The following is a 56,421-nucleotide window of genomic DNA, read 5'->3' as shown; positions in this document are numbered from 1 at the left end:
TGCATCTGCGTGGCAATGTCATGGGATTCAATCGCGTGCGCGGGCCGAAGCAGTTGTTGCTCATTGAGTCTTATACGTTCTCTGATGCGCAAAGAATCTTTGACGATGAAGATTTCCATCGGCGCGAGATCCTTCCTTGGTATGACCATCATTTGAAAGGGAAGGACACCAAGGTAATGGAGCGTCCCGCAGTACGTGCGTTCGTCAATGGAGATGGCAGATACCGGTCCGCCGAATGCTGGCCTCCACCAGAAGCCACGCCGGATAGCTACTATCTTTCCTCTCGTAGAAGCGGGGTGGTGCGCTCGCTGAACGACGGTTCTTTAGTCGGTGAACCTGCCGGCAACGACGAGGTTGCCACTTCCTGGAGCTACCCTGATCCGCAGTGGATGCTGGGAGTAACGACGATAATAGACGGCATCCCTGACCACACCGCGCGCGTTGTCACTTATACCAGCGGCGAATTCTCTGTGGCGCGTGAGTTTACGGGGCACGGCGTGCTGGTGCTGCACGGATCGACCGATCAGAGCGATATGGACGTAATCGCCAAGCTGCAGGTCTTGACGCCGGCAAAGCATGGATTTGCTGCGCGGAAGGTTACCCAGGGATGGCTGCGTGCATCTCATCGGGCTGAAGACCCCACACTGACGCAAGAGATGTTGCCATTTCACAAGCATGGCGAAGTCGATTCTTTGACGCCAGGAACAGTCTATGAAATGCGGATTGAGCTGTTGCCAATGTCGTTCCTGGTAAAACCCGGCGAACGCATACGGCTGGAAATCAGCAATTTCGATTCGCTGATCGCCGATGCGCCGATGACGCATTGGTATGGACAGAAGGTTGGAACCGACACCTATCACCACGATGCGGTCCATCAGTCGCGACTGATTCTGCCGTATTGTCCAAGGTGATGATCGTGGACGAGGCTTATTCACACTGATATGACGGCGTGGCCTTCAAGCCTAAAGTTCCTGGAGATCGTCGTGTATCTGGGCGAGCGCTTGTTTTAGCCAGGCGATTTCTTTCGCGCTAAATCATTTGGTACCCACCGCCTCGAAATGCGCAGCAAGCGGCCTCAGTTGTTCGACCAAGGCCTTACCGCTTGGAGTCAACGCGATACTGACCGTACACCTGTTATGTTCGGTCGCTCATAATCGCATGGCCGAGTTTCCCACTATTCAATTGCGTGTCGCGAAGCCTTAACAAACCAAGAAAACTCAACGGAGCTGACATGCAAGGAAAAATCGCACTAGAAGAACATTTCGCCATTCAGGAAACGCTGATGGACTCGGCCGGCTTCGTGCCTGGCGATTATTGGACCGAGCTTCAGGCACGCCTTCTTGATATTCACGGCCAGAGGCTCGACCTTATGGATAAACACGAGATCGAAATCATGATTCTGTCCCTTAACGCGCCAGCCGTTCAGGCTATTCCGGGTGTGGCGCGAGCCGTCGAAATTGCCAAGAGGGCAAATGACGTGCTCGCAGAAGAGTGCGCCAAGCGTCCAGATCGGTTTCGGGCCTTTGCTGCGCTTCCTTTGCAGGACCCTGAGGCGGCGTCACGCGAACTGGAACGCTGCGTGAATGAACTGGGCTTTGTGGGGGCCTTGGTCAATGGTTTCAGTCAGCGCAGCGATGATGACACTTTGCTGTATTACGATCTGTCACAGTATCTGGATTTTTGGGCGACTGTTGCGAAGCTGGATGTTCCGTTCTACCTGCATCCGCGTAATCCTTTGCCGCAAGATAGTCGCATCTATGATGACCATCCATGGCTGATGGGGCCGACCTGGGCCTTTGCCCAGGAAACTGCCGTCCATGCATTGCGGCTGATGGGGTCGGGCCTCTTCGACAAGCACCCTGGCTTGCGCATCGTGCTTGGCCACATGGGCGAGGGCTTGCCGTACATGATGTGGCGCATCGACAATCGCAATGCCTGGGTTCGCATGCCTCCCAACTATCCAGCAAACCGCCGCATCGCAGAATACTTCAACGAGAATTTTTACGTGACGACGTCGGGTAACTTTCGCACTCAGACCATGATCGATGCGCTGCTGGAGATCGGTTCCGATCGCATCTTGTTTTCCACGGACTGGCCTTTTGAGAACATCGACCATGCCGCCGACTGGTTTGACAATGCTTCGATCTCTGAACCGGATCGCCAGAAGATCGGCCGATTGAACGCTAAAATGTTGTTCAAGCTATAGCACAGGCTAAGGTAGTAGTATTGCCGGTTCCTCGGTGGAAACGAGGACCTGCGGCACACTGATGTTGGCGCAACCTCTCACGCTAAATATTTTTAGCGCACTAATGATTTAATTGAACTTGTTCATTTTATTATAAAAGGATAAAGTACTGTCTTCAGTCTTCAGGTAAGCGAGCTTTGCCTCCAGTTTGCGTCGGCTGATATCAACCCAAGTGTCCGTCGACTTCCTTATGATTCTGAACGAGTAGATTACTAAAAATGGATAAAGCCGCTAAGGTCGATCAGCCTGTAATGGGGTTGCGTGAGCAAAACAAGCAAGAAAAGCTGCTGCGCATAAAAGCCGCGGCAAAAGAGCTTTTTACCGAACTGGGCTACGATGCCGCCACGACGCGCGACATAGCCAAGCGGGCGCGGGTCGGGTTGGGCACTTTATTCAATTACGCCGACGACAAACGTGATCTGATCTTTCTGATCTATGTCGATCACCTTAATGAAATTCAGCAGCGCGCATCGCAAGCGATCAGTACACGCAAGTCTTTGCTAGAGCAACTGGTCTCGTTCTTTTCGTTTTTATATGAAGATTTTGCCGGCAACCCCACGCTGTCACGCATATTGCTGCGCGAATTAACCTTCTATCGGCATGGCAAGTTGTCGGTAGAGTTCAACGACAACCGCCTTCGTGTGGTCGACTCCGTCAGGCAATTGGTGGCCGATGCCCAGGAGCGGGGGCGTATTCTTTCGCGCGAGAACCCAGCGACCATAGCGCTGGGGTTGTTCTATATCTATGCAGGTGCAGTGCGCTTGTGGATATCCGAAGACAACCCAGACCTTAAAGAGGGGCTTGCCGCGCTGCGCAAGCAGTTCCGTCTATACATACACGGGCTGGAACCCGTTAAGTAGTTTATAGCCCCAGAATCCGCTCGGCATTGCCGTGGAAGATTTTTTCCATGATGGCGTCGCTGTAACCCAGCTCGGCCCATTCGCGTAATAGCCGCTCGTAAGGCATGCTTGGGTAGTCACTGCCAAACATGATCTTGTCTTGCAGCCGGGTGCGCATGTCGACTTTCAACTGAGGCCAGAAGTATTTGGGAGCCCAGCCCGACATTTCCCAATGCACATTCCCCTTATGCAGGGCGACGGCGGTGGTTTCGTCTACCCAAGGCCAGCCAGGATGGGCCATGATGATCTTCAGTTTGGGAAAGTCGGCTGCGAGCTGATCAATGGCGGCGGGGTGAGCATGACGGATTATGGCGCCCATGCCGCCGGGCATGCCGGCACCCATGCCGGTCGTGCCAACATCGATCATCACCGCCGCCCCTAACGCCGAGATTTCTTCAAACAGCGGGTAGTATTGGCGCTCGTCCACAGAAAAGTGCTGCATGATGGGGTGAAAATGAAAACCCATCATGCCGAACTCTTGGACGGCCTGGCGTGCCTGGCGGATGGCGATTTCACCTTTGGATGGTTCCAGGGCGCCCCAAGCCTGGATGATCCTGCCTTCGTTGCGCTTCCACATGTCATGGACAAACTCGTTTGAGCATGGCGGTGTACCCACCGTGGTTTCCAGGTCAAGGGCGACCAATACCGCTTCCACGCCGGCTTCGGTGAAGTCCTGTACCACCTCTTCTTCGGTTTTGGGTGTCCAGGGGCGATTCCAGTATTCCGCCAGTGCATCCACATAAGGCTGTTGGCAGGAGATCCACTCTTGAGTGTTGGGATAGCAATGCAAGTCTATGATTCTCATGTTTTTTCCCTCGGGTAATGGTTTCAGGGCGTGCTTGACGCATGACCTGGTTGTTCCTGGATCATTTTTTCGGTGATCATTTCTCGCAATTTTTTCTTTGAAACTTTGCCGAACGTCGATAGAGGAAATTCCTGCATGATTTCCAGACGCTCAGGTAACTTGTACTTGGCGATTTCTTTGTCGATCAGGAAAGATTTAAGGGTGTCGAAATCCAGTGTTGCGCCCTCGTGCAGCAAGGCGCAGGCGCACATGCGCTCGCCCATGTCGGGGTCGGGGATGGGAACGCAGGCGATGTCCTTAACGGCCGGATGCGACAGAATCAAGTTTTCGATCTCTTCGGCGCTGATTTTTTCACCACCTCGATTGATCAAGTCTTTGCGGCGGCCCTCGACCATATAGCGACCCGACGGGTGCTGGCGCATGAGGTCGCCCGATTTGTAGAATCCATCGGGTGAAAAGGCGTTCTGGTTGTATTCCGGCACGCCGAAGTATCCGCGCAGCGTATACGGCCCCCGGCACCACATCTCGCCGGTTTCTCCGAACGGAACGTCTACGCCGTCCTCGTCCACGATGCGCACTTCATCATCCGGGCATACCGGGCTACCGACCGTTTCCAGCCTGACGTCTTCAGGATCGTCGTGGCGCACAAAGAACAACAGCCCTTCGCCCATGCCGAAGTTCTCTTGGATGAAGGCGCTGGGAATAAGCTTTCGAGCCAGCATGCGAACTTCCGGTTGCAGGCGCTGCCCGCCGCTTTGTATGACTTGCAGCGACGACAGGTTGTATTGGCCGACTGACGGGTCATTAAGCAGCCGGATGAGCAACGCCGGGACCACCTTGATGTGGGTGACGCCATGATCCTGGATCGCGGCGCAGACGTCTCGAGGGCGTGTGCTTGCCAACAAGACCACTTTGGCGCCTTGGAACATGAAGCCCTGGATGCCGGGGCAGGCCAGCGGCAGGTTGTGCGCGATGGGCAGTATGACAAGCAGCACATGATGCGCTTCAATCCGGCAGGTCTGAGCAGCAATCTTGGAGTTGTACGCATAGTCGTTGTGGGTGCGCGGGATCAACTTCGGCACCCCGGTGGTTCCACCGGACAACTGAAAGACGGCGGGGTCGGACGGGTCGATGTCAATGGCCTCGAGTCGCTCCGGCCCGGACTGTGTCGGTTCTTTTTCAATAAGGTCTTGCAAAGAGTGAAATCCGGGGCGGGCGTCTCCTAGAATGATGCCGTGTTTCAGGCTGGAGCTTTGCTGCTGCACTCGCGTGATCATGTCCTGGAAGTCGAATTCGCCTTGCCGGTCGGGGCTGACGCAGGCGGTTGCGCCTGACAGGGCAACGAATTGGCTTACTTCCAGGTAACGGTGGCTGGCCAGGGCGGCGATGGGAATGCAGCCGATCTTCTGCAACGCGAAATAAAGTATGACGAACTCGGCAACGTTGGGAAGCTGCACGACTACACGGTCAAGCGGTTCAAGACCCAGCTCAAGCAGGTTGAGCGCCAAACGGCCGGAAGCCTGATCCACGTCTTCATACGTGTAAGAACGGGCTCTGTCGATGATGGCCACACGCTTGGCGTACTTTTGGAATACGACCTTGAATTCCTGGGTTAGAGACTTATCCTGCCAATAGCCTTTTTCGCGATAGCGGCGGGCATAGTCGGGCGGAAATGGAACAAATCCTTCAAGCATTGTTTCCTCCTAAGTGTTTTTCCGACACATGGGCCGGGCCGCAACTTTGCGGGCACGGCAGAGCCGAAGTTCTATGGTTTTCTATTATCTGAACATGTTCAGTTTAGATTGTGATCATTTTCATGTCAACGAAGTTGAATCAGTGAAAACCTGAATAAGTTTGGTATGTGAATGTTATTTTTGTTCTTGCCAGAAATATGATCGTGATCTAAAGTAGAACATGTTCATAATAATTAAAGACGCAAGGAGACGGAATGACTCAAGAGAAACCAGTGGCCTTGGTAACGGGCGGCGGTACAGGTATTGGACGCAGCGCGGTGCTTGCACTGGCGCGTGAAGGCTATGACGTCGCCATCAACTACAGCAGCAGCAGGGATGCCGCCGCCGAAACGGCGGACCAGGCTGGGAAGCTGGGGGCGCAGACCATTCTGCTGCAGTGCGATGTCAGCGACGACGCCGCAGTCAGGAGTATGTTGGCAGAAGTAGAGAAACGTTTCGGCCGACTCGACGTTCTGATCAATAACGCGGGCACCACCTCAGCGGTGAACCCCAAGGATTTTGAATCGGTCACAGCCGAGAACTGGGATCGGGTTTTTGCCGTCAACGTACGAGGCATGTTTCAGGTGACCCGGGCAGCGGTTCCTATGTTGAAGGCGGCCGGCAATGGTTGCATCGTGAACACGGCCAGCATCGTCGGCCTGCGTCCCGGCCCCCAACCGCTGGCTTATGCGACCAGTAAGGCGGCTGTCGTCAGTTTGACCAAGGTCCTGGCCTACAATCTTGGGCCCGAAATTCGCGTGAACGCAGTCGCGCCTGGCTGGATGGAAGGCGACTGGATGAAGCGCATGCTTAAAGACAAGTATGACAGTCTGATGGAGCGTCGCGCGAAGATGACGCCCTTGAAGCGGTGCGTCACTGCTGACGACGTGGCGGAAACGATGCTCAGCTTGGTGAAATCGAATCGGTTCGTCACAGGTGAAGTAGTTGTAATTGATGGAGGCTTCTCCAGCTCCACCTAGCAGTTAATACAAACGACAGGCTCAAAACAGGGTAAAAGCCCGACAAGCCTAAGAAATAACCACGGAGACAAGACCATGAACGCAAGACGCAAATTTTTAGGCACGTTGGCCGCCGCCGTGATGGCGGCAGGTTTTTCCCATGCCGGCGCACAGGAAATCCATGAACTCAAGGTTTCCAGCTATCTGCCGCCCAATCACACAATCAACCGGGAAATTACCCGCTGGGCCGACGAGCTCAAGGAGAAGTCTGACGGCCGCTTGGTTCTCAAGCTGTTCCCATCCTCTCAGATGGGGCCGGTAAACCGTCAGTTTGATCTGGCCCGCACCGGCGTGGCGGACATGGCCTATGTTCTACAAGGGGCAACCCCGGGCCGGTTCCCCATGACCGAACTTGCCCAGCACCCCACACTGATTCCCAACGGACAAGTCGGCTCGCAGGCTCTGATGGACATCAAAGATTTGCTCGAGCCTGAATATAAAGGCGTGAAGGTGCTGTATTTCATGTCCACGCCGCCCGTGCCGCTGCTGATGGCAAGCAAAGAGATCACCAGCCTTGACCAGATGAAGGGCTTGCGCATCCGCCACCCCGGCACTGTCTATGCGTCTCTTATCTCGGCGCTTGGCGCGACCCCGGTAGGTGTGGCGCCCGCCGAGGTTGCCGACTCATTGAACAAAGGCACCATCGACGGAACGCTGATGTCTTACGAGGGGGCGCAAAGCTTTCAGCTTGGGCCCGAGCTAAAGTCGGCCACCGTGATCAACGGCGGGGTCGTTACGTTCGCCATGGTAATGAACCCCGGCAGTTACGATAAACTGCCGGCCGATCTTCAGAAGCTTATTGACGAAACCACGGGCAACGTGGGCGCGAAGCGGGTGGGTATCGATTCTGACGAAGCGGATCAGATTGGGCTCAAGTACATGAACGAGAACAACGTCAAGCTGATCGAGCTTGGCGAATCGGATGCCGCCGCATACGAAAAAATCACACAAGACCTGATCGATAAAAAGGTTGCCGCTCTGGAGGAGAAGGGACTGCCGGGCCAACAAGCTCTGCAACGCTTGAAGGAAGCCGTAGCCGCGCGCGCCAAGGAGCAATAACATGGCGGTAACGGCCGGAGAAAGCCGGCGCATCCATCGATGGGTACGCCGGCTCTTGCGCGGGCTTACGTTGCTGGCGGGTGTCGCCCTGGCGCTGATGGTGTGCATCACCATGGCCGACGTACTGTTGCGCAACTTGTTCAACATTCCCGTTCTGGGCACTTACGACATTGTTGAAACACTGATGGTGTTCGTCGTCTTTCTGGGTATCGGCGAGGCCTTCCTCGACGATACCCATATCACCGTCGATATTATCGATCACTTCATAAGCCGGAATGCGGTGCTTCTGCTGAAGATGTTCGGGCTTCTGTTGTCGGTGGTGTTCCTGGGGATGCTGATGTGGCATATGCCCACCCCCGCAATGGAAGCCTATCTATACCAAGATCGCAAACCTGATCTGCCCATCATGCTGTACTGGCTTTGGATACCTTGCCTGGTGGGCATGCTCGCCGCCATGCTGGCCGCTGTATTTAAACTGTGCTGCTTGTTGCGTGGCGCGGGCCGGGGGTCTGCCGGCCGCATCGACGGAGAATCTCGATGAGCGTTCAGGTCATTGGTGTGTTGGGGATGCTGGCCTTGTTGACCCTGATACTTTTCAGGGTGCCAGTGGCGGTGGCGATGGGCTTGGTCGGTACTTTGGGTTATGCGGCCATCAGCGGGTTCGACAGAGCGTTCATCGTGCTGGGGTCGACCCCATTCGAGATGGGCTCCGCTTACGCGTTGTCGGTCGTGCCTTTATTTGTGCTGATGGGGGCTTTGGCATCCAGTGCGGGTATTTCACGCCAGCTGTTCAGCGCTGTACGTTCGCTCTTTTCAGGGCGAAGAGGGGGGCCGGCCTACGCAACCTTGGGCGCAAGCGCCACTTTCGGGGCGGTCTGCGGCTCTTCGCTTGCGGTTGCCGCAACCATGTCGCGCATTGCCTTGCCGGAAATGCGTCAGGCGGGTTATAGCGACAAACTCAGCTCTGGTGTAATTGCCGCCGGAGCATCGCTGGGCATTCTGATTCCGCCTTCCATCATTTTGGTGATATACGCGATCATCGCCGAACAGTCGGTGCAGCGCTTGTTTGCGGCGGCCCTGATTCCATCCATATTGCTCACTTTGTTCTATGGCGTAGTCCTGGCCTGGCTGGTTCACCGCAAAGATAATCTGGAAATTCCCATGCCAGGCGCGGGCTGGGCAGAGCGCTTGCGGGCAGTGTTAAGCATGTGGGAGATCGTACTGTTGTTCGGTGTATCCATCGGGGGCATTTATGTGGGGTGGTTCAGCCCCACCGAGTCGGCCGCCGTGGGGTCGTTCGGCGCTTTCCTTTTGGGCGTGGTCCGGCGCAGGCTGTCGTGGGCCCGGGTGCACGAGGCGATTGTGGAAACCATTCTTATTTCGAGCATGCTGTTTCTGGTCGTCCTGTGCGCATTCATCTTTTCTTATTTCGTCGTGCTTACCGAACTGCCGCATACCTTGGTCGAATGGACACGCAGCTTGAACGCCTCGCCGGCGGTCATCATGCTCATTCTCATCCTCTTCTACATCATCATGGGCTGCTTCCTTGATGGCATTGGAATGGTGCTAATCACGGTGCCAGTGTTTTTCCCCCTGGTCGTGGGGGCCGGCTTTGACCCAGTGTGGTTTGGCGTGGTTCTGGTCCTGGTGGTTGAGCTGGGCCTGGTGACGCCGCCGGTGGGCATGAATATTTTTGTGATAAGGGCGCAAGCGCCTGACATCCCTCTGTCGATTATTTACCGCGGAGTCTTCCCTTTCCTGATTGCGCCCATTGCCCTGCTGTTGCTACTGGTGTGGCTGCCCGATATCGCGCTTTGGTTCCCGACCATGCTGTACCGGTAAAGGCCGCTTATGGACGTCAGGCACGTCGACTTGAATCTACTGACGGTGCTGGAGGCGATGTTGGAGCATCAGAGCGTGACGCGGGTGGCGAATGCACTGGGTATGAGCCAACCTGCGGTCAGCGCGGCGCTAGCCAAGCTCAGAGAGCAGTTCAACGACCCGCTTTTTGTCAGGACGGGAAACGGCATGAAGCCCACGCCAAGGGCCATGCGTCTGGCGTCACCCTTGCAGCGGGCTCTTGGCATCATTGATGCCGAAGTCTTGCGAGAGCCCGAGTTCAATCCCGGGGCTTCGTCAAGAACCTTCACGGTCAATACTCCCGACATCGGAGAAATGGTGTTCTTGCCACGGCTGCTTGGCTATTTGGCGCTTCACGCGCCGGGCGTCTCGCTGAGGTCTGTTGCGTTGACCCCGGCCGAGGCAGAAGCCGCCATGGAAGCGGGCGATGTCGATCTATCAGTAGGTTATTTTCCCGATCTGGCCAAGGGCAGCCATTTTCAGCAACGGCTGTTCCGGCATTCTTTTGTTTGTATGGTGCGAGCAAATCATCCTGTCGTGTCGGGTCAGGAACTGAGTCTTGAGCAGTTTTTGGCGTTGGCCCACGCGGTGGTACAGGCTAGCGGCCGAAGCCAGGAGTTATTCGAACGTGAGATGGCCCGTCACCGTCTGAAGCGGCGCGTGGTGCTGCGCACTCCTCATTTCATGAGCTTGCCCATGATTATTGCGGAAACCGACTTGATTGCCACAGTGCCCAGGGCCGTAGGGTTGAGTTTTTCAAAGCTTGCCAATATCAAGACAGTAGATCTGCCTTTTTCGGTTCCCGCCTACGAGCTGCGACAATACTGGCATAGGCTTTACCACAAGGACGCAGGAAACCAATGGCTGCGAGGCGTTGTCCACGAGCTTTTCAAGGCTTGAGTTTCTAAGGAACGCCGACGCCCCGCAGACCGGCTATTCGACGGTGCTGGCCAACTGGTTTTCTTGCGCGATTCGCGCGGCGATAACCCGCCTTGCCTGTATGGCTCCGGCATCGCTGGCAATATCAACCAGCTCTCGATCAGGGTCTTGCAGCAAGCGTTGGTATTGTGATTCCAGAATGGTTTTGTCTTCGTGAAAAGTGGCATCCATCTGAGCGAAAACCTGATTGGTCACAGCGGGCTGATCCACCTTGAAATTATGTGCCACTGTCCAGAAATAGTAGGTGCTGCTGTCGGTTGAGGGCGTAACGGCATGCAAGGTGCGCAGCCCTAAACCGCCTTCGCGGTCGCCTTCATATGCGCCTGTATCCACATCTTTGGCGCCGGCATAGATCTGTACAGCACCGGGTATGAAATCAATTTCGATCCAGCGATCGACATTGCCTTGAAACGGAAACGCTTTAGCGTAGGTGGGCGGCGGAATCGAGTTGCGCAGCCACCGCATGACGTGCACGCCGTTTTTGGTGCGGGTGGTGCGCATTTCGGCATTCGAATGCGACTCGGCGTTTCCGCCTATGGTGTTTTTATGTACGTAACCCACATGGGTGAGATCAAGCAGGTTGTCGTACAAGAGCTGATAATGGGTGTCGATTACGTTGCATTTGCCCTTGAAGGCCCAGCCGCCATCACTGTGCCAGGGGTAATCGATAATTTGAGATGCGTCCGCTAAATTCGGGACCCCCATCCAAATCCAAATCAGGCTGTCTTTTTCGACTATAGGGTAGCTTTTGACTTTCGCCTTGGCCGGGATGTTCTGTTGCCCCGGCACATGCACACAAGCCCCGTCTCGGTTAAAGCGCAATCCGTGGTAGCCGCATTGCAGTGTGTCGCCCACGACTTCGCCATGGGCCAAGGGCAGGCCGCGGTGACAACAGCGATCTTCCAAAGCAACCACTGCATTGTCGGATTGCCGATACAAGACAATCGGTTCGTTCAATAAAGTACGGGCAAGAGGTTGCGATGAGATTTCGCCGCTTAGGCCGGCTGCGTACCAACAGTTTCGTATGAACACGGGCTTCTCCGTTGAGTTTGCTCGGCTGAGACAATTTTCTTATTGATTCTAGGTTCGCTCGTGATACGGGGCAATGCGCTTTCTCGGATAACCTTAATCCGTTATGCAAATAAGACGTCTGCGGGTATGCAGTATTCAAGAGGAACAGGTCGATTCGAAACACGCAGCCGCCTGTTTGGGGCGGTTGAAGGCCGACACCGGAGAAGCTGGAGGCCACTGCCTTCTGTGTGCGAGAAAATCGTAGCGGCGTGGGTCCTGGGTGTCTGGATCTTGGCTTTTAAAAGCGCCAGCCTACCGAAACTTGTCCGGCCAATTGGTGCTGGCCGTGTGTGGATAACTGGCCTTCCACCTGCGCTGTCACGCGTAGCTTTCCGGTGTCATGTGCCACGCCGCCTTGCAGTCGCCATGCGCCGCGCGAAGCCAGCGCCTGGCTTGTGCCGAAGCTTACGTTGGGGCGGGCCGCGAAGCCGGCCTCTTGAGGAAATTGCGGGCCCATCAGGGTTTGGTCGCGAGTAAGCTGAAGGTGTCCCTGCCATGCCTGCGGCTCGCCCAGGGATGGGTTCCATTGCATGCGCACCCCCATGCTGGCTCGCAGGTTGTCATGATGCTGGCCGGCCAGCGCCAGTTGGCCGCCGTAATCGCCCGACTCGACCAGGCTGGGCTGGCGCAGCCAGGCATAGTCCAGTACGGCCACAGGCCCCACACTTGTTCCTGGTGACAAAGCCCATTGATAGCCCGCCGTGGCCTGTGCCTGGAAGCTGCGAGCGGTCCAGCGGGCTTGGGACGAGCCTTGCCAATGTGTGGATGCGACTGTCCGATCAACCCGGGAGTGCGCGGCGCCGGCGCGTATCTGGGCCAGCATGTAAACACCTTTGCGGCTGTTCGGAACATAGCGGCTGTGCAAACCCAATTGCCATTGCTCGCTGCGGCCGCTACTGACAAGAGGGCTGTCCAGCTTGAGCTTCTGTTCGAAAAACACAGCGTGCGCGCCGAACGTCCAGGGCGTGTTGGCGGAGGTGTGTTCCGCGCCAATCAGCAGGCCATGGCCATAATGGCGAAATGCGCTGTCGTCATCCAGACGTCGACGCGCATGGTTTGCGAATGGCAGAGCGATGACGTTCCAGCCGGGCCTGTCCACGGTGGCCGCCAAGTTCTGCTGGCGCGTCAACGCGTCACTTGTCAGCCGCATGGCGTCGAACTGGCTGGCGGCCCAGGCTGCGTAAGGCGTGGGCGCCATCTGCGCCAGCATGTTGGCGGCTTCGAAGCCGTCGGCCGACGAGAAATCCACTTGGCGATACAGGCCCTGCATGGACTCAGGGGCGTTCGTCACAATATGATCCAGGGCGGCGCCGACGCCAAGAGCGGCCGCCGTGTATCCAAGCCGGGTATAGGCATCGTCGGCGCGCGACAGCCGAAGGCCGGTTCCGGCGGCATCCAGGTGTGCCCGCAGCGTGGGCGAGGGCAAGTCCACCATGGTGCGGGCATACCAGCCTTGCGTAGCCTGGGCCTGCAAGACCGGCTCGGCATCCAGTTGCCAACCTGGTTCGTACCAGTCGGGAAGGGCGCGCAGCGCCAATGTGCCGTCGAGCGTGGCCGTGCCTTCCACCACCAGCGCATTATGCAGGCCTTGGCGGTCGAAGTCGGCGGCCAGAGTGGCGCCCGCATCCTGGCGATAGTCGCCCTGGATGCGCAGCGGAGCGTGGCGGTTGCCCGGCAGCACCAGGCCGTCGTTGACGAAAGCCTGATCGGGGCCGGTGATGCGGTAGTACCCTATGCCGGCCAAGGCCGCGTCCGGCTCGACGCGTACGTCGTGCACCGTGTGCCGGCCGTCCAGCACGGACAAGCCTCCGGCCAGCCGCAGCGACAGGTTGTCGCCGGTCAGATGATGAGCATAGTGAAAACGGAAAGCCGGGTCGGCCGCGTCCGTGGCGCGTCCGTGCGCGTCGGGCATGCGGCCCAGCGTGAGGCGGGTCAGCCGCAGGCGGCCCTGTTCGTCCAGTTGGCTGTAGTCCGAGCGGATGTCGCCCTCGATACGGGCGCCGCGCATCAGATGTATGTCGCCGACCAGCCCGGTGGCCGAGGCGGCAATAGCCGCGTGCCGTCCCGCCACGGCGCCGGTGACGTCAAGCCGGCTGACCAGCGGGCCGGTCAGTTCGTCGGGAATCGGCTGATTGCTCTGCCAAGGCGACAGGCAGGGATCAGTGTCTATGTTGCCGTCGCACAGCAAATACGAACCGCGAACCATGCGCTCGTTGCTGAAGGCGTTGTTGCCGAAATCGATGCGGATGCCCACGCCGTTCTCACCCGAAGCCCGAATGTCGCCGGCCGTCGCGAGAGTGTGATCGCGGCCGTACGCGAACTGGACGCCGGACCCATGGCGCCCATCGCCATGCACCTTTACGCCGGCGGGAATGGTGATGTGGTTCTCTCGGCCATCGATGCGGATTCCCACCGCGCCCCCGCCTTGCGTGAGCAGGTCGGCCGATTGCGTGATGCGGTTGCGGCTGCCGTAGACATGCAGGCCCATGCCCAGTGTGGCGGTGCTGTAGGTGCCGGGCAGGTATGCGGTGCCCTCGGGGTTGCGCGCATGGAAACCATGAGAGTTGTCCAGAGCAAGCCCGCTGCCATAAACGGAGCGGCCATACAGCCGCCGGCGATCGAGGTCGTAGCCGAGATCCTGCATCAGTGCCAGCTCCGCTTCCATGAAACCCGTGTAGTTGCGAAAGTACTGGTGGCTCATCAGGCTGTTTGCCAGCTCGAGATGGCTCATGTTGTCTGAATCGAGCGAGCCGTTGGGGTAGAGCATGCTTACCGGGATGCCGGGCAGTGCATCGCCCAGCACTTCATTGATGTGAGGGCCAGTCAGGTAGCCGCGGTTCTGGCGCACGTCGAACGCCCCTTCTTGTATCGGCGTGTCGCAGGCGGCGCACAGAACGGGTGCGCCGGGCTGGCCGGGCCGGCCGTGGTCGTCGCGCAGCATGCTGTTCCAAAGGCTTGGCTGGCTCTTGAAGACAGGCTGGGTCGGGTGAGACCCCGAGCCGTCACGGCTGGCGCTGATTTGAGAGATAAGGCCCAAGCCATGTGCCAGTTCATGGAAGGCAATGGTCGCCAGGTCGAAGCCCGTCGCCTGGATGGGCTGCTGCGATGGCTCATGCAAGCCCTGGTCTATCGGATAAGTGCCCAGGACAATCGACGCATGGGCATCGTCCGGCGCAAAGCCGGGGTCGTCCGGCTCGCCTTGCAGCGCGGCTTGCAGGCGTGTGATCAGGCCGCGCTCGCTGATGATGGAATCCGAGCTGGCGTAGGCCGTGGGCGCGTCCACAGTTGCGACTTCGATGATGCCGGTGCGGGCGTCGCCGGGCGTGCGCAGGGTTTGCGCCCAGCGCTCCATGGTTTCGACCATGCGCGCCTTCTGGCTTTCCGACAAGTACCAACTTGGCCGGTATTCGGCGGGATAGTCGGCGCTTTGCAGGAAATGCAGTTCGAACATTGTCCGGCCGTCGGGGGCGACGACGGGCCGTATATCGACGGCGAAGGCTGTGGCGGGAAGCAGGGCGGCGGCGCAAAGCAAGGCGCGGGCGAGGCGCTGCCGGGAAAAACGAGCGAGTCCGGTCATGGCATCACAGTGATGGGGAATGGCCGGCCGTGGCACGCTAAGCCGCGTCGTGAACCCTGCCGGCGGTTTGAAGGCCAACCGGCATTCTAATCTTTAGTTTCAATGAACGGCAAATTGAAACTAAATATATCGAAATATCTGTCTGGCGCGTCGACTTCCGCCGCCTTGAGTTTCACGGGCGATGCGCTTGCCTTGTCAGGAATGCTTCAACCCCGCCGCCGCGATGCCGGCCATGACGATTTCTTCGTCTTGGTCGCCGGTGCCGCCCGAGGCGCCGGCCGCGCCGACGATCGTGCCTTGTTCGTCAAGGATAAGCACCGCGCCGGTTTGCGGGATGAATTTTTGCTGAGCGGAGGCAGAGATGGCCGTAAAGAACACGGGCATGTCTGCTGCGCGCTGTACGAGTGCGCGGCTGTTGACGCCCATGCCGATCGAGGCGCCCGTTTTGCCCAGCGCGATATCCAGCCTTAGAGCTGTGGCGCCGTCTTCGCGTGCGCTGGCTACGACTTGACCTGCCGCGTCGACCACCACCACGCCCATGGGCTTGTAGTTCTCCTTGCGCGCCGCCTTGAATGCTGCGCCGATGAGGGTAAGGGCTTGTTGACTGCTAAGCTGGGACACGATGCCTCCTTGATGTGGAATGTACGAGAAATAGGTGCAAGCTCTAGATAGTAAGCCAAAGGCAACGTAGCAAGCCAAAGGCAGCGCAAGTCTTGGATCTGCGCTGCGGCACTTCTAGAGTGTCGTCAGATCGTCGAAAATCTGCGGGTTAAGCAGTATCGAGCGGTCGACGCCGCCGATGTCGGTTCGGCCGCAGAAGGCCATGCTGATGTCCAGTTCCTTGGTGATGATTTCAAGTGCACGTTCTACGCCCGCCTGGCCTGCGGCGCCCAGCCCGTAAAGAAAGGCACGCCCAATGAAGGTGCCCCGCGCGCCTAACGCGACGGCGCGCAGCACGTCCTGCCCGGATCGTATGCCGCCGTCGAACCATACTTCGATGTCGTCGCCCACTGCTTGAACAATATGGGGAAGAGCGGCGATAGACGACGGAGCCCCATCCAGCTGCCGGCCGCCGTGATTCGACACGATCAGCGCATCGGCACCGCAGGCGACAGCTTGGCGCGCGTCTTCCGCATCCATGATTCCCTTGACCACCAGCTTCCCGCCCCAGGCCTCTTTGATCCATGCAATGTCTTCCCAACATAGTGCTGGGTCGAACTGCTCTGCCGTCCATGAGGCCAGCGACGACATATCGCTTATCCCCTCGACGTGGCCAAGAATATTGCCGAAGCCGCGTCGCCGAGTGCGTGACAAGGACCAGCACCAGTGCGGCTTGGTGGCGAGATTCAACAAATTGCGAAGTGTGGGCCTGGGCGGCGCGGTAAGGCCGTTCTTGATGTCTTTATGGCGTTGCCCCATTACTTGAAGATCAAGAGTCAGGACCAGCGCTGAGCATCCCGCCGCCTTGGCGCGATTGATCAAGCGGCGCATGAAGTCGCGGTCGCGCATGACATACAGCTGGAACCAGAAGGGTCGCGATGTATGGGCCGCAACGTCTTCAATGGCGCAGATGCTCATGGTGGACAAGGTGAAGGGCACGCCGAAGCGTTCTGCAGCGCGCGCGGCAAGGATCTCGCCGTCGCCGCACACCATCCCGGTCAGGCCTGTCGGCGCAAGCGCCACCGGCAAGCCCACTTCCATCCCGATCATGGTGCTGCGCAGGTTCCGCGACTGGATGTCCACGGCCACCCGCTGCCTGAACTTCAGGCGCTGGAAGTCGTTCACATTGTCGCGATAGGTGCTTTCCGTCCATGAACCCGACGCCACGTAGTCATAGAACATACGCGGCATCCGCCGCTGAGCCATCCGGCGGAGATCTTCAATGCAGGTTGCGTGGGCAAGGCGGGACAAGGCGTTCTCCGGTGTGGTCGTGCACAATGGGTTGGCCGGTGGCGCGTGGGCAGGCAAGCCTGTCTGGCGACCAAACTCTACGCAGCCAGGCGATTATAGATTAGTGCTCGGCGCCGTATCACCGATGTATTGAAGGTTGTGGGCGTCACCCGCCATCTCGGGAGCTTCGTGCGCATACACGGCCATGGCGCGCGAACCGTTCCACCACAGCACTCGCGCCACCTTGGCGTGACTGGCTATTTCCAGTGCTTGAATGGCGTCGCTTTCGATAAAGTGCGTATAGCGCTGCTCCATGATGGCCTGCGCTTTGTGCAGCGCCGTTTCCGGAGCCGTGTAGCGTGTCTCGTCTCGCATGATCAGCCGGCCCGTGAAACCATGGCGGTCCAGCCAGGCTTGTGTGCGAGCTCTGTCTTGCTCTGGCCGGCCTGTGATGATGGGCAGGTCGCGCAGGTCGCGATTGGGCAGCATCGCGTGCGGTTCCAACGCATCGCGTCGCAGCAGGGCAGCCTCTAGATCATGTAGATAATCGTCTTCCGGAATGTCGGGCAGCAAAATGCCGTCCAAGTCCATGGCCCAGGAAGCATACTCGTGTTCGGCCTGGCTGGGCCGATTGCCAGTGGCGCCAAAGGCATCTGTGATCGATTCGCGTTCCCAAGGGAACCATGCGCGATAGCCTGCCGGAACTTGAAAGCCATAGTCCGGCACGACGCGAGACTGGGTATCCCAGGCGAGTGTGAAGACCGATATTGTGAACCCTTGGCCGCGCAGGAATTCGATGCTGTCCGAAAGCGTGGTGCCTCGGCCGGCGATGTCTTCCACCAGCAACACCCGCGAGCCAGCCTGCGGAGCTTGTCGCGTAAACCACGATACGCGCCTGCCGGCGCGATCGTAACTTAATGCATAGAGCGGGAGGCCAAGCGCTGTGGACGCCATTACCCCCGGCGCCAACCCGCCACGTGCAATGGCCACCACGGCGTCGAAACCGGCTAGCCGCCATTCGGCCAAATAGCCGCTGATCCGGGATTCAACCCAGTAGTAATCACAGGAATACGCTTTCATGCAGGAATTGTAGTCAAAAGGAGATAGCCCGCGCGATGGCTGCGCGGTGGCAGGACATCGAAATAAAATTGTGTTATAGTTTCGCTTCTTTGGCGGCTGTAGCTCAGTTGGATAGAGTACTTGGCTACGAACCAAGGGGTCGTGGGTTCGAATCCTGCCAGCCGCGCCAAAATTCACTAGTCTTATCAGCTAGTTAGAACCGCTTAGGGCCGCAATCCCTAAGCGGTTTTTTTATGCCTGGGGGAATTTTGGGGGAATCGCTGCATCTGAACCGTTCGCAACACTGCCAAAAGGTTTTGCGATTCCGCTGTATTCCGGCTCGAAGCCTCATGCCGATGGTGTGATGCAGATCGTGGACATGCAGGTCTGGAATGACGGCTCGCACCCTAGCCGCTTGCCAGGCCGTGTTATTCATGCTCCATACGGGCCGATGCTTTGGCTCAATATTAGGGCGCGTTGCGATCTTGGCATAGGCTCGTAACGCTGGCCGTTGTCAATCCACTGCGACATGGATTTCCCCGGCGAATAGTTCTTCTTGCTTGATCCGAGCATCGAGATTGTCTCGCGCCCACCTCATGGCGCGCACCGCATGCGTCCTGCAGCTCGGGGGGTCGGAGAACTCGAAGCCTCCGGCAATAATCCATGCCGAACCGTCGCTACTTTCTCTGTCGCATGGCGATGTATGTCTGCAGGCGCAGGACGTTGTCTAGTATTTGTTGTACGGCCTGATTTTCAAGCTCAAAGTCAACGTCCCGCTTAAGTTTCTTAGGCGCGTATTGTTGGGCCAGCTCAGTTGCTTCAGCTTTGATGCTTCGTTTTTTCTTGGATGCGGGGAACGGGAAAGGGGTGGGGAAAACCCTACTCAGAACGGAGCGGGCAGATCAGAAAGGGAGTAGGGCAGGCAAAAGAAACCTCGCGTGGAGTGCAATCTTATAGCTACAAATATTCCTTGCTTTGATGTGTTTATGTAACTGCAATAATTAGATGGATATCACCTTTGATTCCGCTAAAGACAGAGAGAACCAAGCTAAGCATGGTGTCAGTTTGGGCCTCGCAGCCGAGTTCGAATGGGATGAGGCGGTTGCATGGGAAGATGTTCGCCGAACCTAGGCTAAACTTCATCTGCATCAGTTACTCCAAAGGGTCATTCATGCAGAAACTAGGGATCGTTCTACTTGCTATTCTGGGCGGGTGCGCCTCAGCGACCGATAGCCAAAAACCCCAGCAAGTGGGCATGGCTAATCCAGCCTCGGTGTATTGCCAGCAGGTTGGCGGCAAGTTGACTATAGAGAACACCCCGGCGGGGCTGGCCGGTATGTGCGAATTGCCCGATGGAAGCAAGATTGAAGAATGGGAGCTCTTTAAGGCGGCAAGCCAATGTGGTGCTGACTCCCGTCAAAATTTAGTTGGCACGCTTGAATCCAGCCTTGATCAATCCACATTGCCGACGCTCTCGCGAATCATCAACCCCGATTCGGCAGTCACTATGGATTACCGTCAGGAGCGTTTGAATGTATATGTGGACGAAAGCGGGAAGATCGAGCGCGTGACTTGCGGGTAGATGTGGCCGGTTACGGCTCCGGCGTCAGGGTTTGTTGCCCTGGTCGGTTCCGCAGTTGGGCGCCCGTTAGTGGGCCAGACTCGAAGCTGCATCTGGCGGTTCGCGCTGTTGCACTGTAAATTAAGCATCCGCTATCGATTGATAGCCAGTGCGTACCGTTTCGGCAGAGGCGGTGGGCGTGTTGATGGTGGCCGGCGCTAATCCAGCTTGGGAACGTGCATGCCCTGTGTCATGCCCGCAGCCTCCTCCTGGTTACTTGCTGTAGGGATTGCGCGGCGATTTGCTGCTACCGTTGATCTTTAAATACTGGTTTTGGAGCGAATATGTCCGCACATCTAAAAGTACGATATTTGCTGGCCGCAGCTGTGGTAGCAGGTATCTTGGCCGCTCCCGCTTATGCGCAATACTCGGGGCCCTCGGAAATTGAGCAGCCGACGGTGGCTGAAATTCTCAAAAATCCAGTTGATGACCAAGACGTCCAGATTCAGGGGAATCTGTTGCGCAAAACCGCGCAAAAGAAATACATTTTCTCGGACGGAACCGGCGAGATCGTTGCGGAGATAAAAGCGAAGCGCTTCGCCGGGCAGTCCGTCGATGAGTCAACAAAAGTCGAGCTTATCGGTGAGGTCGATACTGGCAGGAACAGGCCACCCGAAATCGAAGTGAAGTCTGTTCGGGTGATCGAGTAGGGAAGAAGCGGTACGAAGGTAGTGGGGTCCGAATCGTGCCAGCCGCGCCTTTCAAAATGAGTCGGCTACGGCTTCGTTCGGCTAAGCTAGGGCAGAGGGTCTGCCGGGCCGTTCCGCCTCTGGATCAATAGGGCAGGCTGGGGTATGTTTCCTTCATCAAGCGAAGGATTCGACTACGAACGTACGCGCGCCTCTTGGCGTGGCCGATTTCGTCGATCAGGGATGGTGGTCGCGGTGGCCAGTCCATACCCATTACTTGCAAGGGGCGCACGGCAATACTGTCGTGTCTTTGATATGTGGTCATAAGAGCTCCGAGGGTGCGAAGGCAAAGCAGTTTGAGCCTGCAAAGCCATACCGAGTACCCTCAGCAGATCATGATCGGCTTCGACGAAGCCGGTGGCGAAGGGGTGTTAACGAGGCAGCCCGGATTATTTGAAGTGTGTTGTTGCGCTGCCTCTGTGTATTGATACTGGGGCACGGGGGTGCATATAGCTAGCTTTTCTTTGTATCTCTTGTTACCTGGGTGCTTACCTTCTCGCAGTCCTCCAGGTACGCAATAGGCTGACCCCCGCTACGAGCAATCTGTGGAGGGGGAAATGCGAAGACTTGGAGCCCTTGTAATGATCGTGGGAGCGAACATTGCAGTAGGAGCGATAGCGGCGGCATTCTGGCGTGCAGCGTTACAGTGCGCACTAGAGGCACGGGAAGGAGGTTGCGCGCAGGGCGGCGTGGCGTTGTTCGTCGAGATGCTGGTATCCGCCGAAGGCATCATCTATTGGGCTGTAGTCGCGGCAGGGCTATGGGTATTCTGGCGCGGCAAACGAATGCGCTCTGACGCAAAGGGCGACTAACCCGAGCGCGCAAAGCAAACCCGCCGAAGCGGGTTTGTGATATGCCCCGATTAAAGAGGCGTCAACGAGAACTCGCCGTTCCCTTATTTCTTATGTTGCTGGTCGGGCTTCTGTTCAGCTTGGCCTTGTCCGGACTTTTGTCCGCCTTGCTGCTGTCCCGATTTGCTTTGCTCTTGTTGCCCGGGAGCTTGCTGTTTTCCGGGCTGGTTGGGTTGGTTTTGCGGCATGGTATTGCTCCTAATCTCCCATATCCCGGGTAGCTCGAAAAGCTGCCGGCGGGGCGTGGGAAAACTTTAGAGCATGCGGCGTGCCCGGGCCAAAGAAATCCGCCGCGAACCCTGAGTTTTGCGTTAAAGCGTCGGAGGCTTGCCTGGGGCGACTGGCTCGGGCGGCCCGCCGGGCAAGTCGGGGCTTGAGGGGCCTGGTGTAGGTTTGCCGGGCTCGGCGGGCACATCGATGCCTTTATCGTCAGGCTTGTCGTTTTCGCCGCCAGTGCCACCCGGCACTTTAAGGACATCCCCATGGGGCGTCATGCTGGGGGAGTCTTTGTCGAGCTTGCGTTTGGTCATAAGCCACTCCTGTAATGTGTCGAACAGGAGGGCGCAAGAGCTATGCCTGACGAATGCCAGGCCTTACTGGAAGTTAGCGCTTCGCATAAGCGATTCGCCGGCCAGCACGGTGCGTCGGGCTTCTTCGTGCTTGTCTTGTAGCGCCAGATAGGTTTGCTCGGTTTTGTCAGAGCGGTCAGCGGTTCCGCCGAATGATTCTTCTAGATAGTTTGCGTACCACACTGACTCTTTGAAAGTCATGCCTACAAACACATCGTTGTTGTCGTGGTCTGTAGAGAGGGCTCGGATTTCAATAAGATACTCCCGCGCAGCGGGCTCTAAATTTAACATAAGACTCCTTGAATGAGCTTCCATTGTAGCCGCCGGCCAATCCAGGCGCCGGTTCGGGCGCTATAAGGGCATGCAACCTCGACGATCGGGGTTTTCGATGCTAGTATGGCCTCGTCCTTATCCGGAGCGGTTCAGCTCCATCCCAGCGCTGTCAGCCTGGTGTTTGTTTTCATACAATAGAGTCAACCTTGGAGTCATTCCATGAATACGTTCTCTGCCGTGCGCAGGAAGTATCTGCATTCTCTGTCCGCCCTGGCCTTATCGGCCGCCTTCTCTGTAATCTTAGGCGCTTCCGCCGCCGCCCAGCAAATTCCTTCCAAACTCATTATCACCGCCATCCCTGACGACGGCGACGCCGAACGCATGCGTGAGAATTTTGGTGCGCTTGCCAGCTATCTGGGCGAAGCGGTGGGCATGCCGGTTGAGTACATGCATGTCGAAAACTACGCGGCCAGTGTCACCGCTTTGGCAACGGGCCGCGCGCACATTGCCTGGCTCGGTGCGGTGACCACGGCGCAAGCCCGCATGCAGATGGGCGATGACATCACCATTCTGGGCTGCCGCGATATCGACAAGGGTTTCGTCAGTTATTTCATTGCAAACCCCGCTACCGGAGTTGACAACGTTGCCGACCTGGCCGAGCTGGCAACAGCAGCTGATGGGAAATCATGGACTTTCACTTTCGGTAGCAAAAGCAGCACCTCGGGTCATATGATGCCGCGCAAGTACTTCATGGATCAAACAGGCACGGTCCCAGAGAAGGTCTTCCGCACTGTAGCGTATTCGGGCAGCCATGATGTGGTCATGCAAATGGTGGCCGATGGCACGCACGACGTAGGCGCTCTCAACTATGCAAGCTGGGATAAAGCCTCGGAAGATTTGAAGGCCAGGGCGCCTATTGTTTACAAGACCCCTCCGTACACCAACTACGCCCTGACGGCGCGTGCCGACTTGGGCCCCGAGATGCTTGACAAGCTGCGCACGGCCTTATTGGCTCTGGATGCCAGTAACGAAGACGGAGCCCAGGTGCTCAAGTATCTGAAGGCCGGGCGCTTCATCGAAGCGGATATTTCCGAGTGGCAGGGTTATGTCGACCTGCTTGAGTCGGGCATAGACATTGGTGGCTGATGGCTTGGCGGGGGCTTTTACGGTCTCGTAAGGCTCCCGCAAAGCTCGTCCGGAAAACTTCACATGAATAACCCTGGCTCTGAAACGGCGTCCGCGCTGCCGGTAGTCGTCGAGCGTGCGGCGGTAGTGTATGGACGCCACCGCGTGCTGGATGAGATCGATATTTCCGTCTCACAAGGCGAGCGGGTGGCGATCATAGGCCCGTCGGGGGCCGGGAAGACGACGCTGTTCCGCTTGGTGGGCGGGCTTGTCAAACCGGCGGATGGGCGCGTTACAACGCTGGGCTGCAATGTTTCTCGGCTTTCGGGCAAGCGTTTGGCAAGGCTTCGCCGCGATGTCGGCTTTCTTCATCAGCAAGACAACCTCATCCCTCAGTTGCGCGTAGTGCACAATGTATTGATGGGCCGATTGGGCCGCTGGTGGCTGCCCAAAGCCTTGTGGTCTTTGTTGTGGCCGCAAGAGCTGGGCCGGGCGACGCAGGCGCTTTCACGCGTCGAGCTGGCCGATAGGTTGTGGTCGTTGCCGGATGAACTTTCTGGGGGGCAGCAGCAACGGGTCGCGGTAGCGCGCCTCATCGTGCAGCAACCTCGCTTGGTGCTGGCTGATGAACCGGTCAGCGCCCTTGATCTGCGCCTGGGCCAGGAAATTATCGGGCTTCTATGCGAACTGGCGGGACACGAGCGCGCTACTTTGCTGGTCAACCTGCATACGCTCGACCTGCTGCAGGGCAATTTTGATCGTGTCATCGCCTTGCGGGCGGGACGCGTATTCTGGCAGGGGGCGCCGGCCGACATCAGCCAGCATTTGCTACGCGAGTTGTATGGCGCCGAGTACCGCGCCTTACATCTGGATGAAATGGCGTTGCCGGCATGAATATGACGGCGTCGGCGGCACGGCGCCATCGGCGTCGTCCCCTGGGCAGCTTCATCGCGTTACTGATGCTGGTATTGGCCGTGCTTGCGGCCTGCTTTGCCGTGGAGTGGGATTGGGACGCGCTGGCCGATGCCCAGCGCCGGGCGGAAGCTGCGAGCCGGATTGGGGCGTGGCTGGCCGCCTTTCTTTCTCCAGACTTATCGGCGGAATTCCTTTGGCACTCATGGGACCTTACGCTGCAGACCTTGTCGGCGGCTGTTTTAGGAACCTCTATTGCCGTGCTCTTTGCCTGGCCGCTGGCCATGGGAGCAAGCCGGGCAGTATGCGTGGGGGAAGAGCGCGAAGGCATTTTTGTCTCGAAGCTGCCCCAAGGCAGCCCTCTTCGCGTGTGGCGTCATTTTCCATTGCGTTCCCCGACGGCTTTGCTCTGCGCGGCGTGTCGGCTTATCCAGGATGTCTTGCGGGCTGTGCCCGACTTCGTGTGGGCTGTCATTCTTGTGGCCATGATCGGCCTGGGACCGCTGACCGGCGCGCTGGCACTGGCCTTGAATATCACCGGCATTCTGGCCAAGGTTTATAGCGAGTTGTGGGACGGTGTTGATGAGGCGCGTTACGCCCAGGTGAGAAGCCAGGGAGGCGGGCGCCTGGCTGTTTTTCTGTACGGAATCCGGCCCCTGGCGTCGCGCAATGTGCTGTCGTTTACGCTTATGCGCGCCGAGTGCGCCATTCGGAATGCTGCTGTGATCGGCGCGGTGGGCGGGGGCGGGCTGGGCTCCGAGATCTGGTATCAGATTCGCTTCGGTGCGTGGGATAAGGTTGGTACGCTGATACTGTTTACCCTGTTGTTGACGTTGACGGCTGATCTGGCAAGCAACCACGTACGACGCTTGTTGCGGGGTGATGCTGCACGTGCATCCAGCCGGGTGCCGCAGGTTGATGCCCAGTCGCCGGCCCGGGCAACCCGACCTCCTTTGCGCCCTTGGTATGCGGCGGGTTTTGTGATGGCGGTACTGGTGTGGTCGCTGTGGTTCATGGGTTGGGGCAATCGCGCCGGCGAAGGGGGCGCGCCGCGAAACCACTTGGCTCCCGCCGCCGAGATTTTCACCGGCAAGGCCTGGGACAACCTACGATTCTTCCAGCGGCTATTGTCGCCCGAACTGGATTTAACTGCCGTTGGAATAGGTCCAGCCGAGAAAGTGGCCAAGCAACGGGCCGACGGGAAAACAGTGGAACTGTTCGCCCATTACGGTCCGGCAGATTTCTGGCGTCCGGCCGCGTGGGTGTCCTGGGCCGACGAGTTGCGCAAGTGGTTCGTCTGGCGGGCTGTGGAGTCTGCGGCTGTGCCGCTGGCCATCGCGGTGGTGGGTACCTTGCTTGGGGTGGCTGCGGCCATATTGCTCACCTACCCTCATTCGGCTACTTTTCAATTGTTATCCGAACGCTTCAGCGGTGAAACCGCTCCCCGCTGGCTGCGCGCGTGGCGAGTTTTGCAGATGGCCGCTGCGCGTGCCACAGCCATGATTGCACGAGGCGTGCCCGAAGTAATGTGGGCGTTTTTATTCATCGCATTCTTCGGTCCAGGGCTGGTAGCCGGCACTCTGGCCATCGCCGCGCATACGCTGGGCGTACTTACCCGGGTGTTTGGCGAAGCCGTGGATAACCAGCCCCTAAGACGATTTGAACCCACATGCGGAGCGTCGCGTCGCATGACTTATGCATTGGTGGCCGCCCCCCTGGCGTGGCGCGACTGGATGACCTATGCGTTCTTCCAGTTTGAAAGCAATGTGCGGGCCGCAGTGGTGCTTGGCCTTATTGGCGTGGGTGGGCTGGGCTTCCAGTTCAACTTCAATTTTGAATGGTTTCGTTTCGAGCGCGCCGGCACGTATCTCATCGTGATGATTTTGCTGACGGTATTGATCGATCGCAGCGTGCGGATGCTGAATCTTTCACGTGTGGGGCGCGGGTAGGGTGGGCCTCTGCCAACGCCCTTTGTCGTGTGGATCATCGCTGTTTGCCCGGGGGCGGCGCTTCCGGCTTCTCTTGGGCGGTTTTCATCAAAGGCGCGCACTCATTCGAATCGTCTGTGCCCAGGTTCAAGAGCGGAATCAAGGCAGCCAGCGGCGTCGCAATAATACCCAACGCGACCGCAGCGCCGGCGCGCGCGGCGATAGGCCCTTCGTGTACGCCTACATCGGGATCTTTGAACGTGCCGCGCACATACAGGGGTGTGCGCAAGGTGAATATGCGCAACGACTTGTTTTCGGGGTCGATGTCCAGGTCCAGCTCTTCGGTGGCCAGATTGATGTTGCCGGTTACGTCGATGGTGGCGTCTTCTGTGTCCAGCTTAAAAGCCTTGGTATGCATCAGGCCATTTTTGACATCGAAGTCGGCCGCCACGCAATTGAGCACAACCTGCTCGTCGCCGAACAGCTTGACGATGACCATATCGGCGACGTTCAGCCCAGCGGCCTCCAGCAGGAAATGACTGACCGTGCCTTTAGTGACCACAGCCTTGAGCTCGCCGTTGGCTTCTCCCAATAGCTCAGCAAACGACTTCCCCTGGCTGGACAAGGCAGCGTCAACTTGCACCGTGCCCAGGCTGGCACGCATGGATTCGGCGCCGCGCAGCAGCTTTCGCAATTGTAAGCCGCGGGCTGTGGCCTTCAGACGCGCCTTGATCTGATCCTGTCGTCCGTTCAGTTCGATAGTGGTGCGTAGCGTACCGCCGGCCACGCCGAAATTCAGCGGGGTCAGCGTCAGCACTTTGTTATCCAGCTTGACATGGGTTTCGACATTGTCCAGCGGCAGGTTCTCGTTACGAACGATCTGTTTGCCCTTGAAGCGTACGTCGGCATCCATGAGGCCCCAGCTATCGGTGTTGATGGGCTCGACAGGCAGTGCCTTGTCAGCCGGCTGATTCTTGGCTTTATCCTCGCGTTTGTCCACGCCCACCAGGGGGCCCAGGTCTTTGAAGCGAAGCAGTTCCGACTGAAGCGATCCGGTCAGAAATGAGCGCGGCTCGCGCACGTGGAATTCCACTGTGCCGCTTAAGTCGCTGGAACCCACCTTTCCCTTGAAATCTTGGTAATGCCAGACGTTCTTGTCGTTGGCCAGTTCTCCGACCAGCCTGCCCTCGGTCTGGTAAGGCGGTGTATTGGGTAGCGCGATGCCTATCAGTGGGTTCAAGTCGGCCATGGTTGCGCCCTCGAGATTCAAGCGCAGATCAAGCGCGGCAAACTGGGTGGGACGGGTCACCGTGCCTTCGAACTGTGCCGTTGTGTCGCCTATCTTGAGAACGGCCTGGATGGGGAAGGGCACATCAGCATCAGGGCTTCCTTGCTGCAACGAGAGCAGCCCTCCGGCTTTGCCGCTGCCAGATATCGTACCTTCCTTGTAGCGCCCTTCGGCCTGCCAGCCTACGGCGTAGCTGTTTGTTTGTGTGTCGGCCAGTGAATCCAGCTGGGCACGCACATCCAGCGCCAATGATGGATCACGCAGCCGTATCCTGACGTTCTGCATGCCAAGCTGTTGCAGGGTGAACTGCCATTTGGCGGGCTCATCGTCACGCGTAGGTTCTTCGCTCAGGGCCCAGTTGCCGGCGCCGCTTTCGGACCGTACCAGATCGAGGTCGGCGTCCTGGAGCTCCAGGCGGGCGACACGCACGGTGTTGCTGAGCAAAGGAATGGGATCGACGAGCAGATTTAGCCGACCGGCATGGGCCATGTCCTCTTCGCCGGCAGTCCATTGAGGCTGGCCGACACGGATATCGTGCGCGGTGATCTCGGGCCAGGGAACCCAGCCGCGCCATCCCGAGCGTTCCACCGGTCGCTTCCAGTCGATCTTGAGGTCTCCCTGGATATCTACCTGGCGATGGGACAGGGCGCTTAACTGGCGCTCAACCCAGGGCTTGGCCATGTTCCAGTTGAAGGTCGCCGCCACCGTCAACGCTACGGCCAGGACGAGTACCACGGACAGTACAATACCAATCAAGATCTTTGCGTAGCGGGGCATAGGCATCCTTTGCGCGGGCCGGCCTTGGCGCATGCGCCTTATCCCATGCGCGCGGCGGCTGTTAAGACTTTTTGTTTCGATGCTGCCATGACGACATCCCGGATTCCCGCCTCTACTCTTGCAGCCTATCGCCAGACCGATTATCGGGTTGAGGCGCCGCAGCCGTTCACCCTGAAAATCGAGCACGCCAACCAGGCCTTGCTTGCCCTGCATCGGCAATACGGCGTGAGCTCAAGTGCTTTCATCACCGCTTGCAACCCATATAGCCGCATGCTGCCTGACATTCAGAACGCCGAGCGCCAGCAGCGTCTTGCAAAAATGCTTACCCGGGATGGGTGGGCCTACTTGTTAGGAAGCGGTCAGCATATATCGGGCCCATGGCCGGCCGAAGCCAGTTTTCTGGTGCTCGGTGTGGGCCGCGAAGAGGCTGCGCGCCTGGGTCGTGCTTTTCATCAAAACGCCATCGTTTATTGCGGCGCCGATTGCAAACCCGAACTTGTGCTGCTGCGATGACCCATGATGCGCCATAAGGTCGCGTTACCTGCGAGAAATATAGGGGTTGCCGGCAATATAGAACCGTAGCGGCTTGTCGGCCCAGTCCTTGGCGTAGCTTACGCCGACCCTTGACGTGGCGACGATATCGGGGGCGGGTGACGCTTCGGGCGCAAGCAGATGCAGTTCGTCGCCACATAGGTCATGGCCGTAATGGCTAAGGTTGATGCCCATGGCGCGCGTAAGCAGACCCGGCCCGCGCGTGTTGCCCTCCACGTTCGCCAACGGTTCGACGGCGCGCAGCAGCACGCCGGTGCCGCTGCCCTCAGGCTCGGTCACGATGTTCATGCAGCGGTGCAGGCCGTAAATCAGATACACGTAAGCGTGGCCCGGCGGTCCGAACATGGCCTGAGTGCGCTTTGTTCGGCCCTTGGACGAATGCGCCGCCAGATCGTGAGGGCCAAGATAGGCTTCTACCTCGACGATGCGCGCCATTCGCGCCCGTCCGTCAACTTGATGAACAAGCGTTTTTCCGAGCAGGTCACGAGCGACTGTAACAGTGTCTCGGGTGTAGAAATCGCGGGTCAGTTTTTCCATGTTTTTCGACAGATGCGAGAAGGCGGCCGCTCTTGTTTGTTGCGAAAACGTCTTGTCGCAAATTTAATTCCTGATTCGATAATTATTGCTTGACTTAGCCGTAAGCCGCCGCTACGATGAGCCGCTAGATTTTCAAGTTCGTTGTAGTTTGTCCAATCAGTACCAAAAACAGTACTTTTTTGCTCCATCTCCACCCTTGATAGTCTGTTCCCGGGCAAGTACGCCCATATTTTGTAAGGGTTGCAAAAATGCAAACTGAAACTGGTATTGTTAAATGGTTCAACAACGAAAAAGGCTACGGCTTTATCAAGCCTGAAGCGGGTGGTAAAGATCTGTTCGCCCATCATACCGACATCATGGGTACGGGTTTTAAAACCCTCGAAGAGAACCAGCGCGTATCTTACGTCTCCGCCGAAGGCCAGAAAGGTCCTCAGGCCAAGTCGATCCAGGTCATCTAAGCCTGTTTTTCGGGTGTCCGTCCTTGGGGCGGCTGCCAAAACACAAAAAACCCCATCGTACGATGGGGTTTTTTGTTGTGTATAAGTTCGGCTACGCTCGGGCCAGATAGTTGTCCAGTTCGTCGAGCAAAAAGTTTTTTTCCTGCTCGGGAAGGAAGCAGGCCAGGATGCTGTTGCGTGCCAGGACAGCCAAGTCGTCCCGACTTAGATCAAGCGCCTGTGCCACCGCCATGTAGTTGTCGGCCAGGTAGCCGCCGAAATAGGCTGGGTCGTCGGAATTGACCGTGACACGCAGGCCCCGGCGCAGCAAGCGTGCCAGATTGTGCTGTTCCATGGCGTCGAATACGCAGAGCTTCAGGTTAGACAGTGGGCAGACGGTCAGGGGCATTTGCAGATCGAGCAGACGCTGCATCAGTCCGGGGTCTTCTTCGCTGCGCACGCCATGGTCGATGCGCTCGACATGCAGCAGGTCGAGCGCGTCGCGGACATACGCGGGCGGGCCTTCTTCGCCCGCGTGGGCCACCAGGCGAAAGCCCAATTCTCGGCATTTGGCGTAGACGCGTTCGAATTTCTCCGGAGGGTTGCCGCGCTCGGCTGAATCCAGCCCTATGGCTGTCCAGATATCAGCGTACTGCTCGCGCAGCGGCAGAGCCTGCTCGAGCGTGGTGAAGGCGTCTTCTTCGCTGAGGTGGCGCAAGAAACTAAGAATGAGGTAGCCGCTGATGCCCCATTGGCTGCGAGCCTGTCGCATGGCCGACGCCAGGCCCTTGAATATGGTTTCCATGGCGACGCCGCGCACGGTGTGCGTTTGCGGGTCGAACATGATCTCGACATGGCGCACTCCGTCGGCGTGGATGCGCCGGAGATAGGCCAGCGTCATGTCGTGGAAATCGTGTTCCGTAATTAGCACGCCGGCGCCGGCGTAGTAAAGATCCAGAAATGACTGCAGGTCGGTAAAAGCGTAGGCGTCGCGCAACGCTTGTTCGGATTCGTAGGCAAGCTTCACGCCATTGCGCTGGGCCAGCAAGAAAATCATCTCGGGCTCAAGGGTGCCTTCGATGTGCAGGTGCAGCTCGGTTTTGGGCAGACCGACGATGAAGTCGCGCAATGCGCTATTGTTTGAATTTGTACTCATGACAGCCTCAGTGAACGTGGCGCCAAGCGGCCAGCGCCACCAGCGCCCAAGCGATGATGAAGAAGACGCCTCCCAATGGCGTGACGGCGCCTAGCCACTTGGTGCCCGAAAGCGCCAGCACATACAGGCTGCCGCTGAAAAGGATGATGCCGGCGAACATAAGTGTTCCGGCCCACGAAAGCAGGGGCGAACCGAATCGAGCCGCCAGGGCCGCAATGGCCAGCATGCCCAGGCCATGGATCAATTGATACAGCACGGCTGTCTGCCAGACCTGCAGCATATCGGCAGACACGATGCGCTTCAGGGCGTGCGCGCCAAAAGCGCCGGCGCCCACGCCGACCATCAGGCACAGAGCAGCAGTAATGACAAGAGAGCGGTCGCTCATGGATAGTCCTTCTTGGGTTTTGAATGATGGATACGCGACGATGCCGCTCTTGCGGCCCGATGGCGTCCTGGCGATACTATGAAGGATCGCCCATGTTTTGTCGAAAGCGACCCAAGTTTTAACATGGAAGCGCCGCTGTGTTGCTTGCAGTAATCCCGGAGGACACCATGAAATGGTCCACGCACGAAGTCGAAAACCAAGTGCCCGAACTCGACGGCTACAACCTGTACGCGTCGGATGCCGCGCTACAAGAAGCGGTACGACGCGAGGGGGCGTCGACGCACGAATCCTCGCTTTCAGACTACGGCGCATGGCTCGGAACGGCCGAGGCGGCGGCGCTGGCGCGTCAAGCGAATAGCCGGGCTCCCGTCGCCGAACGCTTCGACCAGCATGGCTATCGTGTCGATCGAGTGCTGTACGATTCGGCCTGGCATGTCTTCATGGAGAAGGCCTTCAGCCGGGGCATGCATTGCGGCGCATGGAGCTCCTCCGAGCCGGGGCGCCATGTGGCCCGTGCCGCATATTATCTTCTGCATGGTCAGGTCGAGGCCGGAACCTTGTGCCCGCTAACCATGACCTCGGCCGCCATCCCGCTGCTAGCCCGCGAGGCGCTTTACGATACCTTGCGTCCTTTGTTGCTGTCCCGCGTGTACGACCCCTCTGATTCGCCGTTGGCCGATAAGAAATCGATGCTCGTCGGCATGGGCATGACCGAAAAGCAGGGAGGCTCCGATCTGCGCAGCAACACCACAAGGGCCACGCCGTTGGGCAAGGGCGGACGCGGGGCCGATTATGCGCTGGTGGGGCACAAGTGGTTTTATTCCGTTCCCACCTCTGATGCGCACCTTGTGCTTGCGTTGCACGAAGAGCAGTACTCATGCTTTTATGTGCCGCGCCGACGTCCCGATGGCTCCCTCAATCGGGTGCACATTCAGCGGCTTAAAGACAAGCTCGGCAATCGTTCCAATGCCAGCGCCGAAGTCGAGTTCTTCGATGCCCACGGCGTACTTATCGGCGAACCGGGGCGCGGAATCGCGACGCTCGTCGAGATGGCATCGCTTACTCGCCTCGATTGCGTGCTTGGAAGTACCGCACTGATGCGCCAGGCGCTGGTGCAGGCGGTGCATCATGCCGATTATCGCCGGGCTTTCGGGCGCAGGCTGGTCGAGCAGCCCCTGATGCGTGTTGTATTGGCCGACCTGGCCCTCGAGAGCGAGGCAGCCACGGCTTTGGCGTTGCGCCTGGCGCGCGCCTTCGAGGGCGAGAGCGTCCTGGACCAGGCATATCGACGTATCCTGACTCCGGCCGCCAAGTTCTGGATCTGCAAGCGTGCCATCGGCGTAACCGCCGAATGCATGGAAGTCTGCGGAGGCAATGGCTACGTGGAAGACGGCCCCATGCCGCGCTTGTTTCGCGAGGCCCCTGTCAATGCCATTTGGGAGGGGTCCGGCAACGTGATGTGCCTGGACGTGTTGCGAGGGCTGCGGCGCGAACCCGAGTTGGCGGGAACCTTGATCGACGCCTTGCTCAGCGAAAGCTCCGACGATCCCCTGCTGTCGCAGAGGGCCGAGCAGCTTGCCACGCTGATATCCGCCGACGAGGCGACACTGCAAAGCTGCGCCCGCCACGTATCGCAATGGCTGGTCCTGCTGGTGCAGGCAAATCTATTGCGGCGCCACGCGCCCGCCGAGGTGGCCGAAAACTTCCTGCGTTCGCGTTTTGGCGGTCAGGCCATGGCCCTGTACGGGGTATCGGGCAACGCCGAGGCTGCAAACATGCTGATCCGACGAGCTTGGTACGAATGAACGCCAAAATTTGTATATCATTCGTGCTATGAAAGTATCAAGACCTGGCCGCAACGCGTCGCAAAAAAACTTGTCTGGCATGATCAAGTGGCCGTCGCGCCGTCGCGCGGGCGTGGCTGTGGCGGCGGTGGCGCTTTTGGCTCTGGTCTGGCAGCAGCAACGTATATCTGCCGGCGGTGAAGCCGAGCCGGCCTACGAATTCCAGCTTCGGGGCACCGTTGTCCATGTGGCCGACGGCGACACCTTCACTTTGCTGGTCGATAAACGCCGCGAGCGCATACGCATGGCCAGTATCGATGCGCCTGAAACCACCAAAGACAAGCACCAGCCCGGCCAGCCCATGTCTCAAGCGTCGCGCAAGGCCCTGTCCAATCTCATCGCGGGCAAGCAACTGACGCTGCTGTGCTACGAGCGAGACCGCTATCAGCGCAGCGTGTGCGATGTGCCGCTGGAAGATGGAATCACCGCCAACCAGCGGCAGGTAATGGGCGGCATGGCATGGGCCAATATGGAGGGGCGCGGCAAGTTCATGCGTGATCCTTCCTTGCCCCGATTCGAAGAAAAAGCGCGACAGGCTCGCCTCGGCCTCTGGAGCCAGAGCGAGCAGGTGCCCCCCTGGGTGTGGCGATATCAATGCTGGAAGCAGGCGCAGTGCTAGCGCGACGGTATTGGGCGGGCGGGCCCTGGGCGCGGCTATGCAGCGTCGTGCTTCCGCTGTTGCTGTTGTGTCTGCTGGCCGGGTGTTCCGAAGCCCCGGTAAACAGCCCTTACATGCGGGGAGCCGAGGCGGAGAACGTGCTGTATACGGCGTTTTCGCAGCGCTCGCCCAAATATCTTGACCCTGCCAGTTCGTATTCGGCCGACGAAACACCGTTCACCTATTCTATTTACGAGCCGCTATACGGCTATGACTATCTGGCGCGCCCGTACGAGTTGCGTCCCCGGGCAGCGCGCGAGGTCAGCCATCCCGTTTATTATGACGCCCAGGGGCGGCAACTTCCCGATGATGCGCCAGGAGAATTGGTGGCGCTTAGCGTTTACGACATCCCCATTCAGCCCGGCATCTTGTTTCAGCCGCATCCGGCCTTCGCCAAAGATGCCTCGGGAAACCATGCCTATTGGCCTATCGCACCCGAGCAGTTGGAAGACAAATACGCGATCTCCGATTTCGCCCTGACAGGTACCCGCGAACTGACGGCCGACGACTATGTGTACGGCATTCGCCGACTGGCCAGCCCCGGCGTGGTCTCGCCTATCTATGGCGTGATGTCCAGCCATATCGTCGGGCTGGGCGACTATGGAACGAAGCTGCGCGAAATTCAACAGCAGCGGGAAGCCGAAGGCGAAACGGGGTGGCTCGACCTGCGGCAATACGGCTTCGATGGCGTACGGGCGCTGGACGCCCACACATTGCGCATCGAGGTGAAAGGCAAGTACCCACAGTTCAAATACTGGCTTGCCATGACCTTTACGGCGCCCGTGCCCTGGGAGGCCGACCGCTTTTATCGCCAGCCGGGCATGGCGCAGCATAATTTGTCGCTTAACACCTGGCCGGTGGGCACCGGTCCCTATATGCTGGCCGAGTCTGTTCAGAACCGGCGTCATGTATTGACGCGCAATCCTAATTTCCGGGGCGAACCCTATCCCTGCAAGGGCGAAGCGGGCGACGCCCAGGCAGGGCTGCTGGCCGATTGCGGCGACAGCACTCCTTTTATCGACCAGATTGTGTTTTCCATTGAAAAGGAAAGTGTGCCCTTGATGGGCAAGTTCTTGCAAGGTTATTACGACGTACCGGAAGCGGACGATTCAAGCTACGGCGTGGCGATGCAGGTTGCGGCGGGTGATTCTCCCGAAAAGGCCGAGTTGTATCGGGATCGAGGCCTGCAGTTGCTTACCTCCACCGAGGCCCAGATTTATTACTTCGGTTTCAATTGGCTCGATCCCGTGGTGGGTCGGGGCGACACGCCCGAGCAGGCCGAGAAAAACCGCAAGCTGCGTCAGGCAGTCAGCATTGCCTTCGACTGGGAGCAATACATTCAGATTTTCCTGAACGACCAGGGTGAAGTCGCCCATGGGCCGGTGCCGCCGAATATTCCAGGCTACCAGGCGCTTCCCGAGGGCGCCAATCTTTCCGTCTACGAACTTGACGATGGACGTGTTGTACGTCGAGGCCTCGATGAAGCGAAAAAACTGCTGGCCGAGGCCGGCTATCCCAATGGACGGCACGTCGACACAGGGCAACCGCTCATCCTGCATTTTGACTCTGCCGGGGGCATGGGCTCGAGCGCCACAGTCGACTGGATGCGCCGGCAGTTGAAGGCGCTGAACGTCGAGCTCGAAGTGAGGGCCACCGACTACAACCGCTTTCAGGACAAGATGCGGCAAGGCTCCGCCCAGATGTTCATGTGGGGCTGGGTGGCGGATTATCCCGATGCCGAGAACTTCCTGTTCCTGTTGTATGGTCCGAACGGCAAAGCCGAGCATGGCGGCGAAAACGCGTCCAACTACGAAAACCCAGAGTTCGACCGGCTGTTCAAGGCCATGCGCTTTCTGGATGACGGGCCCGAGAAGGACGCCCTGGTCCACCAGATGGTCGAGATCACGCAACGCGACATGCCCTGGATGTTCGGCTTCTACCCCAAGTCGGGCGGCGCCTACCAAGCCTGGGTGGCCAATGCCAAGCCTACGCAGATGGTGCGCAACACCTTGCAGTACCTGCGCATCGATGCCGATATGCGGGCCGACCGCACAGAAACCTGGAACCCCCCGGTTTGGTGGCCGTTGTGGGTATTGTTTGCGCTGGCCCTGGCGGGCGTGTACCCGGCCGTGCGCATCATCAGGCGGCGCGAACGCGCCACGGCGCTGGCCGTTGATACCAAACAGGAACAGACATGACATCCTACATACTGCGAAGGCTGTTGTACGGGGTCTTCATATTGATCGGTGTCAATCTGCTGACCTTCGTTTTGTTTTTTGCTGTCAATACACCCGACGATATGGCGCGCATGGCAATAGGTGGGCAGCGGGTAAGCCCCGAGGCCATCGAAAAATGGAAAGCCGATCGCGGCTACGACAAACCCCTGTTCTACAACGAAAAAGCCCAGGGCGCGCAGCGCCTGACCGAAACCATATTCTTCGAGCGATCAGCGCCGCTGCTTGTTCTGGATTTTGGGTTTTCTGACGGCGGACGCAGCATCGGCCATGAAATTCGCGAGCGAATGGGGCCCAGCCTGGCGTTGGCCATACCCACATTCCTCTTGGGTTTATGGGCATGTATTTCTTTCGCTTTATTGCTGGTGTTCTTTCGAAACACGCCGCTGGACTTCACAGGCGTGGTGATATGCGTGCTGTTGCTGTCCATTTCGGGGCTGTTCTATATCATTGCCGGGCAATGGCTGTTCGCCAAGGTGCTTCGTTGGGTGCCATATTCGGGCTATATGGAAGGCTGGAGCAGTTTGCGCTTCTTGATTTTGCCCGTGCTGGTGGGCATTGCCTCGCGCCTCGGGGCCGAATCACGATTTTATCGCACCCTTTTTCTGGAGGAAATCAACAAAGACTATGTACGCACCGCTAGAGCCAAAGGCCTGGCCGAGCGAGTGATACTGTTTCGCCACGTGCTTCGCAATGCGATGCTGCCCATTCTTACCGGGGCTGTTTCGGCCATACCACTGCTGTTCATGGGCAGTCTGATTACAGAGTCGTTCTTTGGTATTCCGGGCCTGGGCAGCTACACCATCGACGCCATCAATGCACAAGATTTTTCCATCGTGCGGGCCATGGTGTTCCTGGGCTCGGCCCTGTATATCGTAGGTCTCATACTGGCTGATATCTCGTACACGATCTTTGACCCTCGTGTCCGTTTCGAGTAGCGACATGCCAAAGTTCATATTCCTCTGGACCGATATTTTTGTGTACTGCCTGGTGGCCGGCATGGTGCTTTACGGCTGGCGAGTTTCGCGTACGCCCGCCTTGCGCAAGGCCTGGGGCAGCGTGGCCCGCACCACTTCGGCCATGTGCGCCGCGCTGGTGCTGGGCGCTTTTTTGCTGGTCGGCCTGCTTGATTCCATTCATTATCGTCCGGTGCTGCCGCCCGCCCAGGGGCAGCCGGCCGCGCAGCCCGTGTATTCCCCGGTAGTACGCTCGGCGCTGGATGACGTCCTGGCCTGGTCCAGGCTGGGCAGCCCGGAGGCTACTTATTCGGCCCCTTTGGCTTTGCGCCAGTTCACCAAGGAAACCCAGATTATCGACGGCGAGGCGGTGCGCGATTATCCGCGCCTGCGGCATGCGGGCCAACTGCTGGGCGATGATGCCGATCACGCGGCCGACCTGCGCCGCCGTTTGGTTTTGGGAGCGGTTGCCGCGCTTGCAGTTGCCGTGTTGGTCGCCGGCTTGCTGACAGTCTGCCGACTGCGGCGGACGCGAGGGTCCCTGCGGCGCGCTTGGGCAAGCTGGTGGCGTAGCGAATCAGGCGTACCTTGGCGGGCAATGTGGATTACCTTGAGCCTGATGGCCCTGGTGGTATGCGTGGCCTGGGCCCTGGCGCTTGATTATCACGTGTTGGGAACCGATCGAACCGGCAACGACGTCTTGCGGCAGGCGCTGAAAAGCGTGCGCACAGCCTTGGTCATCGGTACGCTTACCACTTTGGCCATGCTGCCGCCGGCTTTGTTCTTTGGCATTTCAGCCGGTTATTTCAAGGGCCGTGTCGATGACATCATCCAATATATCTACACCACGCTTACCTCTATTCCGGGCGTATTGCTGATTGCCGCCTGCGTGTTGATGATGCAGGTTTATATCGACACCAATCCCGAACTCTTCCCCACCGTTGCGGCTCGCGCCGACCTGCGTTTGTTCCTGCTGTGCTTGATACTGGGGCTTACAGGCTGGTCTGGTTTATGCCGCCTGCTTCGCGCGGAAACCCTCAAGCTGCGCGAGTTGGAGTATGTGCAGGCGGCCCGCGCGTTCGGCGTCAGCCACTGGCGCATCATGACGCGGCATCTCTTGCCAAACCTGATGCACATCGTGCTGATCACCATGGTGCTGGAGTTCTCGGGCCTGGTCCTGTACGAAGCCGTGCTGTCCTATCTGGGCATAGGTGTCGATCCGGCAACGCCTTCGTTTGGAACCATGATCGATTCCTCGCGCATGGAGATGTCGCGCGACCCCATGGTCTGGTGGAATTTGCTGGCGGCATTTGTCTTCATGCTGGCGCTGGTGTTGTCTGCCAATATTTTCGCTGACGCGGTGCAAGCGGCATTTGATCCGCGAACCCGGAAATTCAAGCCCAAGCTCCGACGCGCTGATGCTTCCAGGCAAGACAAAATCTCGGGAGTCTCTTCATGAATACTCCCGTCGATTCGTCCCTGAACGCCGCTTTTTCCGGCCGCGACGTCCTGTCCATTGATGACCTGTGTGTCGAGATCCAAAGTGACGAAGGCGCCATGCTGGTCGTCAAGCGCCTGGCCCTTGCCGTGCAGCGGGGTCAGACTTTTGCACTGGTTGGCGAGTCGGGCTGCGGGAAAAGCATGACGGCCCTGGCCTTGCTGCGCTTGCTGCCCGAGGCCGGCCGCATGGTCAGTGGGGAAGTAATCCTCGAGGGCGATGATTTGGTCCGCTTGCCCGAATCGGGCATGCGATCGGTGCGCGGTGGAAAGATCGGAATCGTCTTTCAGGAACCCTCGACCAGTCTCAATCCGGTATTGACCGTGGGTCAGCAGATTGTCGAGACCATACGAACACATACGCGACTTCGAGGCGCGGCGGCGCGACGCAAGGCGGTCGGGTGGCTCGAACGGGTTGGCATCGAAGACGCTGGACGCAGGTTCACCGATTATCCCTTTCAGTTTTCGGGCGGCCAGAAGCAACGCATCATGATCGCGATCGCCTTGGCTGCCGAACCGGCGGTCTTGATCGCGGACGAGCCCACGACGGCGCTCGACGTTACTGTTCAGGCCCAAATCCTTGATCTGCTTGCCGATATCCAGAAAGAAATGGGCTTGGCGATATTGCTCATTACCCACGATTTGGCCGTGGTCAGGCAAGTTGCCGATCATGTCGCCTTGATGCGCCACGGCGAGATTGTCGAGGCAGTGTCGACGCAGCAGTTTTTCGATTCTCCCACGCATCCTTATGCTCGCCAACTGCTGGCCGCGATTCCGTCGTTCGACAAACGCGGGTCGCCATTGACGCTAGAGCGTGCGCAATATGCATCGACGAAGGGCAGCAAGCCAAGCATAGGCGAGGCCGAGGCGGCAGTCGCAGAGGCGTTACAGCCTTCGCGCGCAGCTTCGCCGGATGCCCCGTTGCTTAGCGTAAACAACCTAAGTGTCAGCTATCGCGCCCGTGGCGGCCTGTTCAGCCCTCGTGCGAACGATACCGAGGTAGTCAAGGAACTCTCGCTCGAGCTGCACCCAGGCGAGACCCTGGCATTGTTGGGAGAGTCTGGTTGCGGCAAGACAACCACCGCGAAGGCGCTGCTGCGGCTGCTCGAGAAACAGGCCAGGGTAACCGGACGCGTCATGCTGGCCGGCCATTCCATCCTGGATGCGGGCCGCGCCCAGCTCAAGCGTGCCCGACGAGACATACAAATAGTTTTTCAAGACCCCTACGCGTCGCTGGATCCGCGCATGCAGGTCAGCGATATTCTTGAAGAGGGCGTGGCGGCGCTGCAGCCCGACCTTTCGCGCCAAAGTCGCCGGCTTCGTGTGCGGCAGCTGCTTGATCGCGTCGGGCTGCCGTCCAATGTCTTAGAGCGCTATCCACACGAATTTTCGGGCGGTCAACGCCAGCGTATCGCCATAGCTCGGGCGTTGGCTGTGCAACCTAAAGTTCTCGTGTGCGACGAACCGACCTCGGCACTGGACGTTTCCGTGCAGGCCCAGTTGCTGGAGCTTTTGCAGCAGTTGCAGCGCGACTCGGGGATGGCCTACTTGTTCATTACCCACAACTTTGGCGTAGTTGAGTATCTGTCTGATCGTATTGCCGTCATGCACCAGGGGCGCATAGTTGAAACAGGCACGACCGAGCGGGTGCTGCATCACCCCTCGCACGAGCAGACGCGTCGCATGCTTTCGGCCGTGCCCCGCTTGTAAAGCTGCCAGGCACTTGTGCTGGGGCGTAAAAAAAATGGTTTGAAACGCACAGGCCTATAATTGGGGCGTATTGCATTTTTCGGGGCGGCCCCCATCTTATATCCATGTCATTGAAAGTTTTTGATCTCCAGTGCGATGCGGGCCACGTCTTCGAAGGTTGGTTCGGGTCGGCTGACGACTACGATAAACAACGCGACCGGGGAATACTGGTGTGCCCGTTTTGCGATAGCAATCAGGTCAATAAGCTGCTGTCCGCCCCAAGGCTCAATATGGGCAGAGGCAAACCCGGGGCGCCAGAGACCGCCGAGCAGCCGGAAGCGGCAGGCGCGGAACCTGAAGCCGGCGGTAATCTTGCCCAGCTTCAGGCTCAAGTGATGAAGCACGTTCGGGAAATTATCCGCAGCTCTGAAAACGTGGGTGATCGTTTTGCGGCCGAGGCGCGGCGCATGCACGAGGGCGAGAGCGAGCATCGAGCCATCCGGGGTTCCACTACCCAGGAAGAGCGCGAAGACCTGGCTCGTGAGGGCATAGCCGTCATGCCAATCCCTGAGTATCTGGATGATGATCGCTTGCAATAGATTTCGAAATTGCCGTTCTGCCAGCGTTGAAAAGTGGGTTTCCGCTCATTCTTGACCGGCTTCGGCAAACTCGGCTGCGGCCTTTCCAAATAAAAAGCGTCTTCAAAATGAAGACGCTTTTTTTCCAAGCCCATTGTTACCATGCAAGCAATGGCGGCCTACATCACGCGGCTGCGATATTCGCCCGTGCGGGTGTCGATCTCGATCTTGTCGCCGATGGTGCAGAACAGCGGCACGCTGATCTCTTTACCGGTATTGATGGTGGCGGGTTTAAGCACCTTGCCCGATGTGTCGCCTTTAACGGCCGGTTCGGTGTAGGTGATTTCGCGCACGATGATGGTGGGCAGTTCGACGGAGATGGCGCGGCCTTCGTAGAATACAACTTCGACAGTCATGTTTTCTTCGAGATAATCGAGCGCATCGCCCATGCTGTCAGCTTCGACTTCGTACTGGTTGTATTCTTCGTCCATGAATACATACATGGGTTCGGCAAAGTACGAGTAGGTGCACTCTTTTTTCTCGAGTACGACAACCTCAAACTTTTCATCCGCCTTATAAACTGACTCGCTGGCCGAACCGCTAAGCAGGTTCTTGAACTTGAGTTTGACTACAGCCGAGTTGCGGCCCGATTTATTGTAGTCGGCCTTTTGGACGACCAAAGGCTGGTCGCCCACCATGATTACGTTTCCAACGCGCAATTCTTGTGCGGTTTTCATCTTGCAAAACACTCCGGAAAAAGATTTGCTCCAGCTATTCTTTACCGGACCGGAGCAGTACGTACAAAACTTGTTATTTTAACCGTTGCGCGACTTTTCCGCGCAAAAAGCCAGCAGGCGTTCCACAAGACTGCTTTGTGAGGCAAGCCGGTCGCGCAGCGCGGCGCAGTCGCGCGCCCATCTGCGCCAGTTTTCCGCTTGCAAGGCTTGGTCCAGCTTACAGGAAAAGGCGGGCTCGTCACCAAGGTTCAGGGCTGTAAGCAGTTGCTTGATGGGCTCGCCATAGCCCGCCTGTGCCAGCCACGCGTCGAGCTTGACCAGATGTGCGTCGTCAGCCTGCCGGTAGATATGCCACAAAAAGGGTTTTCCCGCCCAGATCGCGCGCACCAGCGAGTCTTCACCTCGTACGATATTCAAATCGCTGCACCACAGCAGCCGGTCAAAGCTCTCTTGATCGACGAAGGGGCTCTCGAACACTCGAAAGTTATCCGATTGCAAGGCTGCCATTTGGGGAAGGACTCCTTGGGGCACGATGGCAACAGTAGGGCGTTCGGGGCGGCATAGGGCTCGAGCCACGGCTGTAGTTGGGATATCGCGGTAGCTGAACACGAAGGCCTGCCGCCATCCGCGCTGCAGTTTTTCGATCAGCGGGGCGGGCATGCCGATTTTGTGCAGAAGCCGCCAGCGCCGATCTGGTCGAGAAGCCCATTCGGCCTGAGACGAAAGCAGGTCGGGCTCCCGCAGCAGGCCTCCCGTTCTGGATGTGAACCCGGGGAAAAAAAAGAATTTGCCAACGCCGTTTGCCTGTAAAGAGGGAAGGCCGTGACACTCTTGTACCCAGCCTTCCGCGCTGAGGTATTCAAGATTGATCCACAGGCTGTCGTTCATGCGTGCCAGGAAGGCGGGCGGCAGATCGCAAGCGAAAGCCTCTATTACTACGCCATGGGGTACGAGATCGGGCGCCGGCTCGGTCCAGCGCAGCAGCTCGACGCCGCCGGCTTGCTGGCGTGACGCGTGGGGGTCGATGGTTTGCTCGATGCGTGCAAAGCTTTGCAGGTCATCGACCCAGAGCCGGACCGGCCCTGCCATACTTTGGCGTGCCAGTTGACGGGCCAGGCGCCAGCACACGCCGATGTCGCCGTAGTTGTCCACGACTCGGCAAAAGATGTCGAAACCGGGCGGGAACATTTTTTTGTTGAAAGGCGCTGCCGCGTGGAACAGCTCAGTGGAAATTGAGCGGATTGATGTCTATTTCGTCGGGTAGTTCTGGGTGCTGCATGTCGCCGAGGGGGTCGGGGAAATAAGGCGCACCGCAGTCGTCGCAGAATTCTGCGTTGAACAGGCCCGGTAGCTGGCGCACGTCGGCGATGCCTTGCTCTTTGAGCAGGGCGGCGATTTCTTCGGGGACGCTGGCTTCATGTATGTCCAGAATGTCGACGGCCGCTTCTTCTTTACTAAGGGCCGGCCAGATGCAGCCGTATATGACGTCGATACCCTGACTGGAGCTGAAGCCGATGCGATACTCTTCGACAGAGTTTGCCCCACACGCGACGATGGTCGCGCGAAGCTGGTTTCCTGGCAGGCCGGCGGCGGTTTGCAGCCAGGTTGCCGCGGCTTTAAGGGCCAGAGGCCGGATGCGGCGGTCGGCGTCGCGGCTGCTGACATAATAAGCGTCGGGCTGTAGGTATTCGATGGTGCAGCCTGTGAAAACACCCGAAAGTATTTCGGAGCAGGCGGCTTGCCATGCTTCGAAGCATTGGGCCCGGCTTACCGCTGCATCGGGGGCGCCGGTTTGCCAGCGGAATAGCGGCTCACCCTTGCGTACCGCGATGGCGCCAATGATGAAACGGGCGTCCGCCAGCATGCCTTCGGCCACAGGGGCCGGACGAATAAGGTTGTTTTCGGTTTTTTGCTTGAGCGCCGCGCGCCCGAGGCGCTGCGTCCATTCTAGCGTTTCGTGGAATGATTGCGGCATCTGATCGAAATTGAGCATCTCGGACAGCAGAGCCAACTGTGCGTTCTCGGCCACTATATGGGTATGCAGCAACTGGGCAAGCGCGTCTAGGTGGGGCTTCAGGTCGACCGCATTCGGCAGTTGGTAGCGGGTCCAGGCTACGATGGGTGCGCAAAAAAGCAGGATGCTGTAATCGTCGCCTTCGTACGTTAAAGACGTGGACTCGGAATGTGTCTCGACCTGTTCGATCAGGATCTCATACGCATCCATATTGGTGGCCAGGAGATGATCCAGGGTTGACTCGATGGCGTCGTTCTTCTTTTGGGACAACAGCTTGTTCAATTGAACATGGAACAGGTCTTCCCAATAGACGTCTTCGAGGCGGCTGCCCGAGCGGGCAAGCGATTCGGCCAAGACGACCAGGCGCTGGGCTTCGCGCGATAGCCGGGTGTTTTGTATGGATCGAGTGCGAGTGGACATCTTTAGAAGCGGATTCCCTTAATACTGTAGTTTAACCCCGCCTGTAGGGTACATGAAAAGAGCCCCCGGCTCGCCCGCCATGGCGAACCGGAGGCTCGAGGCAGCGATGCGCGGCTAGGCGGCCAGCAGTTCGCGCAGCACGTAAGGCAGGATGCCCCCGTGCAGGTAGTAATCCACCTCGGTGGCGGTGTCGATACGCAACAGCATGGCAACCTGCTGTGTTGAACCATCTTTACGATGGATGGTGAGCATGACGTCTTGTTGCGGCTTTATGCCGTTTTCGATACCCGAGATGTCATAGGTTTCTTCGCCGGTAATGCCCAAGGAGCCGACATTGTCATCGCCTTTGAATTGCAACGGCAGCACGCCCATGCCGACCAGGTTGCTGCGGTGGATGCGTTCGAAGCTGCGTGCAATTACGGCTTTGACTCCAAGCAATTGCGTGCCCTTGGCCGCCCAGTCGCGGGACGAGCCTGTGCCGTATTCTTCTCCGCCGAAAACCACGGTGGGCACATCTTCGGAGATGTATTTCATGGCCGCGTCATAGATGGGCATGCGTTTGCCGCTGGGCTGATGCAAGGTTTCTCCGCCCTCGAAGCGGCTGCCATCGGCATTGGGCGGAATCATGAGGTTTTTGATGCGCACGTTGGCGAAAGTGCCACGCATCATGACCTCGTGGTTGCCTCGGCGCGAGCCATAGCTGTTGAATTCTTCCTTGCTGACGCCATTGGCCTTGAGGTACAGCCCCGCAGGCGAGCTTTCTTTGATGGAGCCGGCCGGTGAAATGTGGTCGGTGGTGACCGAGTCGCCGAAGATGGCCAGCGCGCGCGCGTTTTTGACAGGCGGCATGGGAGACGGCGTCATGTCGAAGTCGGAGAAGAACGGAGGCTCGGCAATATAGGTGGATTGGGGCCAATTGTAGACATCGCCCGTAATGCCCGAGATTTTCTTCCAGAGTTTGCCCGGATTGGACTGGATTTCGGCATAATTGCTGCGAAATACCGTGGGGTTGAGTGCTTCGCCCAGCAGGGCTTCGACCTCGGCATTGGTCGGCCAGATGTCGCCCAGCCAGACGTCGCCTTTTTTGCCCTTCCCGACCGGCTCTGTCATGAGGTCGCGCAGGACGGTGCCTGCCAGCGCATAGGCCACTACCAGGGGCGGGGACGCCAGGAAGTTGGCCTTGATATTGGGGTGTATGCGGGCTTCGAAGTTGCGGTTGCCCGACAATACGGCCGAGCATACCAGCTCGTTTTGTGTAATAAGTTCGTTAAGGTCGGGGGTAAGGTCGCCCGCGTTGCCAATGCAAGTAGTACAGCCATAGGCCGCCACGTTGAAGCCCAGTTTCTCGAGGTACGGAAGCAGACCGGTCTTGGTGAGGTAGTCGGTGACTACGCGTGAGCCGGGGGCCAGCGAGGTTTTGATGTGCTTCGGAACCTTGAGGCCGGCCTCGACGGCCTTTTTGGCCATGAGACCCGCCGCCAGCAGGACGCTGGGGTTGGAGGTGTTGGTGCACGATGTGATGGCGGCAATGAGGATGTCGCCATTCTTGACCTTGGTGCCTGCGCTGCTGGTGTATACCTGCTCGAGCTTTTCGGGCGGCTGGTTGAAGCCGTTGGCGGATTGCTCTACAAAAAGCCCGGTAAATGTTTGCTTGACGTCGCCCAGTTCAATGCGGTCTTGCGGGCGCTTGGGGCCGGCCAGCGAAGGCGTGACCGTAGACAGGTCGAGAGTGACCAACTGGCTGTAGTTGATGTCTTTGGCCTTGGGCACGCCGAACATGCCCTGGGCCTTGAAGTAGGCCTTCAGGGCGTCGATTTCTTCCTGAGTGCGGCCTGTGCCCTCGAAGTAGTGCAAAGTGCGTTCGTCAACCGGGAAGAAGCCCATGGTGGCGCCGTACTCGGGTGCCATGTTGCCTATGGTGGCGCGGTCGGTAACCGACAGGCTCGAGGTGCCCGGCCCGCAGAACTCGACGAACTTGCCCACAACCTTTTGCTTGCGCAGCAGCTCGGTAATGGTAAGGACAAGGTCGGTGGCGGTGACTCCGCCGCGCAGCTCGCCCTTGAGCTCGACACCGACGACGTCGGGAGTAAGAATATAAATTGGCTGGCCCAACATGCCGGCCTCGGCCTCGATGCCGCCCACGCCCCATCCGACCACGCCTATGCCGTTGATCATGGTGGTGTGGCTGTCGGTACCGACCAGGGTATCGGGGTAATAGACGTTGTTGGCTGCGTCGTGATGCACGCCGCGGGCCAAGTGCTCGAGGTTGACCTGATGCACGATGCCGAAACCGGGGGGCACGACGCCGAAAGTGTCAAATGCCTGCATGCCCCATTTCATGAATTGGTAGCGCTCTTTATTACGCTGGAACTCGAGTTTCATGTTGAGATCGAGCGCTTTGTTGGTGCCGAAATGGTCGATCATGACCGAGTGGTCGACGACAAGATCGACCGGCACCATGGGCTCGATCTTTGTGGGGCTCTTGCCTACGCGCTGGGCCACCGATCGCATCGCGGCGATATCGGCCAGAAGGGGCACGCCGGTGAAATCCTGCAATACAACGCGCGCGACCACAAAGGGGATTTCTGTATTGCGGACGGCGTTTGGCTGCCAGCCGGCAAGTTCCTTGACATGTTGTTCGGTGATCTTCTTGCCGTCACAGTTGCGTAGAACAGATTCGAGCACGATACGAATCGAGACCGGAAGGCGTTTTACGTCAATACCCAGGGTCTTGCCCAAAGCGGGCAACGAATAGAAGTTGGCGGATTTGTTTCCGGTCTTGAACTTCTTCAAGCTGTTGAACGTATTGTGCGGCATATTCTGCTCCGTGCTGAAAGTGGCTGAACGTGGGACTGGACGAGTACTTGACCGGCTTGGCGGCAAGGCGAGTGCCGCCTGCCGCAAGGCGTGGAAAACCGTTCCGCTTATTTTATGCTTGATTGCATGGTCTTTGGTGAATTAGAAAAGCCCCGCCCGGGCTTGCCGGAGGGGGCTTTGATCAAGAAACCTTGCTTTGGTCCTTAGATGCTGACCGAATCGGCAATTTCCTTGTAGTCTTCGATCTGGTCGAAATTCAGATAGCGATAGACTTCGTCGCTGCTGTCGTTAACGACCCCGATTTCAGCCATGTACTCGGCCTTGGTGGGGATGCGGCCAAGGCGGGAGCATATGGCGGCCAGCTCGGCGGAGCCCAAATACACGTTGGTGTTCTTGCCCAGGCGGTTCGGGAAGTTGCGGGTGCTGGTGGACATCACCGTTGCGCCTTCCCGCACCTGTGCCTGGTTGCCCATGCAAAGCGAGCAGCCCGGCATTTCGGTGCGCGCGCCGGCCATGCCGAAAACGCCATAGTGGCCTTCTTCGGTAAGCTGTTGGGCATCCATCTTGGTGGGGGGAGCCACCCACAGCTTGACAGGGATGTCGCGCTTGCCTTCGAGCAGCTTGGATGCCGCGCGGAAGTGCCCGATGTTGGTCATGCAACTGCCGATGAAGACCTCGTCGATGACAGCGCCGGCCACGTCGGACAGCGTCTTGACGTCGTCAGGGTCGTTGGGGCAGGCCACGATGGGCTCGTGGATGTCGGCCAGGTCGATCTCGATGACGGCCGCGTATTCAGCATCGGCGTCGGGTTCGAGGAGCTTGGGATCGGCCAACCAGGCCTCCATGGCTTTGATGCGGCGGGCCAGTGAGCGTTCGTCTTCGTAGCCGTTGGCGATCATCCATTTGAGCATCACGATATTGCTGTTGATGTATTCGATGATGGGCGCTTTATCGAGACGCACCGTGCAGCCTGCGGCGGAACGCTCCGCCGAGGCGTCCGAGAGTTCGAACGCCTGCTCCACCTTGAGGTTGGGCAAGCCTTCGATTTCGAGAACGCGGCCCGAGAAGACGTTCTTCTTGCCTTGCTTGGCCACGGTAAGCAAGCCCTGCTTGATGGCATATAGTGGAATCGCGTTGACCAGATCACGCAGCGTGACCCCAGGCTGAAGCTCGCCCTTGAAGCGGACCAGCACGGATTCGGGCATATCCAGCGGCATCACGCCGGTTGCCGCCGCAAAGGCCACCAGGCCGGAGCCGGCCGGGAAGGAAATGCCGATGGGAAAGCGAGTGTGCGAATCGCCGCCGGTGCCGACGGTGTCGGGCAGCAGCATGCGGTTGAGCCAGCTATGAATGACGCCGTCACCGGGGCGCAGCGAGATGCCGCCACGGGTGCTGATGAAGTCGGGCAGGGTGTGGTGTGTCTTGACGTCGACCGGCTTGGGGTAAGCGGCGGTGTGGCAGAACGACTGCATGACCAGGTCGGCCGAAAAGCCCAGGCAAGCCAGGTCTTTGAGTTCGTCGCGGGTCATGGGGCCGGTGGTGTCCTGGCTGCCCACGGATGTCATCTTGGGCTCGCAATAGGTGCCGGGACGCACGCCTTCGCCTTCCGGCAGACCGCAGGCGCGGCCAACCATTTTTTGCGCCAAGGTAAAGCCCTTGTTGGAACTTTCGGGGTTCTTGGGCAGGCGGAACAAGGTTGAGGGGGAAAGACCCAGCGCTTCGCGCGCTTTCGCGGTAAGGCCGCGGCCGATAATCAGCGGGATGCGTCCGCCGGCGCGCACTTCGTCGAACAGTACGTCGGATTTCAGGTCGAACTGGGCGATAACTTCGCCGTTTTTAAGGGCTTTGCCTTCGTAGGGGCGCAATTCGATCACGTCGCCCATGTTCATTTGGGAAACATCCAGCTCGATGGGCAGGGCGCCAGCGTCTTCCATGGTGTTGTAGAAGATCGGGGCGATCTTGCCGCCCAGGCACACGCCGCCGAAGCGCTTGTTGGGCACGAAGGGAATATCTTGGCCGGTGAACCACAAAACAGAGTTGGTGGCCGATTTGCGCGAAGAGCCCGTGCCGACGACGTCGCCGACATAGGCAACCAGATGGCCTTTTTCTTTGAGGTCTTGAATGAACTGGATCGGGCCGCGCTTGCCGTCTTCTTCCGGCTCAAAAGGAGCGCCGTCCCGGCGGTTCTTGAGCATGGCCAGTGCGTGCATGGGGATATCTGGACGAGTGGTGGCATCGGGCGCCGGCGACAGGTCGTCGGTGTTGGTTTCGCCCGGAACCTTGAAGACGGTGACGGTGAGGCTTTCGGGGACTTCGGGGCGACTGGTGAACCACTCGCCGTCGGCCCAGCTTTGCAATACGGCTTGGGCGTTGGCATTGCCTTTTTCCGCCTTTTCCTGAATGTCGTGGAAGGCATCGAAAACAAGCAGCGTCTTCTTCAGCCCCTCGGCGGCGATCGAGGCCAGCTCGGCATCATCGAGCAGTTCGATCAGCGGCGCTACGTTATAGCCTCCCAGCATGGTGCCAAGCAGCTCGGTCGCTTTTTTGCGGTCGATAAGGGGACAGGTTTCTTTTCCGAAGGCGACAGCGGCCAGATAAGAGGCCTTGACCATGGCGGCGTCGTCGACGCCGGCAGGCACGCGGTGGGTGATCAGTTCGACAAGCGTTGCTTCTTCGCCGGCGGGAGGCGCCTTGAGCAGTTCGACCAGTTCGGCGGTTTGTTGTGCCGACAGGGGCAGGGGAGGTATGCCCAACGCAGCGCGTTCGGCAACGTGTTGGCGATAGTTTTCCAGCATGAGGCTTGCCTTTTTATCTTGGAAATTGATGAAATGCTTGCCTCAATTGTATCTGGAAGGACGGTCTTCAGGCAAATGTCTTATGTCTTATATCTTATATAAGACCCTGCCTGTTGCGTCCGGGAAACACAGTCGATCCGGCTACACCACCAGGTCTTGATATTCGGGGTGGCGCTTGATGTACGTTGCCGCGTACGAGCATTCCGGATGCACTTTCCAGCCATTGCGCCGTGCGAGTTCCAGCGCGTGTTTGACAAGATCTGAAGCGATTCCCTTGCCGCCCATGGATTCGGGCACTTCGGTGTGCGTCAGAGTCAGGGTGTCGCCATGCAGCTTGTATTCAAGTACCGACAGTGCGCCGTCCTCGGTCCACTCGAAGCGGTGCTGGTTTTCATTCTGTTCAATAGCGCGCGACATAGGTGTTTGGCTCCATTCAAATGACATATAGATCAACGTACTCATGGACAGGCATGGATTCAAGTACGGCCTGGTCCAGCGAGACATCCAGGATACGCTCTTGCTGTCGCACGGGGAACCTTCGGGCCAGGTTGGTGCGGAACTTGGCCTCGAGCAGCGGGATGCCCTCGGCGCGGCGTCGCTTGTGGCCTATTGGATACTCGCAAACGATTTCGTCCAGCGCGGCGCCATCGTTGAATTCCACGGTCAGGGCGTTGGCGATCGAGCGTTTTTCCGGGTCGTGGTAATCGGCGGTGAAGGCCGGGTCTTCAATGCACACAATCTTGTCTCGCAGCACGTCGATGCGTGGGTCGGCGGCCACGTCGTCCTCGTAGTCCGCGGCGGTGAGGCGGCCGAACAAGACGGGCACCGCCACCATGTACTGAATGCAATGGTCTCGGTCGGCCGGATTGTCCAGCGGGCCTTTCTTGTCAATGATGCGGATGCAGGCCTCGTGGGTGCGTATGGTGATGCGCTTGATGTCGCTGGCCGCTTTGCCGGCGGCAAGCAGGCGCTGATGTATCTGCATGGCGCATTCGACGGCGGTTTGCGAGTGGAACTCGGCCGGGTAGGAAATTTTGAACAGGACATGTTCCATCACATAGTGGCCGTAGGGCCGCTGGAACTTGAAAGGCCTGCCCTCGAACAGCACGTCGTAGAAGCCCCAGGTCTTGGCTGTCAGCGCAGATGGATAGCCCATTTCGCCAGTGCGGGCGATGAGAGCCAGGCGCACGGCACGACTGGTGGCATCGCCTGCCGCCCAGCTTTTGCGACTACCCGTATTGGGGGTGTGGCGGTAAGTGCGCAAGCTTTGCCCATCCACCCATGCCAGCGAGACCGCATTCAAGACTTCTTCCCGGCTCAGCCCCAGCATTTGGGCGACCACGGCTGTTGAGGCCACCTTGACCAGCACGACGTGGTCCAGGCCCACTTTGTTGAAGGAGTTTTCAAGCGCGATGCAGCCCTGGATTTCGTGCGCTTTAATCATGGCGGTGAGTACATCGCGCATGGTCAGCGGTTGCTTGCCTGCAGCCACCGCATTGCGTGAGAGCCAGTCGGCGGTGGCCAGGATGCCGCCCAAGTTGTCCGACGGGTGGCCCCACTCGGCGGCCAGCCACGTGTCGTTGAAGTCCAGCCAGCGAATCATGGCCCCTATGTTGAACGCGGCTTGCACGGGATCGAGCTGGAACTGGGTGCCGGGCACCTTGGCCCCGTTAGGCACAATAGCGCCGGGTACGACCGGGCCGAGCAGCTTCGTGCAAGCGGGATATTCCAGGGCCTCGAGGCCGCAGCCCAAGGTGTCGATGAGGCAGTGGCGGGCGGTCTCGTAGGCCAGAGCGCTTTCAACCTGGAAGTTCAGCACGTAGTCTGCGATGTCGGCCAAGACTCGATCTGGCTCGGGACGAACGTTGGAGATGGGTGCGGACATTAAACGTCCTGTGGAGAACGCTTATCGGCGCTTGCCGATAGGCACGAACTTGCGATCTTCCGGGCCAACGTAGTTGGCGGTCGGCCGGATGATCTTGTTGTCGATTCGTTGCTCGATGATGTGCGCCGCCCAACCCGCGGTGCGGGCCATGACAAACAACGGTGTGAACATGGCGGTGGGAATACCCATCATGTGGTACGAGACCGCCGAGAACCAATCAAGGTTCGGAAACATTTTCTTGGCATCCCACATCACCGTCTCGAGGCGTTCGGCAATATTGAACATCTTCATGCTGCCGGCGCTTCGCGAAAGCTTGCGGGCCACGTCCTTGATGACCTGGTTGCGCGGGTCGGACACGGTGTACACCGGGTGACCGAAGCCGATGATCACTTCTTTGCTTTCGAGGCGGCGTCGGATGTCCGTCTCGGCTTCGTCGGGCGAGGCGTAGCGCTTCTGGATGTCGAATGCGACTTCGTTCGCGCCGCCATGCTTGGGGCCGCGCAGCGCTCCGATTCCGCCGGCGATGGCCGAATACATGTCTGATCCGGTGCCGGCAATGACCCGGCTCGTAAAGGTCGATGCGTTGAACTCGTGCTCGGCATAGAGGATAAGCGAGGTATGCATTGCCTTGACCCATTCATTGCCGGGCGCTTGGCCATGCAACAGCTGAAGGAAGTTGCCGCCTATGCTTTCGTCGTCGGTGTGGACATCGATGATGCGGCCGTTGTGGCTGTAGTGGTACCAGTACAGTAGGGCGGGGCCCAGGCAGGCCAATAGACGGTCGGCGATATCGCGGGCGTCGGAAAGATTATGGTCTTCTTTTTCCGGCAGTACGCAACCAAGTACTGAGACTGCGGTACGCATGACATCCATAGGATGGCTGGCTGCCGGCAGGCATTGCAGGGCCAATTGCAAGGCTTCAGGCAAGCCTCGCAGGCGACGCAGCTTTTCCTTGTAGGCGTTTAGTTCCGCGCGAGTGGGAAGATTGCCGTGCACAAGGAGGTGGGCGATTTCCTCGAACTCGCTGGTGGTGGCGATGTCGAGGATGTCGTAGCCACGGTAATGCAGGTCGTTCCCGCTGCGGCCCACGGTGCATAAGGCGGTATTTCCGGCCACCACTCCGGACAGGGCGACCGACTTCTTGGGTTTGGCTGCGGTGACTGCGGTTTTCTTGGTTGCGTTGGCCATGCGTGTCTCCGGTGTGGATGAATGAAAGCAACGCTCGTGACCCTCGGCTTGCAAAAAAGCCCCGCGGCTTCAAAGGCGGCGAGGCTTGGCTGGCGGTCAGTATGCCGGCGCGCCGCATAGAGCTTTTGGCGCCGGCAACGGGGTCAGTCGAGCAGGTCTTTGACGCCGTCGCGTTCTTCGAGCAGCTCGTTCAAGGTGTGATCCATGCGCTCGCGCGAGAATTCGTCGATTTCCAGGCCTTCCACACGAGTGTACTCGCCATTGGCGGTGGTAACCGGCACGCCGTAGATGATGCCTTCGGGGATGCCGTAAGAGCCGTCGGAAGGAACGCCCATGGTCACCCACTTGCCGTTGCTGCCCAGCACCCAGTCGCGCACGTGATCGATGGCGGCGTTGGCGGCCGAGGCGGCCGAGGAAAGGCCGCGCGCATCAATGATGGCGGCGCCGCGTTTGCCGACGGTGGGAATGAAGACGTCGCGGTTCCAGGCATCATCGTTGATGAGTTTCTCGAGGCTCTGGCCTTCGACCGTAGCGAAACGGATATCGGGATACATGGTGGGTGAGTGGTTGCCCCACACAATGAGTTTTTCGATGCCGGCCACCGGCTTGCCCGACTTGGACGCGAGCTGGGTCAGGGCGCGGTTATGGTCCAGGCGCAGCATGGCCGTAAAGTTCTTGGCCGGCAGATCAGGGGCGGACTTCATGGCAATGTAGGCGTTGGTGTTGGCGGGGTTGCCCACCACCAGTACCTTGACGTTGCGGCTGGCCGCCTCGTTGAGCGCCTTGCCCTGGGCCGTGAAGATTTGGGCGTTGACCTGCAGCAGGTCTTTGCGCTCCATGCCGGGACCGCGCGGGCGCGCGCCGACAAGCAGGGCGACGTCGGCGTCTTTGAAGGCTTCGCGCGGATCGCTGTGTGCGGTCATTCCGGCCAGCAGCGGAAACGCGCAATCGTCCAGTTCCATCATTACGCCCTTGAGGGCCTTTTGGGCTTTTTCGTCGGGGATTTCAAGCAACTGCAGGATGACGGGCTGGTCTTTTCCCAGCATTTCGCCCGAGGCGATGCGGAACAGCAAGGCGTAGCCGATTTGGCCGGCGGCGCCGGTGACAGCGACGCGCATGGCGGGTTTGGACATGGAGTTCTCCGGTTTGATAATAGGCGAATGAGCGGATCTGTTGACGCTAAAAGGGACGGCCTCGCAGACCGCGTCTTGCCGACCGTTTTACGTCAACAGACTCTTCATGACATCCGCTAGTTTAAAACGATAAAAGATTAGTGGAAATCAAAAATAGCGTCAATCTTATATCTTATATAAGACAGAAGAGTGTTAGACAGAAACGGGGAACCATGCGAAAATAGCGGGCGTTTCACCTTGCATCTACACGATCCGGCACCGTCCTTTATGTCCGACAAACCCTCGACAGATTCCGCGCCCGACACCGAGCGCGCTGCTTCCAGCGCGGCCTACAGCCCGTTGTACCAGCAGATCAAGGGTTTGCTGCTGCAAAGCCTCGACCATGGCGAATGGAAACCGGGCGAAGCCATCCCCAGCGAACTCGAACTCGCCTCGCGATTTCAAGTCAGCCAGGGAACAGTGCGCAAGGCCATCGACGAACTCGCTGCCGAAAATTTGCTCTTGCGCCGACAGGGCAAAGGCACTTTCGTGGCTACCCACCACGAAGCCAAAGTGCGTTTTCGTTTCTTGCGCCTTACCCCCGACGACGGCAAACAGCCTGTGTCGGGAAGCCAGATCCTCGACTGTCGACGCGTCAAGGCGCCTGTCGACATCGCCCGCCTGCTCGAGCTGCGGGCAGCCGACATGGTCGTCAACCTGCGCCGTGTGCTGTCGTTCGACCAGGTGCCGACCATACTTGACGACATCTGGCTGCCCGGCTCCGTGTATCGAGGCCTCACGGCAGATTCACTTTCCCGCTACAAGGGGCCGTTGTACGCATTGTTCGAGTCCGAATTCGGGGTCAGCATGGTCAGGGCCGAGGAAAAGATTCGCGCCATGGTTGCTACCGCCGAGCCGGCGCAATTGCTGCATGTCGAGCCCGGTTCGCCGCTGCTGCAGGTAGAGCGGGTTTCTTACACTTACGGCGACCGACCGATGGAGGTCCGCCGCGGTCTGTATGTCACCGAGCGGTTTCATTACCGCAATAGTTTGAATTAATAGAAGGGCTTGCAAGCTCATTTGATCGCATTCGCACAAATAGGCGAAAATAGCCCGTATCGCTTTTGCAATAAATTATTTGTTACAACCTCGAGGCCGTCATGTCCGATTCAGCTTCCAAGCCGCGTCCGCAGTATCGAAATCTAAGCATCCCGCAAATACTCAGATACCATCTTCCGCTTGCGGGAAAGTCTTCCATCATGCATCGGGTCAGTGGCGCGTTGCTGTTTCTGGCCTTGCCGCTGATTATCGTTCCTCTGTTCGCGGCCAGCATCACCTCGCCTGAAACCTTTGCCGCAATGCGCGAGTGGGTCTCTCATCCCTTGTGCAAGCTGGTATTGCTTGTGCTTATCTGGGGCTACCTGCATCACTTCTGTGCCGGCATCCGCTATCTCTTGTTCGACGTGCACATCGGCACCGAGAAGGCATCGATGCAAAAGTCGGCGGGCCTCGTCTTCGGAGTCAGCCTTGCCCTGACCCTGGTATTTGGTCTCAAACTGTTCGGAGCATGGTAATGGCGACTCAACAACGTCTTGGCACGAAGCGTCTTGTCGTGGGGGCGCACTACGGCACCCTCGATTTCATCGTTCAACGCTGCACGGCCGTCATCATGGCCGTTTATACCCTCATCCTGTTCTTCGGCTTTCTCTTTTCGTCGGAAATGAACTTCGAAGCCTGGCAGCATTTGTTCACCTTCCATCTGGGCGTGTTGCCCGTAGGCCAGTTGTTGGCGACGCTGGCCTTTTTCTCGGTCGTTTGGCATGCCTGGGTTGGCGTGCGCGACATCTGGATGGATTACGTCACGTCGGCCGGCCTGCGCCTTTTGCTGCAGGTTCTTACTGTGCTGTGGCTGGTGGGTTCTCTTATTTATTTCGCTAAAGTTCTCTGGAGTCTATAAGCCGTGGCTGCTGTCAAACATTCCATACCTCGCCGCCAGTTCGATGTGGTGGTCGTAGGTGCCGGCGGGGCCGGCATGCGTTGCTCGCTGCAACTGGCGCAAGCGGGCCTTTCGGTTGCCGTTCTGTCCAAGGTGTTTCCGACCCGCTCGCACACCGTTGCGGCGCAGGGCGGCGTCAGCGCCTCGTTGGGCAACATGAGCGAAGACAACTGGTACTGGCATATGTACGATACCGTCAAAGGTTCCGACTGGCTCGGTGACCAGGACGCTATCGAGTTCATGTGCCGCGAAGCGCCCAATGCCGTGTACGAGCTCGAACACTTCGGCATGCCTTTCGACCGCAACCCGGACGGCACCATCTACCAGCGTCCCTTCGGCGGCCATACCGCCAATTTCGGCGAGAAGCCCGTGCAGCGCGCCTGTGCCGCGGCCGACCGCACCGGTCACGCCATGCTGCATACGCTTTACCAGCGTAACGTGGCGGCCCGCACCCAGTTTTTCGTCGAATGGATGGCCCTTGACCTGCTGCGCAACGAAGCCGGCGATGTGCTTGGCGTTACGGCGCTCGAGCTTGAAACCGGCGAAATATTCGTGCTCGAGGCCAAGCAGACAGTGTTGGCCACCGGCGGCGCCGGTCGCATCTGGGCTGCGTCCACCAATGCCTTCATCAATACCGGCGACGGTCTGGGCATGGCGGCGCGCGCCGGCCTGCCCCTGGAAGACATGGAGTTCTGGCAGTTCCACCCCACCGGCGTGGCCGGCGCGGGCGTGCTCATCACCGAGG

50 protein-coding genes and 1 tRNA gene (1 of these 51 only partly in view) are annotated in these 56,421 nt (G+C 58.6%); 28 read left to right on the top strand and 23 right to left on the bottom strand.

The window, feature by feature from the left end; genetic code table 11:
* The 3 genes from ACIY1O_RS09710 to ACIY1O_RS09700 all read left to right on the top strand — a co-directional run.
* Positions 1-911, top strand: the 3' portion of a protein-coding gene (locus ACIY1O_RS09710; RefSeq protein WP_397474897.1) for a CocE/NonD family hydrolase. Its footprint begins 709 nt before the window's first position; only the last 911 of its 1,620 coding nucleotides appear in the window; its start codon lies off the left edge, out of view; the stop codon is at positions 909-911.
* Positions 912-1,231: 320 nt separating this feature from the next.
* Positions 1,232-2,206: an amidohydrolase family protein gene (locus ACIY1O_RS09705; RefSeq protein ID WP_397474896.1), complete on the top strand. Its 975-nt coding sequence runs from the start codon at positions 1,232-1,234 to the stop codon at positions 2,204-2,206.
* A 257-nt stretch (positions 2,207-2,463) separates the two neighbouring features.
* Positions 2,464-3,105 (top strand): TetR/AcrR family transcriptional regulator, encoded by a 642-nt coding sequence (locus ACIY1O_RS09700; protein ID WP_397474895.1) that lies wholly within the window; start codon positions 2,464-2,466, stop codon positions 3,103-3,105.
* 1 nt (position 3,106) lies between these two features.
* Here the strand turns inward: ACIY1O_RS09700 and ACIY1O_RS09695 are convergent, their stop codons facing one another.
* Together ACIY1O_RS09695 and ACIY1O_RS09690 are read right to left on the bottom strand one after the other, a co-directional pair.
* Positions 3,107-3,949 carry an amidohydrolase family protein gene (locus tag ACIY1O_RS09695; RefSeq protein ID WP_397474894.1) on the bottom strand — a complete coding sequence of 281 codons (843 nt, stop codon included), beginning with the start codon at positions 3,947-3,949 and terminating at the stop codon, positions 3,107-3,109.
* 23 nt (positions 3,950-3,972) lie between these two features.
* Positions 3,973-5,643, bottom strand: coding sequence for a (2,3-dihydroxybenzoyl)adenylate synthase (locus ACIY1O_RS09690; RefSeq protein WP_397474893.1), 1,671 nt, complete (start codon positions 5,641-5,643; stop codon positions 3,973-3,975).
* A gap of 254 nt (positions 5,644-5,897) precedes the next feature.
* Here ACIY1O_RS09690 and ACIY1O_RS09685 point away from each other — a divergent pair, with 254 nt between their 5' ends.
* From ACIY1O_RS09685 to ACIY1O_RS09665, 5 genes are all read left to right on the top strand, one after another.
* Entirely contained in the window at positions 5,898-6,662 is a 765-nt protein-coding gene (locus ACIY1O_RS09685; protein ID WP_397474892.1) for an SDR family NAD(P)-dependent oxidoreductase, read from the top strand.
* A 75-nt stretch (positions 6,663-6,737) separates the two neighbouring features.
* Positions 6,738-7,760, top strand: a complete 1,023-nt coding sequence (locus ACIY1O_RS09680; protein WP_397474891.1) for a TRAP transporter substrate-binding protein — start codon at positions 6,738-6,740, stop codon at positions 7,758-7,760.
* Between the two features lies 1 nt (position 7,761).
* Positions 7,762-8,301: a TRAP transporter small permease gene (locus ACIY1O_RS09675; RefSeq protein ID WP_397474890.1), complete on the top strand. Its 540-nt coding sequence runs from the start codon at positions 7,762-7,764 to the stop codon at positions 8,299-8,301.
* Positions 8,298-9,602 (top strand): TRAP transporter large permease, encoded by a 1,305-nt coding sequence (locus ACIY1O_RS09670; RefSeq protein ID WP_397474889.1) that lies wholly within the window; start codon positions 8,298-8,300, stop codon positions 9,600-9,602. Before ACIY1O_RS09675 ends, ACIY1O_RS09670 begins: the two co-directional genes overlap by 4 nt.
* A 9-nt stretch (positions 9,603-9,611) precedes the next feature.
* Entirely contained in the window at positions 9,612-10,520 is a 909-nt protein-coding gene (locus ACIY1O_RS09665; RefSeq protein ID WP_397474888.1) for a LysR family transcriptional regulator, read from the top strand.
* Between the two features lie 33 nt (positions 10,521-10,553).
* On the opposite strand, the gene ACIY1O_RS09660 is transcribed toward ACIY1O_RS09665, so the two are convergent.
* From ACIY1O_RS09660 to ACIY1O_RS09640, 5 genes are all read right to left on the bottom strand, one after another.
* Entirely contained in the window at positions 10,554-11,591 is a 1,038-nt protein-coding gene (locus ACIY1O_RS09660) for an aromatic ring-hydroxylating dioxygenase subunit alpha (RefSeq protein WP_397474887.1), read from the bottom strand.
* Between the two features lie 277 nt (positions 11,592-11,868).
* Positions 11,869-15,207 (bottom strand): autotransporter outer membrane beta-barrel domain-containing protein, encoded by a 3,339-nt coding sequence (locus ACIY1O_RS09655; protein ID WP_397474886.1) that lies wholly within the window; start codon positions 15,205-15,207, stop codon positions 11,869-11,871.
* A gap of 195 nt (positions 15,208-15,402) precedes the next feature.
* Entirely contained in the window at positions 15,403-15,828 is a 426-nt protein-coding gene (locus tag ACIY1O_RS09650) for a GlcG/HbpS family heme-binding protein (RefSeq protein WP_397474885.1), read from the bottom strand.
* Positions 15,829-15,942: 114 nt separating this feature from the next.
* Positions 15,943-17,049: an alpha-hydroxy acid oxidase gene (locus ACIY1O_RS09645; protein WP_397474884.1), complete on the bottom strand. Its 1,107-nt coding sequence runs from the start codon at positions 17,047-17,049 to the stop codon at positions 15,943-15,945.
* Positions 17,050-17,211: 162 nt separating this feature from the next.
* Positions 17,212-18,177, bottom strand: a complete 966-nt coding sequence (locus ACIY1O_RS09640; RefSeq protein ID WP_397474883.1) for a phosphoribosyltransferase family protein — start codon at positions 18,175-18,177, stop codon at positions 17,212-17,214.
* A 92-nt stretch (positions 18,178-18,269) separates the two neighbouring features.
* Between ACIY1O_RS09640 and ACIY1O_RS09635 the strand changes: the two genes are divergently transcribed.
* The 4 genes from ACIY1O_RS09635 (at position 18,270) to ACIY1O_RS09620 (ending at position 21,278) form a co-directional block, all read left to right on the top strand.
* Positions 18,270-18,346, top strand: a tRNA-Arg gene (locus ACIY1O_RS09635).
* Between the two features lie 981 nt (positions 18,347-19,327).
* Positions 19,328-19,738 carry an I78 family peptidase inhibitor gene (locus ACIY1O_RS09630; RefSeq protein ID WP_397474882.1) on the top strand — a complete coding sequence of 137 codons (411 nt, stop codon included), beginning with the start codon at positions 19,328-19,330 and terminating at the stop codon, positions 19,736-19,738.
* A 323-nt stretch (positions 19,739-20,061) separates the two neighbouring features.
* Entirely contained in the window at positions 20,062-20,427 is a 366-nt protein-coding gene (locus ACIY1O_RS09625) for a YgiW/YdeI family stress tolerance OB fold protein (RefSeq protein ID WP_397474881.1), read from the top strand.
* Positions 20,428-21,023: 596 nt separating this feature from the next.
* A complete protein-coding gene (locus tag ACIY1O_RS09620) occupies positions 21,024-21,278 on the top strand; it encodes a hypothetical protein (protein WP_397474880.1) in 255 nt (84 codons plus the stop codon).
* 83 nt (positions 21,279-21,361) lie between these two features.
* On the opposite strand, the gene ACIY1O_RS09615 is transcribed toward ACIY1O_RS09620, so the two are convergent.
* The 3 genes from ACIY1O_RS09615 to ACIY1O_RS09605 all read right to left on the bottom strand — a co-directional run bounded on the left by ACIY1O_RS09615 (position 21,362) and on the right by ACIY1O_RS09605 (position 22,177).
* Positions 21,362-21,505: a hypothetical protein gene (locus ACIY1O_RS09615; protein WP_397474879.1), complete on the bottom strand. Its 144-nt coding sequence runs from the start codon at positions 21,503-21,505 to the stop codon at positions 21,362-21,364.
* Positions 21,506-21,628: 123 nt separating this feature from the next.
* Positions 21,629-21,847, bottom strand: coding sequence for a hypothetical protein (locus ACIY1O_RS09610; protein ID WP_397474878.1), 219 nt, complete (start codon positions 21,845-21,847; stop codon positions 21,629-21,631).
* Between the two features lie 63 nt (positions 21,848-21,910).
* Entirely contained in the window at positions 21,911-22,177 is a 267-nt protein-coding gene (locus tag ACIY1O_RS09605) for a hypothetical protein (protein WP_397474877.1), read from the bottom strand.
* Between the two features lie 201 nt (positions 22,178-22,378).
* Between ACIY1O_RS09605 and phnD the strand changes: the two genes are divergently transcribed.
* The 3 genes from phnD to ACIY1O_RS09590 all read left to right on the top strand — a co-directional run bounded on the left by phnD (position 22,379) and on the right by ACIY1O_RS09590 (position 26,145).
* Positions 22,379-23,305: a phosphate/phosphite/phosphonate ABC transporter substrate-binding protein gene (gene phnD, locus ACIY1O_RS09600; protein ID WP_397474876.1), complete on the top strand. Its 927-nt coding sequence runs from the start codon at positions 22,379-22,381 to the stop codon at positions 23,303-23,305.
* A 63-nt stretch (positions 23,306-23,368) separates the two neighbouring features.
* Positions 23,369-24,178, top strand: a complete 810-nt coding sequence (locus ACIY1O_RS09595) for a phosphonate ABC transporter ATP-binding protein (RefSeq protein WP_397474875.1) — start codon at positions 23,369-23,371, stop codon at positions 24,176-24,178.
* Positions 24,175-26,145 (top strand): PhnE/PtxC family ABC transporter permease, encoded by a 1,971-nt coding sequence (locus tag ACIY1O_RS09590; RefSeq protein ID WP_397474874.1) that lies wholly within the window; start codon positions 24,175-24,177, stop codon positions 26,143-26,145. Before ACIY1O_RS09595 ends, ACIY1O_RS09590 begins: the two co-directional genes overlap by 4 nt.
* Positions 26,146-26,179: 34 nt before the next feature.
* On the opposite strand, the gene ACIY1O_RS09585 is transcribed toward ACIY1O_RS09590, so the two are convergent.
* Positions 26,180-28,189, bottom strand: coding sequence for an AsmA family protein (locus tag ACIY1O_RS09585; RefSeq protein ID WP_397474873.1), 2,010 nt, complete (start codon positions 28,187-28,189; stop codon positions 26,180-26,182).
* A gap of 87 nt (positions 28,190-28,276) precedes the next feature.
* Between ACIY1O_RS09585 and ACIY1O_RS09580 the strand changes: the two genes are divergently transcribed.
* Positions 28,277-28,702, top strand: coding sequence for a DUF3293 domain-containing protein (locus ACIY1O_RS09580; protein ID WP_397474872.1), 426 nt, complete (start codon positions 28,277-28,279; stop codon positions 28,700-28,702).
* A gap of 24 nt (positions 28,703-28,726) precedes the next feature.
* Here ACIY1O_RS09580 and ACIY1O_RS09575 read toward each other — a convergent pair whose 3' ends face one another.
* Positions 28,727-29,278, bottom strand: a complete 552-nt coding sequence (locus ACIY1O_RS09575) for a DNA-3-methyladenine glycosylase (protein WP_397474871.1) — start codon at positions 29,276-29,278, stop codon at positions 28,727-28,729.
* Between the two features lie 248 nt (positions 29,279-29,526).
* Between ACIY1O_RS09575 and ACIY1O_RS09570 the strand changes: the two genes are divergently transcribed.
* On the top strand, positions 29,527-29,736 hold the full coding sequence (locus ACIY1O_RS09570; RefSeq protein WP_301115433.1) for a cold-shock protein: 210 nt from the start codon (positions 29,527-29,529) through the stop codon (positions 29,734-29,736).
* Between the two features lie 91 nt (positions 29,737-29,827).
* On the opposite strand, the gene ACIY1O_RS09565 is transcribed toward ACIY1O_RS09570, so the two are convergent.
* The gene (locus tag ACIY1O_RS09565) at positions 29,828-30,871 is read right to left on the bottom strand and encodes an adenosine deaminase (protein ID WP_397474870.1); all 1,044 of its coding nucleotides are present in this window, start codon (positions 30,869-30,871) and stop codon (positions 29,828-29,830) included.
* A gap of 7 nt (positions 30,872-30,878) precedes the next feature.
* Entirely contained in the window at positions 30,879-31,256 is a 378-nt protein-coding gene (locus ACIY1O_RS09560) for a DUF423 domain-containing protein (RefSeq protein WP_397474869.1), read from the bottom strand.
* A 167-nt stretch (positions 31,257-31,423) separates the two neighbouring features.
* Here ACIY1O_RS09560 and ACIY1O_RS09555 point away from each other — a divergent pair, with 167 nt between their 5' ends.
* The 7 genes from ACIY1O_RS09555 (at position 31,424) to ACIY1O_RS09525 (ending at position 40,733) form a co-directional block, all read left to right on the top strand.
* Entirely contained in the window at positions 31,424-33,061 is a 1,638-nt protein-coding gene (locus ACIY1O_RS09555) for an isovaleryl-CoA dehydrogenase (RefSeq protein WP_397474868.1), read from the top strand.
* Between the two features lie 79 nt (positions 33,062-33,140).
* Positions 33,141-33,719: a thermonuclease family protein gene (locus tag ACIY1O_RS09550; RefSeq protein ID WP_397474867.1), complete on the top strand. Its 579-nt coding sequence runs from the start codon at positions 33,141-33,143 to the stop codon at positions 33,717-33,719.
* Entirely contained in the window at positions 33,695-35,956 is a 2,262-nt protein-coding gene (locus ACIY1O_RS09545; protein ID WP_397474866.1) for an ABC transporter substrate-binding protein, read from the top strand. Before ACIY1O_RS09550 ends, ACIY1O_RS09545 begins: the two co-directional genes overlap by 25 nt.
* Positions 35,953-36,930 (top strand): ABC transporter permease, encoded by a 978-nt coding sequence (locus tag ACIY1O_RS09540; RefSeq protein ID WP_397474865.1) that lies wholly within the window; start codon positions 35,953-35,955, stop codon positions 36,928-36,930. The genes ACIY1O_RS09545 and ACIY1O_RS09540 overlap by 4 nt, the downstream gene beginning before the upstream one ends.
* A gap of 4 nt (positions 36,931-36,934) precedes the next feature.
* Positions 36,935-38,407: an ABC transporter permease gene (locus ACIY1O_RS09535; protein WP_397474864.1), complete on the top strand. Its 1,473-nt coding sequence runs from the start codon at positions 36,935-36,937 to the stop codon at positions 38,405-38,407.
* On the top strand, positions 38,404-40,155 hold the full coding sequence (locus ACIY1O_RS09530; RefSeq protein WP_397474863.1) for an ABC transporter ATP-binding protein: 1,752 nt from the start codon (positions 38,404-38,406) through the stop codon (positions 40,153-40,155). The genes ACIY1O_RS09535 and ACIY1O_RS09530 overlap by 4 nt, the downstream gene beginning before the upstream one ends.
* Before the next feature lie 104 nt (positions 40,156-40,259).
* Positions 40,260-40,733, top strand: a complete 474-nt coding sequence (locus tag ACIY1O_RS09525; protein ID WP_397474862.1) for a DUF1178 family protein — start codon at positions 40,260-40,262, stop codon at positions 40,731-40,733.
* A 158-nt stretch (positions 40,734-40,891) separates the two neighbouring features.
* Here the strand turns inward: ACIY1O_RS09525 and efp are convergent, their stop codons facing one another.
* The 9 genes from efp to ACIY1O_RS09480 form a co-directional block, all read right to left on the bottom strand.
* Positions 40,892-41,449 carry an elongation factor P gene (gene efp / locus ACIY1O_RS09520; RefSeq protein ID WP_397474861.1) on the bottom strand — a complete coding sequence of 186 codons (558 nt, stop codon included), beginning with the start codon at positions 41,447-41,449 and terminating at the stop codon, positions 40,892-40,894.
* Positions 41,450-41,527: 78 nt separating this feature from the next.
* Complete coding sequence (gene earP / locus ACIY1O_RS09515; RefSeq protein ID WP_397474860.1) at positions 41,528-42,637, bottom strand: elongation factor P maturation arginine rhamnosyltransferase EarP; 1,110 nt, start codon at positions 42,635-42,637, stop codon at positions 41,528-41,530.
* Between the two features lie 34 nt (positions 42,638-42,671).
* Positions 42,672-43,883, bottom strand: a complete 1,212-nt coding sequence (locus ACIY1O_RS09510) for a DUF2863 family protein (protein ID WP_397474859.1) — start codon at positions 43,881-43,883, stop codon at positions 42,672-42,674.
* A 114-nt stretch (positions 43,884-43,997) separates the two neighbouring features.
* Positions 43,998-46,700, bottom strand: a complete 2,703-nt coding sequence (gene acnA, locus ACIY1O_RS09505) for an aconitate hydratase AcnA (protein WP_397474858.1) — start codon at positions 46,698-46,700, stop codon at positions 43,998-44,000.
* Between the two features lie 203 nt (positions 46,701-46,903).
* Positions 46,904-49,495, bottom strand: coding sequence for a bifunctional aconitate hydratase 2/2-methylisocitrate dehydratase (acnB, locus tag ACIY1O_RS09500; RefSeq protein WP_397474857.1), 2,592 nt, complete (start codon positions 49,493-49,495; stop codon positions 46,904-46,906).
* A 141-nt stretch (positions 49,496-49,636) separates the two neighbouring features.
* A complete protein-coding gene (locus ACIY1O_RS09495; RefSeq protein WP_397474856.1) occupies positions 49,637-49,912 on the bottom strand; it encodes a GNAT family N-acetyltransferase in 276 nt (91 codons plus the stop codon).
* Positions 49,913-49,928: 16 nt separating this feature from the next.
* The gene (locus ACIY1O_RS09490; RefSeq protein WP_397474855.1) at positions 49,929-51,380 is read right to left on the bottom strand and encodes a bifunctional 2-methylcitrate dehydratase/aconitate hydratase; all 1,452 of its coding nucleotides are present in this window, start codon (positions 51,378-51,380) and stop codon (positions 49,929-49,931) included.
* A 21-nt stretch (positions 51,381-51,401) separates the two neighbouring features.
* On the bottom strand, positions 51,402-52,568 hold the full coding sequence (gene prpC, locus ACIY1O_RS09485) for a bifunctional 2-methylcitrate synthase/citrate synthase (RefSeq protein ID WP_397474854.1): 1,167 nt from the start codon (positions 52,566-52,568) through the stop codon (positions 51,402-51,404).
* A gap of 143 nt (positions 52,569-52,711) precedes the next feature.
* Positions 52,712-53,701 carry a malate dehydrogenase gene (locus ACIY1O_RS09480; RefSeq protein WP_397474853.1) on the bottom strand — a complete coding sequence of 330 codons (990 nt, stop codon included), beginning with the start codon at positions 53,699-53,701 and terminating at the stop codon, positions 52,712-52,714.
* A 267-nt stretch (positions 53,702-53,968) separates the two neighbouring features.
* On the opposite strand from ACIY1O_RS09480, the gene ACIY1O_RS09475 reads away from it, so the two are divergent.
* The 4 genes from ACIY1O_RS09475 to ACIY1O_RS09460 form a co-directional block, all read left to right on the top strand.
* Positions 53,969-54,739 carry a GntR family transcriptional regulator gene (locus ACIY1O_RS09475; RefSeq protein WP_397474852.1) on the top strand — a complete coding sequence of 257 codons (771 nt, stop codon included), beginning with the start codon at positions 53,969-53,971 and terminating at the stop codon, positions 54,737-54,739.
* Positions 54,740-54,840: 101 nt separating this feature from the next.
* Positions 54,841-55,254, top strand: a complete 414-nt coding sequence (gene sdhC, locus ACIY1O_RS09470; RefSeq protein WP_397474851.1) for a succinate dehydrogenase, cytochrome b556 subunit — start codon at positions 54,841-54,843, stop codon at positions 55,252-55,254.
* Positions 55,254-55,637, top strand: coding sequence for a succinate dehydrogenase, hydrophobic membrane anchor protein (gene sdhD / locus ACIY1O_RS09465; RefSeq protein WP_397474850.1), 384 nt, complete (start codon positions 55,254-55,256; stop codon positions 55,635-55,637). Before sdhC ends, sdhD begins: the two co-directional genes overlap by 1 nt.
* A 3-nt stretch (positions 55,638-55,640) precedes the next feature.
* Positions 55,641-56,421 (top strand): FAD-dependent oxidoreductase (locus tag ACIY1O_RS09460; protein WP_397474849.1); only part of this gene is annotated, 781 nt, incomplete at its 3' end.

Source organism: Pusillimonas sp. (assembly GCF_044464525.1).
Taxonomy (GTDB): Bacteria; Pseudomonadota; Gammaproteobacteria; order Burkholderiales; family Burkholderiaceae_B; genus Pusillimonas.
The sequence above is the reverse complement of the archived record's forward strand: the minus strand, read 5'-3'. Positions and strand labels throughout refer to the sequence as shown.

What these genes read in the sequence shown, in the direction of transcription:
- ACIY1O_RS09580 (WP_397474872.1), top strand. Translation starts at nt 28,277, where the DNA reads ATGACGACATCCCGGATTCCCGCCTCTACTCTTGCAGCCTATCGCCAG.
- ACIY1O_RS09640 (WP_397474883.1), bottom strand. Translation starts at nt 18,177, where the DNA reads ATGAAAGCGTATTCCTGTGATTACTACTGGGTTGAATCCCGGATCAGC.
- ACIY1O_RS09555 (WP_397474868.1), top strand. Translation starts at nt 31,424, where the DNA reads ATGAAATGGTCCACGCACGAAGTCGAAAACCAAGTGCCCGAACTCGAC.
- ACIY1O_RS09655 (WP_397474886.1), bottom strand. Translation starts at nt 15,207, where the DNA reads ATGACCGGACTCGCTCGTTTTTCCCGGCAGCGCCTCGCCCGCGCCTTG.
- ACIY1O_RS09535 (WP_397474864.1), top strand. Translation starts at nt 36,935, where the DNA reads ATGCCAAAGTTCATATTCCTCTGGACCGATATTTTTGTGTACTGCCTG.
- ACIY1O_RS09570 (WP_301115433.1), top strand. Translation starts at nt 29,527, where the DNA reads ATGCAAACTGAAACTGGTATTGTTAAATGGTTCAACAACGAAAAAGGC.
- acnB (WP_397474857.1), bottom strand. Translation starts at nt 49,495, where the DNA reads ATGCTGGAAAACTATCGCCAACACGTTGCCGAACGCGCTGCGTTGGGC.
- ACIY1O_RS09510 (WP_397474859.1), bottom strand. Translation starts at nt 43,883, where the DNA reads ATGTCCACTCGCACTCGATCCATACAAAACACCCGGCTATCGCGCGAA.
- ACIY1O_RS09525 (WP_397474862.1), top strand. Translation starts at nt 40,260, where the DNA reads ATGTCATTGAAAGTTTTTGATCTCCAGTGCGATGCGGGCCACGTCTTC.
- ACIY1O_RS09630 (WP_397474882.1), top strand. Translation starts at nt 19,328, where the DNA reads ATGCAGAAACTAGGGATCGTTCTACTTGCTATTCTGGGCGGGTGCGCC.
- ACIY1O_RS09530 (WP_397474863.1), top strand. Translation starts at nt 38,404, where the DNA reads ATGAATACTCCCGTCGATTCGTCCCTGAACGCCGCTTTTTCCGGCCGC.
- ACIY1O_RS09700 (WP_397474895.1), top strand. Translation starts at nt 2,464, where the DNA reads ATGGATAAAGCCGCTAAGGTCGATCAGCCTGTAATGGGGTTGCGTGAG.
- ACIY1O_RS09645 (WP_397474884.1), bottom strand. Translation starts at nt 17,049, where the DNA reads ATGTTCTATGACTACGTGGCGTCGGGTTCATGGACGGAAAGCACCTAT.
- acnA (WP_397474858.1), bottom strand. Translation starts at nt 46,700, where the DNA reads ATGCCGCACAATACGTTCAACAGCTTGAAGAAGTTCAAGACCGGAAAC.
- earP (WP_397474860.1), bottom strand. Translation starts at nt 42,637, where the DNA reads ATGTTCCCGCCCGGTTTCGACATCTTTTGCCGAGTCGTGGACAACTAC.
- ACIY1O_RS09595 (WP_397474875.1), top strand. Translation starts at nt 23,369, where the DNA reads ATGAATAACCCTGGCTCTGAAACGGCGTCCGCGCTGCCGGTAGTCGTC.
- ACIY1O_RS09490 (WP_397474855.1), bottom strand. Translation starts at nt 51,380, where the DNA reads ATGTCCGCACCCATCTCCAACGTTCGTCCCGAGCCAGATCGAGTCTTG.
- ACIY1O_RS09705 (WP_397474896.1), top strand. Translation starts at nt 1,232, where the DNA reads ATGCAAGGAAAAATCGCACTAGAAGAACATTTCGCCATTCAGGAAACG.
- ACIY1O_RS09475 (WP_397474852.1), top strand. Translation starts at nt 53,969, where the DNA reads ATGTCCGACAAACCCTCGACAGATTCCGCGCCCGACACCGAGCGCGCT.
- ACIY1O_RS09690 (WP_397474893.1), bottom strand. Translation starts at nt 5,643, where the DNA reads ATGCTTGAAGGATTTGTTCCATTTCCGCCCGACTATGCCCGCCGCTAT.
- ACIY1O_RS09550 (WP_397474867.1), top strand. Translation starts at nt 33,141, where the DNA reads ATGATCAAGTGGCCGTCGCGCCGTCGCGCGGGCGTGGCTGTGGCGGCG.
- ACIY1O_RS09665 (WP_397474888.1), top strand. Translation starts at nt 9,612, where the DNA reads ATGGACGTCAGGCACGTCGACTTGAATCTACTGACGGTGCTGGAGGCG.
- phnD (WP_397474876.1), top strand. Translation starts at nt 22,379, where the DNA reads ATGAATACGTTCTCTGCCGTGCGCAGGAAGTATCTGCATTCTCTGTCC.
- ACIY1O_RS09495 (WP_397474856.1), bottom strand. Translation starts at nt 49,912, where the DNA reads ATGTCGCGCGCTATTGAACAGAATGAAAACCAGCACCGCTTCGAGTGG.
- ACIY1O_RS09560 (WP_397474869.1), bottom strand. Translation starts at nt 31,256, where the DNA reads ATGAGCGACCGCTCTCTTGTCATTACTGCTGCTCTGTGCCTGATGGTC.
- ACIY1O_RS09685 (WP_397474892.1), top strand. Translation starts at nt 5,898, where the DNA reads ATGACTCAAGAGAAACCAGTGGCCTTGGTAACGGGCGGCGGTACAGGT.
- ACIY1O_RS09675 (WP_397474890.1), top strand. Translation starts at nt 7,762, where the DNA reads ATGGCGGTAACGGCCGGAGAAAGCCGGCGCATCCATCGATGGGTACGC.
- ACIY1O_RS09585 (WP_397474873.1), bottom strand. Translation starts at nt 28,189, where the DNA reads ATGCCCCGCTACGCAAAGATCTTGATTGGTATTGTACTGTCCGTGGTA.
- prpC (WP_397474854.1), bottom strand. Translation starts at nt 52,568, where the DNA reads ATGGCCAACGCAACCAAGAAAACCGCAGTCACCGCAGCCAAACCCAAG.
- ACIY1O_RS09615 (WP_397474879.1), bottom strand. Translation starts at nt 21,505, where the DNA reads ATGCCGCAAAACCAACCCAACCAGCCCGGAAAACAGCAAGCTCCCGGG.
- sdhC (WP_397474851.1), top strand. Translation starts at nt 54,841, where the DNA reads ATGTCCGATTCAGCTTCCAAGCCGCGTCCGCAGTATCGAAATCTAAGC.
- ACIY1O_RS09590 (WP_397474874.1), top strand. Translation starts at nt 24,175, where the DNA reads ATGAATATGACGGCGTCGGCGGCACGGCGCCATCGGCGTCGTCCCCTG.
- ACIY1O_RS09605 (WP_397474877.1), bottom strand. Translation starts at nt 22,177, where the DNA reads ATGTTAAATTTAGAGCCCGCTGCGCGGGAGTATCTTATTGAAATCCGA.
- ACIY1O_RS09565 (WP_397474870.1), bottom strand. Translation starts at nt 30,871, where the DNA reads ATGAGTACAAATTCAAACAATAGCGCATTGCGCGACTTCATCGTCGGT.
- sdhD (WP_397474850.1), top strand. Translation starts at nt 55,254, where the DNA reads ATGGCGACTCAACAACGTCTTGGCACGAAGCGTCTTGTCGTGGGGGCG.
- ACIY1O_RS09540 (WP_397474865.1), top strand. Translation starts at nt 35,953, where the DNA reads ATGACATCCTACATACTGCGAAGGCTGTTGTACGGGGTCTTCATATTG.
- ACIY1O_RS09610 (WP_397474878.1), bottom strand. Translation starts at nt 21,847, where the DNA reads ATGACCAAACGCAAGCTCGACAAAGACTCCCCCAGCATGACGCCCCAT.
- ACIY1O_RS09545 (WP_397474866.1), top strand. Translation starts at nt 33,695, where the DNA reads ATGCTGGAAGCAGGCGCAGTGCTAGCGCGACGGTATTGGGCGGGCGGG.
- ACIY1O_RS09625 (WP_397474881.1), top strand. Translation starts at nt 20,062, where the DNA reads ATGTCCGCACATCTAAAAGTACGATATTTGCTGGCCGCAGCTGTGGTA.
- ACIY1O_RS09670 (WP_397474889.1), top strand. Translation starts at nt 8,298, where the DNA reads ATGAGCGTTCAGGTCATTGGTGTGTTGGGGATGCTGGCCTTGTTGACC.
- ACIY1O_RS09620 (WP_397474880.1), top strand. Translation starts at nt 21,024, where the DNA reads ATGCGAAGACTTGGAGCCCTTGTAATGATCGTGGGAGCGAACATTGCA.
- efp (WP_397474861.1), bottom strand. Translation starts at nt 41,449, where the DNA reads ATGAAAACCGCACAAGAATTGCGCGTTGGAAACGTAATCATGGTGGGC.
- ACIY1O_RS09575 (WP_397474871.1), bottom strand. Translation starts at nt 29,278, where the DNA reads ATGGAAAAACTGACCCGCGATTTCTACACCCGAGACACTGTTACAGTC.
- ACIY1O_RS09695 (WP_397474894.1), bottom strand. Translation starts at nt 3,949, where the DNA reads ATGAGAATCATAGACTTGCATTGCTATCCCAACACTCAAGAGTGGATC.
- ACIY1O_RS09680 (WP_397474891.1), top strand. Translation starts at nt 6,738, where the DNA reads ATGAACGCAAGACGCAAATTTTTAGGCACGTTGGCCGCCGCCGTGATG.
- ACIY1O_RS09480 (WP_397474853.1), bottom strand. Translation starts at nt 53,701, where the DNA reads ATGTCCAAACCCGCCATGCGCGTCGCTGTCACCGGCGCCGCCGGCCAA.